The organism is Microbacterium aerolatum (assembly GCF_007988825.1).
In the GTDB taxonomy this organism is placed as follows: domain Bacteria; phylum Actinomycetota; class Actinomycetes; order Actinomycetales; family Microbacteriaceae; genus Microbacterium; species Microbacterium aerolatum.
The window spans coordinates 57672-115111 of the sequence record NZ_BJUW01000005.1 but is presented as its reverse complement, the minus strand read 5'-3'; the positions used below and the strand labels follow the sequence as shown (position 1 = coordinate 115111).

At 68.3% G+C, this 57440-nt stretch carries 49 protein-coding genes and 2 tRNA genes (2 of these 51 cut by a window edge); 34 read left to right on the top strand and 17 right to left on the bottom strand.

Going from position 1 to position 57440, the window contains the following annotated elements; genetic code table 11:
• The 10 genes from MAE01_RS07390 to MAE01_RS07345 all read left to right on the top strand — a co-directional run.
• On the top strand, positions 1 to 362 hold the end of the coding sequence (locus MAE01_RS07390; protein ID WP_147038912.1) for a bile acid:sodium symporter family protein. It extends 523 nt beyond the left edge of the window; only the last 362 of its 885 coding nucleotides appear in the window; its start codon lies off the left edge, out of view; its stop codon occupies positions 360 to 362.
• 9 nt (positions 363 to 371) lie between these two features.
• Positions 372 to 866, top strand: coding sequence for an FBP domain-containing protein (locus MAE01_RS07385; RefSeq protein WP_147038911.1), 495 nt, complete (start codon positions 372 to 374; stop codon positions 864 to 866).
• 50 nt (positions 867 to 916) lie between these two features.
• Entirely contained in the window at positions 917 to 1714 is a 798-nt protein-coding gene (locus MAE01_RS07380; protein ID WP_147038910.1) for an enoyl-CoA hydratase/isomerase family protein, read from the top strand.
• Between the two features lie 83 nt (positions 1715 to 1797).
• Positions 1798 to 2949: a hypothetical protein gene (locus tag MAE01_RS07375; RefSeq protein WP_186806162.1), complete on the top strand. Its 1152-nt coding sequence runs from the start codon at positions 1798 to 1800 to the stop codon at positions 2947 to 2949.
• Positions 2946 to 3755, top strand: coding sequence for an inositol monophosphatase family protein (locus MAE01_RS07370; protein ID WP_147038909.1), 810 nt, complete (start codon positions 2946 to 2948; stop codon positions 3753 to 3755). The genes MAE01_RS07375 and MAE01_RS07370 overlap by 4 nt, the downstream gene beginning before the upstream one ends.
• Before the next feature lie 133 nt (positions 3756 to 3888).
• Positions 3889 to 5121, top strand: coding sequence for a M23 family metallopeptidase (locus MAE01_RS07365; protein ID WP_229718074.1), 1233 nt, complete (start codon positions 3889 to 3891; stop codon positions 5119 to 5121).
• Positions 5122 to 5171: 50 nt separating this feature from the next.
• Positions 5172 to 5243 (top strand) — tRNA-Thr (locus MAE01_RS07360).
• Positions 5244 to 5277: 34 nt separating this feature from the next.
• A tRNA-Met gene (locus MAE01_RS07355) sits at positions 5278 to 5351 on the top strand.
• A gap of 217 nt (positions 5352 to 5568) precedes the next feature.
• Positions 5569 to 6951 carry an FAD-binding oxidoreductase gene (locus MAE01_RS07350; protein ID WP_147038907.1) on the top strand — a complete coding sequence of 461 codons (1383 nt, stop codon included), beginning with the start codon at positions 5569 to 5571 and terminating at the stop codon, positions 6949 to 6951.
• Positions 6948 to 7760, top strand: a complete 813-nt coding sequence (locus tag MAE01_RS07345; protein ID WP_222591663.1) for a class I SAM-dependent methyltransferase — start codon at positions 6948 to 6950, stop codon at positions 7758 to 7760. Before MAE01_RS07350 ends, MAE01_RS07345 begins: the two co-directional genes overlap by 4 nt.
• On the opposite strand, the gene MAE01_RS07340 is transcribed toward MAE01_RS07345, so the two are convergent.
• Entirely contained in the window at positions 7757 to 9952 is a 2196-nt protein-coding gene (locus tag MAE01_RS07340; RefSeq protein WP_147038906.1) for a heavy metal translocating P-type ATPase, read from the bottom strand. The two genes, MAE01_RS07345 and MAE01_RS07340, sit on opposite strands and share 4 nt — an antisense overlap.
• An 8-nt stretch (positions 9953 to 9960) precedes the next feature.
• Entirely contained in the window at positions 9961 to 10170 is a 210-nt protein-coding gene (locus MAE01_RS07335; protein ID WP_147038905.1) for a heavy-metal-associated domain-containing protein, read from the bottom strand.
• Positions 10171 to 10445: 275 nt separating this feature from the next.
• Here MAE01_RS07335 and rraA point away from each other — a divergent pair, with 275 nt between their 5' ends.
• From rraA to MAE01_RS07315, 4 genes are all read left to right on the top strand, one after another.
• Entirely contained in the window at positions 10446 to 10913 is a 468-nt protein-coding gene (rraA, locus tag MAE01_RS07330) for a ribonuclease E activity regulator RraA (protein WP_147038904.1), read from the top strand.
• A gap of 100 nt (positions 10914 to 11013) precedes the next feature.
• Positions 11014 to 11925, top strand: a complete 912-nt coding sequence (locus MAE01_RS07325) for a MetQ/NlpA family ABC transporter substrate-binding protein (protein WP_229718073.1) — start codon at positions 11014 to 11016, stop codon at positions 11923 to 11925.
• A gap of 18 nt (positions 11926 to 11943) precedes the next feature.
• Positions 11944 to 12963 carry a methionine ABC transporter ATP-binding protein gene (locus MAE01_RS07320; protein ID WP_147038903.1) on the top strand — a complete coding sequence of 340 codons (1020 nt, stop codon included), beginning with the start codon at positions 11944 to 11946 and terminating at the stop codon, positions 12961 to 12963.
• A complete protein-coding gene (locus tag MAE01_RS07315; protein WP_147038902.1) occupies positions 12960 to 13637 on the top strand; it encodes a methionine ABC transporter permease in 678 nt (225 codons plus the stop codon). Before MAE01_RS07320 ends, MAE01_RS07315 begins: the two co-directional genes overlap by 4 nt.
• A 36-nt stretch (positions 13638 to 13673) precedes the next feature.
• Here MAE01_RS07315 and MAE01_RS07310 read toward each other — a convergent pair whose 3' ends face one another.
• Together MAE01_RS07310 and truA are read right to left on the bottom strand one after the other, a co-directional pair.
• Positions 13674 to 14342, bottom strand: a complete 669-nt coding sequence (locus MAE01_RS07310) for an endonuclease/exonuclease/phosphatase family protein (RefSeq protein ID WP_147038901.1) — start codon at positions 14340 to 14342, stop codon at positions 13674 to 13676.
• A 52-nt stretch (positions 14343 to 14394) separates the two neighbouring features.
• On the bottom strand, positions 14395 to 15237 hold the full coding sequence (gene truA, locus MAE01_RS07305; RefSeq protein WP_147038900.1) for a tRNA pseudouridine(38-40) synthase TruA: 843 nt from the start codon (positions 15235 to 15237) through the stop codon (positions 14395 to 14397).
• A gap of 87 nt (positions 15238 to 15324) precedes the next feature.
• Between truA and MAE01_RS07300 the strand changes: the two genes are divergently transcribed.
• Entirely contained in the window at positions 15325 to 17211 is a 1887-nt protein-coding gene (locus tag MAE01_RS07300) for an acyltransferase family protein (protein WP_147038899.1), read from the top strand.
• Positions 17212 to 17419: 208 nt separating this feature from the next.
• Here the strand turns inward: MAE01_RS07300 and MAE01_RS07295 are convergent, their stop codons facing one another.
• Positions 17420 to 17719 carry a DUF559 domain-containing protein gene (locus tag MAE01_RS07295; protein WP_147038898.1) on the bottom strand — a complete coding sequence of 100 codons (300 nt, stop codon included), beginning with the start codon at positions 17717 to 17719 and terminating at the stop codon, positions 17420 to 17422.
• Between the two features lie 1148 nt (positions 17720 to 18867).
• On the opposite strand from MAE01_RS07295, the gene rplM reads away from it, so the two are divergent.
• The 3 genes from rplM to glmM are packed head-to-tail and all read left to right on the top strand — an operon-like array spanning position 18868 to position 21199.
• Positions 18868 to 19314: a 50S ribosomal protein L13 gene (gene rplM, locus MAE01_RS07290; protein ID WP_147038897.1), complete on the top strand. Its 447-nt coding sequence runs from the start codon at positions 18868 to 18870 to the stop codon at positions 19312 to 19314.
• Positions 19315 to 19340: 26 nt separating this feature from the next.
• Complete coding sequence (gene rpsI, locus MAE01_RS07285; protein WP_147038896.1) at positions 19341 to 19826, top strand: 30S ribosomal protein S9; 486 nt, start codon at positions 19341 to 19343, stop codon at positions 19824 to 19826.
• A 14-nt stretch (positions 19827 to 19840) separates the two neighbouring features.
• Complete coding sequence (glmM, locus tag MAE01_RS07280) at positions 19841 to 21199, top strand: phosphoglucosamine mutase (protein WP_147038895.1); 1359 nt, start codon at positions 19841 to 19843, stop codon at positions 21197 to 21199.
• A 535-nt stretch (positions 21200 to 21734) separates the two neighbouring features.
• Here glmM and MAE01_RS07275 read toward each other — a convergent pair.
• From MAE01_RS07275 to rfbA, 3 genes are read right to left on the bottom strand one after another with little or no spacing between them, the layout of a single operon-like run.
• Positions 21735 to 23144, bottom strand: coding sequence for a sugar nucleotide-binding protein (locus tag MAE01_RS07275; protein ID WP_147038894.1), 1410 nt, complete (start codon positions 23142 to 23144; stop codon positions 21735 to 21737).
• The gene (gene rfbB, locus MAE01_RS07270) at positions 23144 to 24139 is read right to left on the bottom strand and encodes a dTDP-glucose 4,6-dehydratase (protein WP_147038893.1); all 996 of its coding nucleotides are present in this window, start codon (positions 24137 to 24139) and stop codon (positions 23144 to 23146) included. Before rfbB ends, MAE01_RS07275 begins: the two co-directional genes overlap by 1 nt.
• Positions 24136 to 25008 (bottom strand): glucose-1-phosphate thymidylyltransferase RfbA, encoded by an 873-nt coding sequence (gene rfbA, locus MAE01_RS07265; RefSeq protein ID WP_147038892.1) that lies wholly within the window; start codon positions 25006 to 25008, stop codon positions 24136 to 24138. The genes rfbB and rfbA overlap by 4 nt, the downstream gene beginning before the upstream one ends.
• Before the next feature lie 337 nt (positions 25009 to 25345).
• Between rfbA and MAE01_RS07260 the strand changes: the two genes are divergently transcribed.
• The 13 genes from MAE01_RS07260 to MAE01_RS07200 are packed head-to-tail and all read left to right on the top strand — an operon-like array spanning position 25346 to position 46091.
• On the top strand, positions 25346 to 31018 hold the full coding sequence (locus MAE01_RS07260) for a DUF4082 domain-containing protein (RefSeq protein WP_147038891.1): 5673 nt from the start codon (positions 25346 to 25348) through the stop codon (positions 31016 to 31018).
• A gap of 54 nt (positions 31019 to 31072) precedes the next feature.
• Positions 31073 to 32140 (top strand): Gfo/Idh/MocA family protein, encoded by a 1068-nt coding sequence (locus tag MAE01_RS07255; RefSeq protein ID WP_147038890.1) that lies wholly within the window; start codon positions 31073 to 31075, stop codon positions 32138 to 32140.
• Positions 32137 to 33132 carry an NAD-dependent epimerase/dehydratase family protein gene (locus MAE01_RS07250; RefSeq protein WP_147038889.1) on the top strand — a complete coding sequence of 332 codons (996 nt, stop codon included), beginning with the start codon at positions 32137 to 32139 and terminating at the stop codon, positions 33130 to 33132. The genes MAE01_RS07255 and MAE01_RS07250 overlap by 4 nt, the downstream gene beginning before the upstream one ends.
• Positions 33129 to 34316 (top strand): DegT/DnrJ/EryC1/StrS family aminotransferase, encoded by a 1188-nt coding sequence (locus tag MAE01_RS07245; RefSeq protein ID WP_229718072.1) that lies wholly within the window; start codon positions 33129 to 33131, stop codon positions 34314 to 34316. Before MAE01_RS07250 ends, MAE01_RS07245 begins: the two co-directional genes overlap by 4 nt.
• Positions 34313 to 34939 carry an acetyltransferase gene (locus MAE01_RS07240; RefSeq protein WP_147038888.1) on the top strand — a complete coding sequence of 209 codons (627 nt, stop codon included), beginning with the start codon at positions 34313 to 34315 and terminating at the stop codon, positions 34937 to 34939. The genes MAE01_RS07245 and MAE01_RS07240 overlap by 4 nt, the downstream gene beginning before the upstream one ends.
• The gene (locus tag MAE01_RS07235) at positions 34936 to 36093 is read left to right on the top strand and encodes a DegT/DnrJ/EryC1/StrS family aminotransferase (RefSeq protein ID WP_147038887.1); all 1158 of its coding nucleotides are present in this window, start codon (positions 34936 to 34938) and stop codon (positions 36091 to 36093) included. Before MAE01_RS07240 ends, MAE01_RS07235 begins: the two co-directional genes overlap by 4 nt.
• Entirely contained in the window at positions 36090 to 37547 is a 1458-nt protein-coding gene (locus tag MAE01_RS07230; RefSeq protein ID WP_147038886.1) for an oligosaccharide flippase family protein, read from the top strand. The genes MAE01_RS07235 and MAE01_RS07230 overlap by 4 nt, the downstream gene beginning before the upstream one ends.
• Positions 37544 to 40069, top strand: coding sequence for a glycosyltransferase (locus MAE01_RS16170; RefSeq protein ID WP_147038885.1), 2526 nt, complete (start codon positions 37544 to 37546; stop codon positions 40067 to 40069). The genes MAE01_RS07230 and MAE01_RS16170 overlap by 4 nt, the downstream gene beginning before the upstream one ends.
• Positions 39954 to 41258 (top strand): glycosyltransferase family 4 protein, encoded by a 1305-nt coding sequence (locus MAE01_RS07220; RefSeq protein WP_229718134.1) that lies wholly within the window; start codon positions 39954 to 39956, stop codon positions 41256 to 41258. Before MAE01_RS16170 ends, MAE01_RS07220 begins: the two co-directional genes overlap by 116 nt.
• Positions 41255 to 42826 carry an acyl-CoA ligase (AMP-forming), exosortase A system-associated gene (locus MAE01_RS07215; protein ID WP_147038883.1) on the top strand — a complete coding sequence of 524 codons (1572 nt, stop codon included), beginning with the start codon at positions 41255 to 41257 and terminating at the stop codon, positions 42824 to 42826. The genes MAE01_RS07220 and MAE01_RS07215 overlap by 4 nt, the downstream gene beginning before the upstream one ends.
• Positions 42823 to 44049 (top strand): pyridoxal-dependent decarboxylase, exosortase A system-associated, encoded by a 1227-nt coding sequence (locus tag MAE01_RS07210; RefSeq protein ID WP_147038882.1) that lies wholly within the window; start codon positions 42823 to 42825, stop codon positions 44047 to 44049. The genes MAE01_RS07215 and MAE01_RS07210 overlap by 4 nt, the downstream gene beginning before the upstream one ends.
• 20 nt (positions 44050 to 44069) lie before the next feature.
• A complete protein-coding gene (locus MAE01_RS07205) occupies positions 44070 to 44333 on the top strand; it encodes an acyl carrier protein (protein ID WP_147038881.1) in 264 nt (87 codons plus the stop codon).
• Between the two features lie 12 nt (positions 44334 to 44345).
• Positions 44346 to 46091, top strand: a complete 1746-nt coding sequence (locus MAE01_RS07200) for an asparagine synthetase B family protein (protein WP_147038880.1) — start codon at positions 44346 to 44348, stop codon at positions 46089 to 46091.
• Here the strand turns inward: MAE01_RS07200 and MAE01_RS07195 are convergent.
• The 4 genes from MAE01_RS07195 to MAE01_RS07180 are packed head-to-tail and all read right to left on the bottom strand — an operon-like array spanning position 46078 to position 50394.
• Positions 46078 to 47280, bottom strand: a complete 1203-nt coding sequence (locus MAE01_RS07195) for a glycosyltransferase family 4 protein (protein ID WP_147038879.1) — start codon at positions 47278 to 47280, stop codon at positions 46078 to 46080. The genes MAE01_RS07200 and MAE01_RS07195 overlap by 14 nt on opposite strands.
• 11 nt (positions 47281 to 47291) lie before the next feature.
• Positions 47292 to 48191: a glycosyltransferase gene (locus tag MAE01_RS07190; RefSeq protein ID WP_186806161.1), complete on the bottom strand. Its 900-nt coding sequence runs from the start codon at positions 48189 to 48191 to the stop codon at positions 47292 to 47294.
• Positions 48192 to 48193: 2 nt separating this feature from the next.
• Entirely contained in the window at positions 48194 to 49507 is a 1314-nt protein-coding gene (locus tag MAE01_RS07185) for an O-antigen ligase family protein (RefSeq protein ID WP_147038877.1), read from the bottom strand.
• The gene (locus MAE01_RS07180) at positions 49504 to 50394 is read right to left on the bottom strand and encodes a YveK family protein (RefSeq protein WP_186806160.1); all 891 of its coding nucleotides are present in this window, start codon (positions 50392 to 50394) and stop codon (positions 49504 to 49506) included. The genes MAE01_RS07185 and MAE01_RS07180 overlap by 4 nt, the downstream gene beginning before the upstream one ends.
• Here MAE01_RS07180 and MAE01_RS07175 point away from each other — a divergent pair.
• Together MAE01_RS07175 and MAE01_RS07170 are read left to right on the top strand one after the other, a co-directional pair.
• A complete protein-coding gene (locus MAE01_RS07175; protein ID WP_186806159.1) occupies positions 50387 to 51034 on the top strand; it encodes a hypothetical protein in 648 nt (215 codons plus the stop codon). The genes MAE01_RS07180 and MAE01_RS07175 overlap by 8 nt on opposite strands.
• 140 nt (positions 51035 to 51174) lie before the next feature.
• The gene (locus tag MAE01_RS07170; RefSeq protein ID WP_147038875.1) at positions 51175 to 51912 is read left to right on the top strand and encodes a hypothetical protein; all 738 of its coding nucleotides are present in this window, start codon (positions 51175 to 51177) and stop codon (positions 51910 to 51912) included.
• Positions 51913 to 51949: 37 nt separating this feature from the next.
• On the opposite strand, the gene MAE01_RS07165 is transcribed toward MAE01_RS07170, so the two are convergent.
• Complete coding sequence (locus MAE01_RS07165; protein ID WP_147038874.1) at positions 51950 to 53578, bottom strand: DUF4082 domain-containing protein; 1629 nt, start codon at positions 53576 to 53578, stop codon at positions 51950 to 51952.
• A gap of 90 nt (positions 53579 to 53668) precedes the next feature.
• On the opposite strand from MAE01_RS07165, the gene MAE01_RS07160 reads away from it, so the two are divergent.
• Positions 53669 to 54136 carry a VanZ family protein gene (locus MAE01_RS07160; protein WP_186806158.1) on the top strand — a complete coding sequence of 156 codons (468 nt, stop codon included), beginning with the start codon at positions 53669 to 53671 and terminating at the stop codon, positions 54134 to 54136.
• Here the strand turns inward: MAE01_RS07160 and MAE01_RS07155 are convergent.
• The 4 genes in view from MAE01_RS07155 to MAE01_RS07140 are tightly spaced (at most 7 nt apart) and all read right to left on the bottom strand, a layout consistent with a single transcriptional unit that may run on beyond the window.
• Positions 54053 to 54706 (bottom strand): polysaccharide deacetylase family protein, encoded by a 654-nt coding sequence (locus MAE01_RS07155; protein WP_222591662.1) that lies wholly within the window; start codon positions 54704 to 54706, stop codon positions 54053 to 54055. The genes MAE01_RS07160 and MAE01_RS07155 overlap by 84 nt on opposite strands.
• Positions 54703 to 55560: a glycosyltransferase family 2 protein gene (locus MAE01_RS07150; protein WP_147038872.1), complete on the bottom strand. Its 858-nt coding sequence runs from the start codon at positions 55558 to 55560 to the stop codon at positions 54703 to 54705. The genes MAE01_RS07155 and MAE01_RS07150 overlap by 4 nt, the downstream gene beginning before the upstream one ends.
• Before the next feature lie 7 nt (positions 55561 to 55567).
• Positions 55568 to 56599, bottom strand: coding sequence for a TolB-like translocation protein (locus tag MAE01_RS07145; protein ID WP_147038871.1), 1032 nt, complete (start codon positions 56597 to 56599; stop codon positions 55568 to 55570).
• Positions 56596 to 57440, bottom strand: partial view of an MFS transporter gene (locus MAE01_RS07140; RefSeq protein WP_147038870.1) — the 3' portion only. The gene runs 538 nt beyond the window's last position; the window shows 845 of its 1383 coding nt (coding positions 539-1383); its start codon lies off the right edge, out of view — the gene reads right to left on this strand; it ends in the stop codon at positions 56596 to 56598. The genes MAE01_RS07145 and MAE01_RS07140 overlap by 4 nt, the downstream gene beginning before the upstream one ends.

The following is a 57440-nucleotide window of genomic DNA, read 5'->3' as shown; positions in this document are numbered from 1 at the left end:
TCGTCATCCTCATCGTCGTGATCGCCGGAGCGGTGGCATCCAACTGGGCGCTCCTGGTCGAGAACTTCGCGAGTCTCGCGCTGATCACGATCGTGTTCTGCCTGATCAGCCTCGCGGTCGGTTACACCGTGCCGCGCATGCTGAAGATCGAGCGACGCCAGGCCATCGCGTCGTCGTTCGAGATCGGCATCCACAACGCCACCCTCGCCATCGTGATCGCTCAGACGGTGCTGGGGTCGGTCGAGCTCAGCCTTCCGGCCGCCGTGTACGGAGTGCTGATGTTCTTCGTCGCGTTCGGATTCGGGTTCCTCATCCGCGACAGGAGCAGTGCCCCGGAGTCCGCCGGTGCTCTGACTTCATAGACTGGGGCGATGCGAGCGCTCACCGAGTCCGACGTCCGCGCGTCGTTCGTCAACGCCACCGAGGACGAGCTGCGGATGATCGAGATGCCGCACGACTTCCTCCTCGTCGACTGGGACTTCCGCGACTTCCTGGCCTGGAGGGACCCCGCCTCCAGCAAGCGCGGATGCATCCTCGTCGAGGCGGAGGAAGGCGTGATCGGGATCGTCCTGCGCGCCAGCGACCCCGGCCACTCGCGGTCGGGAATGTGCAACATCTGCCACACGATGCAGCCGGGCAACCAGGTCGCGCTCTTCGCAGCGCGCAAGACAGGCTCCGCGGGGCATCGCGGCGACAGCGTCGGCACCTACATGTGCGCCGACCTCTCCTGCCACGACAACGTGCGGCTCGCGCATCCGCTCGCCCCGAACGAGGTGCGCGCGGCCGGACAGGTGGACATGCGACTGGACGGAACCCGCCGCCGCATGGAGCGCTTTGTCGCACGGGTACAAGAGGACACGGACTGACAGCGCCCGCTCGCTAGGCTGGCGAAGTCCGCGCTTCGAAGGAGATGCCCATGAGCGATGCCGTCCTGTTCTCGGTCGATGAAGGTCTCGCGCGCCTCACGCTGAACCGCCCGACCCGCCTCAATGCCTTCAGCGCGGATCTTGCGCATGCATGGCGGGATGCCACGACCGAGGCGACCTCGCGAGACGACGTGCGGGCCATCATGCTGGATGCAGCCGGCGCCTCGTTCTGTGCGGGTGGGGACGTGCTCGATATGGCGAACACCATGCCCGACGGAAGGCCACTCACGGAACTCGCCGGCGTGATCAACGAGGGCATCCGCGCGCTCACGGAATCCGCGATCCCCGTCGTCGCCGCAGCGCACGGCACGACCGCCGGCGGAGGCCTGGGCATCCTGCTCAGCACCGACTACGCCGTCGTCGGCGGCCGTTCCAAGCTCGGCAGCCTCTACGCGAACATCGGGCTCACCCCCGACCTGTCGGTCTCGGCGCACCTCGCGGACGCCGTCGGCAGCCGCCGCGCGCTGCAGCTCGTCCTGCAGGACCGTCTGCTCACCGCCGAGGAGGCTCTCGAGTGGGGGCTGGTCGCCGAGATCGTCAGCGGTGAGGGAGCCGTCGACGAAGCCGACCGCGTGCGCGCACGCGCCGAGGAGATCGCGCGCTTCTGGCTCGCGGGCGCCGCCGGCGCATACGGCCAGGCTAAGCGGCTCATCCGCTCGCAGCCCTCGCGCACGTTCGCGGAGCAGCTCGACGAGGAGGCCCGGTCGATCGGCGCCGCCTTCGACACCCCGGATGCCAGGGCGCGCGTCGCCGCGTTCGCCGCGGCATCCGCGAAGAAAGCTCGCTGACTTCCCACAATTCCCGTGCACCCCGGTGCGAAGCCACCACTGCGTGCGAGGATGAGAGCATCAACGGCCGAAGAGGGGACACCATGTCAGAGGTCAATGAAGCAGGGGCGAAGACGAACGCATCGCTGCTGATCCGCGGATCGATCTGGATCGCGATCGGCGCGCTGATCGCGGCCGCCCTGGTCTGCGTGGTCTGGGTTCTCGTCGGCGATCAGAACGGCATCATCGGCCGCGCCTTCCTCACGATCCTGCTGCTCGCGGGGTTCGCGGGCATCGCGATCCTCGAGGCCGGGCTCGCGCCGCGTCGACCGGACTGGCTGGCGCTGGCGAGCATGATCACATGGATCGTCGCGCTGATCGCGGGCGCCATCAAGATCTGGCTGCCGAACGAGCTGTACGAGTACACCGGAGGCGTCGGGCGGTTCTTCCTGCTGCTGGTCATCATCGGTGTGCTGCAGCTCGCACTGCTCCACGTGCGCCTGTTCATCCCGGCAACCCGCCGCTACGTGACGACGTTCACACAGGTCATCTTCTACGTCACGATCTCGATGCTCGTGCTGCTGGTCGGCATGCTCGTGTTCTACCTGACGTTCCCCGACACGTTCACCTACGGCGACCTGTACTGGCGCATCGTCGTCGCGCTCGCGATCCTGACGGCAGTCGGCACGACCCTGATCCCGCTGCTGAACGCCCTGTTCGCCCCGAAGAAGCGCGCACACGCACCGCAGGGCTACGCGGTCGCACCCGCCGCGCAGCAGTGGCCTACCTACGCCGACGGCGTGACGCCGCTGCCGGTCATGCCGGACGGGTCGCCGGACTGGAACGCCTACTACACCGGCGTCCCCACGTCGCAGGCGTCCGGCTACGGCCAGTCCTCGTCGTTCCCGGCGCTTCCGCAGCAGGGGCAAGCCGTGCAGGAGACTCCAGCCGCTGCTGCCGCGCGGCATCCCGAGACGGGGCTCATCTCGTCGCCGGACGCGCCCCTCGGTCCGGACGGATACCCGGTGCCGCCCGCCGGCGCTCCAGCCGCCGCCGACGGCGTCGCAGGCGACACTACCGAGGATGCCGAGCAGGCAGCACCCGCTGCGCCGGCCGCCCCCGAGACGCCGGCAGCGCATGTACCGCCGGTGCCCACCGGGCCCGATTCGCCGTCCGACGAGCCGGCCTCCCCGCAGACGCCGCCGCGCCCGGCGCCCGGCGCCTTCCCGCCCCCGCCGCCGGCGCCGCGACAGTGACCTCGGCATCAGCGGCCGACGCCGAGCAGCTGAAGGAACTCGCCGCCGACATCGCCCTCGAGGCGGGAGAGCTTGCGCGCCGTCGCCGCGCCGAAGGCGTGTCGTTCGCTGCGACGAAGAGCACCCTCGCCGATATCGTCACCGAGGCGGACCAAGATGTCGAAGACCTGATCCGGACGCGCCTGGCCGCAGAACGTCCAGGCGACGGCTTCCTCGGCGAGGAGTCCGGCACGGCGGGCAGCTCCACCGGGGTCACCTGGGTCGTCGATCCGATCGACGGAACCGTGAACTATGCCTACGGGATCCCGGCATACAGCGTCAGCATCGCGGCCGTGCAGGGCAGCGCGGATCCGGACACCTGGGTGGGGCTCGCCGGCGCGGTCTACGCCCCGGTGCTGAGCGAGATGTTCACCGCATCGCGCGGTGGGGGAGCATGGCTGGGTGCGCAGCGCCTCGCCGTCGCCGCGATGACGCCTGCCGGTGCACTCCTCGGAACCGGGTTCGGATACGACCCGTCCACGCACGACGGCGACCTCGCGACGGTACGGAAGGTGATGCCGCTGGCCCGCGACCTGCGACGGATGGGGTCGGCAGCGATCGACCTCGCCTACGTCGCCGCAGGACGACTCGACGGGTACTTCGAGCGGGGACTGAAGCCGTGGGATTTCGCCGCCGGTGCGCTGCTCGTGGCCGAAGCGGGTGGAGTCGTGACACGGCTCGACACGGCATCCGCACGCCCGATGCTGATCGCTGCGGAAGCCGACCTGCACGCCCGGCTTTCGGCCGTTCTCGACGATCGGATTTAGACGGCCGTGTACATGGCATTCTCAGCGCCCGCAGGGTAGGGTTTATCTGTTCGTTACCTTCGTCACCCGAAGACGAAGCTGCCCCCGCTTGACGAGTCACCCGAGAGATACTGTTTTGCCCTTCGATTCCCCTATGGCTGAGCCCGCGCGCACGCGCCGTTCCAGCCGTCGCCGGACCGAGGATTTCGCGACCCCGCTGAACATCGAAGTGGACTCGCCTGCAGCTCCCGCAGATGTGCCCGCGGCCCCGCTCTCTCGCCGGGCCATGCGCGACCGCCAGCGTGCCGCCGAGCCCGTCACGGCGCCGAGCGCCGACGAGGCCTTCGAGCCGGAGATCGCGGCAGATTCCGTGGTCGCCGACATGGCGAAGACGGTCGTCGCAGCCACTGAGATCGTCGTGGAGACGGTCGCCGAGAGCGCCGCCGAGGCAGCCGCCGGCAAGAAGCCCGAGCCGACCGCGACCGAGTCCGACGCGGATGCTTTCACCGCAGCATCCCGTGCGTTCCGCGCCGTCGCCGGCGCGCCGTCCGTCCCGCAGGCGGAGAACCCGATCTTCGAGCAGAAGCTCCCGACGGCGGTCACCGCCGTGCACACCGCGCCGCGCAGGAGCCGGATGCGCCGCAAGCTGGTGGCGACCGGTGCCACGGTGGGAATCATGGGCATCGCGGGTCTGCTGGCCGTGTCTATGACGCTCCCCGCCGAAGCCGTCGCCGCAGCGCAGGGCGTGCCGCCGCAGACGTCGATGTCGCTCGTCGCCGGCGCGAAGGCGTCGGATTCCGCTGTGTCCGACGAAGAGATCCAGGCCTACGTCGCGTCAGGCGACGTCCAGAACGACTCGATGCACCGCTCGGAGAGCTTCTCGACGGCATCCCTCATCGATCTCGCCAACGAGCAGGGCATCAAGTACTCGAACGACCTGTACTCGAACGACCCCGACGCCGCGATCCAGTGGCCGTTCCTGGTCGGCGTCGCGATGAGCTCCGGCTACGGCGTGCGCGACACCGGCATGCACGAAGGCATCGACCTCGTCCCGGGAGCCGGTGCTCCTGTGCAGGCGATCGCCGACGGCACGGTGCGCATCGCGACCGAGTCCGGCGGCAACTACGGCGTCACCGTCTACGTCGATCACATCATCGACGGCAAGACGATCACGAGCCACTACTCGCACATGCAGTACGGTTCGCTGCAGGTCACGCAGGGTCAGACCGTCGAGGTCGGCGACATCGTCGGCAAGGTCGGGAACACCGGTCGTTCGTACGGCGCGCACCTGCACTTCGAGCTGATCGTGAACGGCTCGACCATCGACCCGCTTCCCTGGTTGCAGTCCAACGCCGGGAGGTACGACGGGGTCTCCCCGGTTTCGTGAGAAGGCCAAAGTGATGGTATTCTCGTGTGGTTGCCTTCACGGGTGACAACGCCCCGATAGCTCAGTGGCAGAGCACTTCCATGGTAAGGAAGGGGTCGTCAGTTCAATCCTGACTCGGGGCTCGCAGCATCTGCTTTTGTGAGCGGATCGCCTTGCGGCAGGGTAGCTCAGTTGGTGAGAGCGCACGACTCATAATCGTGAGGTCGCGGGTTCAAGCCCCGCTCCTGCTACAGACCAGGACCCCCGGATTTCCGGGGGTTTTGTCGTATGCGCCGGATCCGCCCGCCGGGCCGCTGACGCGTCGATGTCCGCGAGCGTGCGCAAGCTCGCGGCCCGAGAACCTCTTGACACGAGCCGTGGTGGGTGTAGTACTGACTGCAGAGTCGGTGAGCGCCGGGCGTCTGGGGCGAGCGGGAGGCCGCCGACCACGCGATTGGGGTGACGGCGATGACGATTCTGCCTGTAGAGGTACCTGACGGCCTTTTCCAGGGAGCCGTCGTCACGAACGATCAACCCGGGTACGACCAAGCGCGAGCCGTATGGAACGGATTGATCGACCGCCACCCGCGAGCGATCATCCGCTGCGCGGGGCCGGACGACGTGCGCGCCGGAGTCCAGTTCGCGCACGCGCACGACCTGCCGATCGCCGTCCGCGGCGGAGGACACAGCGTCGCCGGCCACGGCACCGTAGACGACGGGATCGTCCTCGATCTCCGAGACCTGGATGCCGTCGACTCCGAGTCCGGTGGGCACACAGTCCGCGCCGGCGGCGGCGCGACCTGGGGCGCTGTGGATGCGATCACCCAGCGGGACGAGCGGGCGGTGCCAGGCGGGGTGTTCTCACGCACGGGCATCGCCGGGCTCGCCCTCGGCGGAGGTTACGGATGGATTCGCAACAGCTTCGGGCTGAGCGCACGATCCCTGCGTGACGCCGAGCTCGTCACTGCGGACGGACGCATCCTGGCTTCCGTCGCCGACGAGGATCCTGACCTGCTCTGGGCGCTGCGCGGCGGCGGCGGCAACTTCGGAGTGGTCACCGCGTTCACCTTCGACACGCATCCGGTGCCCGCTCGCGGCTACTTCCTCTTCGTCGTGCACGACGCCGAATCGGGCCGCGCCGCGGCGGGCCTGCGCCTGTTCCGGGACTTCTGCGCGGTGGCGCCGCCCTCCGTGAGCATGCTCGCGTTCCTCGGCCGCGTGCCCGCAGGCGCCGAGGGGTATGAGCCGGATGCCGTGGGGCGCCAGTTCATCGGCTTCGGCGGGCTGTTCCTCGGCGACGCGGATGAGGGGCGCGAGCTGCTGCGTCCGCTCCACGAGTTCGGCACGCCTCTGCTCGATGTCACCGGTGAGATGGCCTACACCGACGTGCAGAAGGTGTTCGACGAGGACTACCCCGACGGCGCCCGCTACTACTGGAAGTCCACCAACGTGCGCGCCCTCACCGACGAGGCCATCGACACCCTCGCCGCGGCGGCCATCGCGGCGCCGTCCGAGCTGAGCACGATCGACATCTGGCACACGATGGGCGCTGCCGCCGAACCGTTCGACGGGGCCTTCCTGCCGTCGCCGGCGCCGTACCTGGTGAACCCCGAGGCGAACTGGATCGCGCCCGAAGACGACGCCGCGAACATCGGGTGGGCGCGCGGACTCGTGGCCGCCCTCGCGCCGCTGTCGGACGGGTCTCGCTACCTCAATTTCGCGGGCTTCAATGAGGACGGGGATGCCGAGATGTCGGCATCCTTCCGTCGCAACCTCACCCGGCTAGAGGAGGTGAAACGCCGGTGGGATCCCGAGAACCTGTTTCGCCTGAACCAGAACGTCAAGCCGTGACGCGCGACGCTGGGGCGCCCGGCAGCGTGACGTTCCGCGTGCCCGCCGCCGACTACGACCGGTTCATGGGCCGATACTCGCAGACACTCGCGCAATCGTTCGGCGACTTCTGTCTTCCCGATCACGGAAGGTTCCTGGACGTCGGCTGCGGACCCGGTGCACTCACCGCGGTTGCGGTGCAGCGGCTCGGCGAGGCCGCGGCGAGCGCGATCGACCCTGCGCCGCAGTTCGTCGAGGCGTGCCGGGCGCGGCATCCCGGAGCCGATGTCCGCCGGGCATCGGCGGAGGCGCTGCCGTTCGAGCCGGACTCCTTCGCGGGCGCCGCGGCGCAGCTCGTGTTCCACTTCATCGCCGAACCGTCCATCGCGCTCGCGCAGATGTGCACAATCGTCGAGCCCGGCGGCACGGTGGCTGCGGCCGTGTGGGACGCGATCGACGGCATGCAGATGCTCGACGCGTTCTGGGATGCCGCCGCCGAACTCGGCCACGGCGATCCGCGACCGGACTCGCGCGGTCTGCGGCTCGGTCGCCCCGATGAGCTGGCAGCCGTCTGGCGGTCCGGCGGGCTGGATGCCGTGACCGAGACGACCATCACCGTCACCGCGGACTACTCCGGATTCGACGAGCTGTGGGACAGCATCCTCACCGGGACCGGGCCTGCCGGTGCCTTCGCCGTGTCGCTCGACGGAGCGACCCGGGATCGTCTGCGGGAGCTGCTGCTGCGGCGCCTGGGGCGCCCCGAGGGTGCGTTCGACCTGTCCGCCGTGGCGCGAGCAGTGCGCGGCGTCGTCGCCGAGAAGACGTCCTAGCGGAACGCGCGCAACCGCAGGCTGTTTCCGACGACGAACACGCTCGAGAGCGCCATGGCTGCACCGGCGAGCATCGGGTTCAGCATCCCGAGCGCGGCGATCGGGATCGCGGCGACGTTGTACGCGAATGCCCAGAACAGGTTCGACTTGATCGTGCCGAGCGTGCGCCGCGACAGCCGGATGGCGTCGACTGCGCTGCGGAGGTCGCCGCGGACCAGTGCGATGTCGGATGCCTCGATCGCGACGTCCGTACCGGTGCCCATCGCGAGTCCCAGGTCTGCCTGAGCCAGCGCGGGTGCGTCGTTCACCCCGTCGCCGACCATCGCGACGACCTTCCCCTCGGCCTGCAGCCGCTTGACGACGTCGACCTTGCCCTGTGGCAGGACCTCTGCGATCACCTCGTCGATGCCCACCTCGCCGGCGATGTGCCGTGCTGCGGCCTCGTTGTCGCCGGTGAGGAGGATCGGCGTCAGGCCCAGTGCGCGCAGGCCGCGGACGGCATCGGCGCTGGTCGGCTTGACGGTGTCGGCGACGACGAGGATGCCGCGTGCGGCACCGTCCCAGCCGGCCGCGACCACGGTCTTGCCCTCTGCTTCGGCGCGGGTCTTCGCGTCGGCGAGCCGTGGAGAGAGCGTCAGCCCCCAGTCGGCGAGGAACGACTCGCGCCCGACCACGATGCTGCGGCCCTCGGCGATGCCCTGCACGCCCTTGCCCTCGACGTTTGCGAACCCCTCGACGGGCGGCATCGTGGCCGGCACGCGCGAGGCGATCGCCTGCGCGATGGGATGCTCCGATGCGTGCTCGACCGCTCCGGCCAGACGCAGCAGCTCATCGGCATCCACCCCGTCCTCGGGGATCACGTCGGTCAGCGTCATCTTGCCGGCGGTGACGGTGCCGGTCTTGTCGAGCACGACCGTGTCGACCTTGCGGGTGGACTCGAGGACCTCCGGACCCTTGATGAGAATGCCCATCTGCGCGCCGCGTCCGGTGCCGACCAGCAGCGCCGTCGGCGTCGCAAGACCGAGCGCGCACGGGCAGGCGATGACGAGCACGGCGACGGCGGCAGTGAACGCGGCCGACACCGGGAATCCGGCCACGAGCCAGCCCACCAGCGCGGCCACGGCGATCACGAGGACGATCGGCACGAAGACGCCCGAGATCCGGTCGGCCAGGCGCTGGACCTCGGCTTTTCCGGTCTGAGCCTCCTCGACCAGCTTCGCCATCTGGGCGAGCTGCGTGTCGGATCCGATCCGGGTCGCGCGCACCACGAGCCGGCCGCTGGCGTTCACGGTCGCGCCGGTGACGGCATCCCCCTCGCCGACCTCGACCGGCACGGACTCGCCGGTGAGCATCGACGCGTCGACGGCGGAGTGGCCCGACACCACGACGCCGTCGGTGGCGATCTTCTCGCCCGGTCGCACGACGAACTCGTCGCCGACCCGCAGCTGCTCCACCGGGATCTTCGTCTCGACGCCGTCGCGCAGCACCGCGACCTCCTTCGCGCCGAGCTCGAGCAGCGCCCGGAGTGCGGCGCCGGCCTGACGCTTCGCGCGCTTCTCGAAATAGCGACCGGCGAGGATGAACATCGTCACCCCGGCTGCGACCTCGAGATAGATGTTGGCGGCGCCGTCGGAGCGCGAGAGCGTGAACTCGAACGCGTGCGTCATGCCCGGCATCCCGGCCGTGCCGAAGAAGAGCGCGTAGAGCGACCAGCCGAACGCGGCGAGGGTTCCCATCGAGATGAGCGTGTCCATGGTCGCCGCGCCGTGGCGCAGATTCGTCCATGCGGCGCGATGGAACGGCCATGCGCCCCAGACGATCACGGGAGCTGCGAGCGTGAGAGACGCCCACTGCCAGTACGTGAACTGCAGCGCGGGGATCATCGCCATGAGGATCACCGGCACCGTCAACACGATCGAGACGATCAGGCGCTGTCGCAGGCTCGTGAGCTCGGGGTCCTGCGCGGGTTCGTCCTTCTTCTTCGGGGTGGGCAGCTGCGCGGAGTATCCGGCCTTCTCGACCTCGGCGATGAGCAGGTCTGCGTCGAGCCCGGCGGGCGCGGTGACCTTCGCCTTCTCGGTGGCGTAGTTGACGGTCGCTGCGACGCCGTCGAGCTTGTTCAGCTTGCGCTCGATGCGGGTCGCGCACGACGCGCACGTCATGCCGCCGATCTCGAGTTCGACGCTGGTCATGATTCTCCTCAGACGCGTACGGCGGAGTATCCGGCCTCGTCGACGGCAGCCAGGATGTCGGCGTCGGCGACGGGCGAGGATGCCGTCACGACGAGCTTGCCCGACTGAGCGCTGACATCGATGCCCTCGACGCCGGCGATCTGGCCGACCTCTTCGCGCACGGACATCTCGCAGTGGCCGCAGGTCATGCCGGTCACCTGGTACTCGGTGGTGCTCATCTCGCGTTCCCTTCGATCGGATGCCGCCGAGCGGCGTTCACTTCACGATAACAGAGTACCCCCCAGGGGTATTCCTGTGGTGTTGGTGCCGCTAGGGAGGGGTCGCCTCTTGTCGCTCGAGGGTGGCGGCAGCGGCACGAAGCGCCACCTCCCGGCGGAGGACGGTGCGCCTCCCTCGTGGAGGTGTCGCTAGTTGTCGCTCGAAGGTGGCGGCAGCGGCACGAAGCGCCACCTCCCGCTCGAGTCGGTCGAGGCTCGCATGCCAGGATGGCCGCATGACCCAAGCCACCGCAGACCTGTACGACGAATTCGGCGACGACCTCCAGTCGGTGTCGCTGCAGCTCCGGTCGTTCGGAGGGCGCCCGGCGTTCGAAGGACCCATCCGAACGATCCGCTGCTTCGAGGACAACGCGCTCGTCAAGGCCACGCTCGCGAGCCCCGGCGACGGTGCCGTGCTCGTGGTCGACGGCAGCGGCTCGCTGAACACCGCGCTGATGGGCGACATGATCGCCGAATCCGCCGTCGCAGGCGGCTGGGCGGGGGTCGTGATCCACGGCGCGATCCGCGACAGCGTCGCGATCGGCGGGCTCGAGCTCGGCGTCAAGGCGCTCGGCACCAACCCGCGCAAGAGCGCCAAGCTCGGCGCGGGGGAGGTCGATGTCGACCTCGAGTTCGGGGGAGTGGTGTTCCGAGTCGGCAAGCGCCTGTACGCCGACGAAGACGGCATCCTCGTCGAGCGCTGAGACCGCGAAACCTGCGCGGAAAAGGTGACGCGCAGGCAGCACGTTACGTGCCGTTACCGCCCGAATCGGCGTGAGCGCCCGCGCGTGATTCACTCGATCCGTGAAGAACACCTCCCGTGCGAAGAAGAAGCTCCTGTCCGTCCTCGGCATCCTGGCAGCCGGTGCCATGACTCTGTCGATGGCGGCCTGCGCGGGCGGCGACAGCGACGCCGGCAGCGACGACAGCAAGGTCGTCCTCGTCGCGGATGACGGCACCGAGGCGCACTGGACGATCCTGGCAGACAAGCTCGCTGACGAGGGCATCGACCTCGAGGTCCGCACCATCACCGACGGCGTCCAGCTGAACCAGGCCGTGCAGGACGGCGAGGCCGACATCAACCTGTTCCAGCACCTGATCTTCCTCTCTGACTTCAACGTCAACAGCGGCGGCACCCTCGTGCCGGTCGGCGCCACCGCCGTCTACCCGCTCGCGCTGTACTCCGAGGAGTTCGCCGATGCCGACAGCATCCCCGAGGGGACGACCGTCGCGATCCCGAACAACCCGACCAACCTCGCCCGTGCCCTCCTGAATCTGCAGAGCGCAGGCCTTCTCGAGCTGAAGGACGGCGGCAACGCGTTCTCGTCCGAGGCCGACATCACCAGCAGCAAGGTCGAGATCCTCGCCGTCGACACCAACCAGACCGTCGCAGCCCTCAAGGACGGCAGCGCCAAGGCCGCCGTCGTAAACAACACCCAGGCGCAGAAGGGCGGACTCGGCGACGACCTGATCATCTTCAAGGAAGACCTCGACAACCCCGAGCTCGCGCCGTACATCAACGCCTTCGTCGTCAAGGACGAGAACAAGGACGACCCGCGCTGGCAGAAGATCATCGACGCGTACCACTCGCCCGAGGTCGAGGAAGCCGTCACCGAGCTGAACCAGGGCAACCTGCAGTTCAAGGGCGACTGGACCGCCGAGGACCTGCAGGCAGAGCTCACTGATCTCGAGGATCAGCTGCGCGCCGGCAAGTAGCACGCGACGACGGGCCCCATGAACAGCATCATCACGTTCGATCATGTCTCCAAGGCGTTCCCCGGAACGCGCAGGGGGCCCGTCGTCGACGCCCTCGACGACGTCGACCTGGAAGTCCGGCAGGGCTCCATCGTCGGCGTCATCGGCTACTCCGGGGCAGGGAAGTCCACCCTTGTCCGGCTGATCAACGGGCTCGAGAAGCCCACCGGCGGCACCGTGACCGTGCTCGGGACCGACGTCGGAAGAGCCTCCGAATCGCAGCTTCGATCGCTGCGCGGCCGGATCGGCATGATCTTCCAGCAGTTCAACCTGTTCACCTCGCGCACGGTGCGCGGCAACGTCGCGTATCCGCTGAAGGTCGCCGGCTGGAGCAAGGCCGACATCGGCCCGCGCGTCGCCGAGCTGCTCGACTTCGTCGGGATCGGCGACAAGGCCGCCCGCTTCCCGCGCTCGCTTTCCGGAGGTCAGAAGCAGCGCGTCGGCATCGCCCGCGCGATCGCCGCGAACCCGGAACTCCTCCTCGCCGACGAGGCCACCAGCGCCCTCGACCCGCAGACCACCGGCGAGGTGCTCGCGCTCCTCAAGCGCATCAACCGCGAGCTCGGCATCACGATCGTCGTCATCACTCACCAGATCTCCGTCGTCCACGAGCTGTGCGATCAGGTCGTCGTGATGGACGGCGGCCGCGTCGTCGACAGCGGCGACACGTATCGGGTCTTCGCGCACCCGCGCGCCGAGCTCACCGAGCGCTTCGTCGCCGCCGTCACGCAGGGCGTGCCGGCGGGCGAGACGCTGGATGCTCTGCGCACCGGTGGCGGCACGCTCATCAGCGTCGACGTGAACGAGTTCACGAGCGAGGACGTCGACGAGGTCTTCGAGCGTCACGGCGTGCGCCGCGCGGTCGTCTTCGGCGGGGTCACCGACATCCGGGGACGCCAGCTCGGCACGCTCACCTACCGCGTGCAGGCCGAGTCGGATGCCGTCGCCGAGGTCGTCGGCGAGCTCTCCGCCCGCACGAAGACGGAGGTGCTCGCATGATCGGCGTGCGCACGGCCACGGACTGGGGATCGTTGGCCCCGGTGCTGTGGGAGTCCGTCCAGGAGACCGTCTACATGGTGGCGGTCACCCTGCTGATCGGCGGGGTCGCCGGGCTGCTGATCGGCGCCGCGCTGTACGCCACGCGCCCCGGCAACCTGTTCGCCAACCGCGTGGTGTTCAACGTGCTGAACCTGGTGATCAACGTCATCCGGCCCATCCCTTTCATCATCTTCCTCACCGCCGTGGGCCCGGTGACCAAGGCGATCGCCGGCACCACGCTCGGCACGGAGGCGGCGATCGTGCCGATGACGATCATGGCCGCCGTCGTCATCGGGCGCGTGGTCGAGCAGAACCTCGTCGCCGTCGACCCCGGCATCGTCGAGGCCGCGCTCGCCATCGGCGCGAAGCGCCTGTCGATCCTGTTCGGCGTGGTGATCCCCGAGGCCCTGGCGCCGCTGATCCTCGGCTACACGTTCATGTTCATCGCGGTCGTCGACATGTCGGCCATGGCCGGATACATCGGCGGCGGTGGACTCGGAAACTTCGCGATCATCTACGGCTACCAGCAGTTCAACCAGGAGGCCACCTGGGTCACCGTGGCGATCATCATCGTGATCGTGCAGGTCGGCCAGATCTTCGGCAACTGGCTCGCCCAGCGGATCCTGCGGCAGTAGCCGGGGCGGGCGGCGCGGTGGCGCCCGGCGCGGGATCTAGTCGATCGCGGCGGTCACCAGGATGGGGCGGTGATCGCTCGAGCGCTGCGGCAGGGTCTGGATGCGGTCGATCCGGAACCCGTCCGATGTCGCGAAGTCGTAGTGGCCCTTGAACACCCGGTACCGCGTGTACGTGCGCTCGTCGCTGAGCGTGAGCGTGTACCCGTGATCGCGGACGTTCTGGCCGAGGTTCTCCTTGAACACCGGGTAGTTGTAGTCCCCGACCATGAGGATCGGCAGGCCCGCACCCATCGACTCCAGTTCGGTCAGCGCCGCCTTGATCTGGTTGCGGCGCAGTGAGTTGAGTGCGGTCAGCGGCGCGGCGTGGAAGGATGCCACGATCAGCTCCTGGCCGTTGTCGATGTCTTGAAGCCGCACGCCGAGAACGCGCTCGTGCGCCGGCTTCAGCATCCGATCATGGAGGGACTTCTTCAGCCCGATGGTGCGGATGTCCTTCAGGCGGAACGTGTTGGTCCGGTAGTACAGCGCCAGGCCCAGCCGGTTGCCCTGGGTGGCGTCCGCCAGCCGTAGCCCGCCGATCTCGTCAGGGAGCGCCGCCACGTCGCACTCCTGCAGGCACAGCAGATCGGGCTCGTGCTCGTCGACGAGCTCCTCGAGCTCTTTCGCGGCACGATGCTTGCGCAGGTTGTACGAGATGACCTTCATCGTCGCAACGCTACTGTGCGCACCTGAGTCGCAGGTGTCGAAACGGCGAACTCTATTCCGAGTCGCGTCGCGCCCTGGTCTGCTCGGCCCGCTGCGCGAGCAGCTCGTCGGCGGGATAGCCGACCTCGGTGAGCGTCAGGCCGCGCGCAGCGAGCACCTTGAACTCGCTGGTGCGCCGGAGGGCATCGCGCAGCACGACGAGATCGCCGACATCGAGTCGCTGCTCGCCGACCGCAGCGCACGCGCCGACGAGGGCGCGGACCATGCTGTGGCAGAACGCATCGGCCTTCACCTCGGCGACCAGGACGCCGTCGGCATCCCGCCGCCACCGGTAGTCGAGCAGGGTGCGGATCGTGGTGGCCTCTTCGCGCGCCTTGCAGTAGGCGGCGAAGTCGTGCAGGCCGATCAGGGACTGTGCCGCGGCATCCATCGCTCCGACGTCGAGATCCCCGCGGATGCTGGTGGTGTCGAGCCGTCGCGCGGGGTCGAATCCGGCCACGTCGTCGGCGAGCCGGTACCGGTAGCGCCGCCAGATCGCCGAGAAGCGCGCGTCGAATCCTTCCGGCGCGAGCGATGAGCGGTGCACGGTGACGTCGGGGTAGGCGCCGAGAACTCCGCGCATGCGGGCGGCGACCGAGCCGGCCGGGTCGGATGCCGCGCGGCCATGGCGTGCCTGGATCCGCGCCCACTGCGCATGATCGAGGTCGACGTGGGCGACCTGACCGGCGGCGTGGACCCCGGCATCTGTTCTTCCGGCGACGACGAACTGCACGTCGGAGCCGACGATGCGGGCCAGCGCGGCCTCAAGAGTGCCCTGCACGGTGCGCAGACCGGGCTGCTTGGCCCACCCGCGGAAGTTCGTGCCGTCATAGGCGATGTCCAGGCGGATTCTCACTCGACCAGCCTAAGGTGGAGGTTTGACTTCTCCCGGCTTCCGGGCTGTGACTTCTTCCGGCTTCCGGCCGGAGCGCGATACTCCAAGATGCTGACTCAGACGACTCCCACGCGGTTCGCGGGCCTCGACGGTCTGCGAGCGATCGCGGTCACCCTCGTGGTCGTCTACCACCTGTTCCCCGGGTCTCCGCTGCTGGGCGGGTTCGTGGGCGTCGACGTGTTCTTCGTGATCAGCGGGTTCCTGATCACCTCGCTGCTGCTTCGTCCGTCGCGGCTCGGGAGGCTCGGTTCGCCGCGCCGACTGGTCGACTTCTGGCGTCGGCGCGCACGTCGTCTGCTGCCGGCGCTCGCCGTCGTCGTCACTGTGTGCGCGACGGTCGCCTGGCTGCTCGGCGGCGATCTGCTGGTCGGCATGGGGCGGCAGGTGCTGGGGGCGGCGACCTTCAGTTACAACTGGCTCGCGGTCGCCGACGGCACCGACTACTTCGCGGCGACCGCGCCGGAGCTGTTCCGCAACTTCTGGTCGCTCGCGGTCGAGGAGCAGTTCTACGTCGTCTGGCCGCTGTTGCTGCCGCTCGTGCTGCTGATCCCAGGACGCTGGACGCGCGTCGCGCTCATGCTCGTCGCGGCGGGCGGTTCGGCGTGGTGGATGGCGCGGCTCGTCGCTGGGGGAGAGGTGACGCGCGCCTATTTCGGCACGGATGCGCACGCGTTCGGCATCCTGATCGGCATCGCGCTGGCGTTCGCCGTCGTGAATATGCCGGACAGGGCATGGATGCGATCGCGAGCGACGCAGGTCGGGTCTCTGCTTGCCGGCGCGACGGGCGTCGCGGCGATCGTGGTGGCCGCGTGCATCCCGGAGACGCCGGATGCCGCGACCTTCCCCGGAACGCTGCTGCTGGCGACGTTCGGATCGGTGCTCGCCGTCTTCGCCGGCGTGTGGCCGGGGTCGTGGTTCGGGCGCGGCATGGATGACGCCCCTTTGAAGTGGGTCGGGGACCGGTCGTACGGCATCTATCTGTGGCACTGGCCGGTGCTCGTACTGGTTCTCGTCGGCACGCAGGGGTTCGGGCCCGAAGCCGGGGTCCCGGTGTGGGCCGGAGTGCTCGCGCTGGCGATCTCGGTAGGCGCTGCTGCGGTGTCGTATCGCTTCGTCGAGATGCCCTTCCGTCGGTACGGCTTCCGCCACGCGCTGCGCGCGCTCGGCCGGCGCATCGCCGGCGGGCCGGTGAGCAGGTTCGCCGGGATCACGGCGCTGTCGGTCGCTGCAGTCGCGATCGGCGGAACGGCGGCAGCTGTCGTGAACGCTCCGCACACGACGACGGCCGTCGCTGCGATCAACCGGGGCGCCGAAGCGCTCGACGACACGAAGAGGCCGTCGCCGACTCCGAGCCCGGAGCCGACCGCCGATGCCATCACGATTCCTGAGGGCTCCGAGATCACCGCGGTCGGTGACTCCGTGATGCTCGCGTCGGCGCCGTCGCTGCTCAAGGAATTCCCCGGCATCGCCGTGGATGCGGAGGTCTCGCGGTCGATCTGGGCGGGGCCGGAGATCCTCGACGGGCTCAAGGCGAACGGCCAGCTGCGCGAGAACATCGTGGTGGGGCTCGGCACCAACGGGCCCGTCGACTGGGAGACGCTCGAGGAGATGTCTCAGATCGCGGGCGCGGATCGCAATCTGATCCTGGTCAACGCGCACGCCCCGCGCGACTGGATCCCCGGGGTCAACGCCGACCTCGAGTCCTTCGCCGACAGCCACCGTCACGTGTGGGTCGCGGACTGGTCCGGTGCCATCACGCCTCACGAGGACCTGCTCGCCGGTGACGGCATCCATCCCGGCGAGGCCGGGGGAGGTGTGTTCGCGGCATCCGTCGGCAGCGCGCTGGAGAGGATCGAGAAGGACCGCATCCGCGCCGAGAAGGACTTCGCGCGGGCACCCACCGGCCGCGCCCCGCACATCCCGTTCCCCGAGTAGCCGGCGCGCCCCCGGCGGCGCCCTCTCGGGGGGCGCATATGGCTGGCAAACGCGTGGCGTGGCAGCCGTTTGCGCCCCCTCGCAGAGTTCGACGTGAATCACCGCATGCGCAGGGGGCGCATGCGGTCGCCAAAGCCGAATCATGCCAGCCACATGCGTCCCCTCCTGGAACGACGCCGCCCATCGTGCGGTGTCCACGGAGGCCACCTCACCCGTTCCAGCCATGGCGATGAAGCGCCGCGCGCACGATCTCTACGGCGGTGGGATGCCGGCCGCGGATGTGCTTCGACGTGAGCCGCACTACCTCGATCCCGGCTTCGGCGTACGCGTGGTACTTCTCGATGTCGCGATTCCACTGCGTGCGCTCGGTTCTGTGGTGATCCCCCTCCACCTCGACGACGACGCGGTACTCCCGGTATACGAACTCCGAGATTCCCAATCGCCGCCCTTGTCCGTCGAGAACCTCGAGATCGAGCTCGGGGCACGGGCAGGCCCGCCGCTTCGGCATCCAATCGGAAGTCGGTCTCCAGCGGTGATGAGCTGCCCACGCGGATCAGATCGAGGGCAGCATGCAGCTTTGCGGTGGAGCGCGGTCGCGGCCCCGCATCTACCTCGGCGCGGAGATCGGCGACTGTCGCGAGGATCTGCTCGGGATGCCGTCGCCCGCCGTTGTCCCGGGGAACTCGGGCGAAGGTATCGCCGATCGCGACCAGCTCGCGCAGGGTGAGGTCCCGTGCGAGCATCGCCCACGTGGATGCTGGGCTTGTCAACGCGAACCCGAACTGAAGCTGAACAGACGCGAGATGAGGGGCGACTCTGCGACCTTTCACGCCTTTCGCGCGCGGTGCCCTCTGCGGCGAGAACACCGCCACTTCAAGGTCGCCGGGGTGATCGAGCCACACGCCGTATCCGACAGCCGCCGTGCGGCCGCAGAAGAAGCTGCCCCGAGGCATGACGGTCGCGTATGCCCGCATGTCGTTCAGCACTTTCTCTCTCGCCCAGCGGCGTTGTGCGTAGGGATCGCCATCGGCAGCCGCCTCCACCGTTACCCGCACATCCACCTCCTTGCGGCGGCGAACGCCGTGGAACGGCGACACGAGATCCCCGGCGCGGAGTCGAGCGCGCGTCAAGCCCTCCTCGGATGCTCGCGCGGTGGAGAACTCGCCGTCGAGACGAGCGGGCAGAGACGCCGGTGGATGCGACATGGCAACACTCTCGACGAGGGCGTGCTCGAGTGAGCACCGAGATAGCACGTTCCGTGAACAAGTCGGCGCGATCGCTTCCTGTGCAGAGACGTCGCGAGTGCGCTCGGGGGTCGCAAGTGGCGGTCACGCGCGCGTGTTGCCAGCCATTCGCGCCCCCTCCCCAATGGGGCGGAGCGGGAGGGGGCGCAGGTGGCGGCCAAAGCGCGGTGGTGACAGCCATCTGCGACCCCTCGCGGCTTAGCCGCAGGTGGCGACACCTTCCGCGTGCGACCCACCCCCGCACCGCCGATTCGCGCGCGAGCGCGGGATGCCGTAGGCTGTCACTTTGGTACTCGACTGCCGAGTGCCGCGAACGTGAGCCCTCCACTGGCGTGTTCGAGTCACTAGACGAAGAACCACCCCGGAGTGGGATTCACGAACCTCTCCGTTCGATCAAGAAAGCAGCACTATTGTGACGCGCACATACACCCCGAAGACCGGTGAGGTCCAGCGTGACTGGATCGTCATCGACGCCACTGACGTCGTGCTCGGTCGCCTGGCCTCGCACGCCGCAGCGATCCTCCGCGGCAAGCACAAGCCGACCTTCGCGAACCACGTCGACACGGGCGACTTCGTCGTCATCGTCAACGCCGACAAGGTGGCCCTGACCGGGCAGAAGCTCCAGAAGAAGATGGCTTACCGCCACTCCGGCTACCCGGGTGGTCTGACGGCCGTCTCCTATGCCGAGCTCCTCGAGAAGAACCCCATCCGCGCTGTCGAGAAGGCCGTCCGCGGCATGCTCCCCAAGAACAGCCTGGGCCGTCAGCAGCTGTCGAAGCTCAAGGTTTACGTCGGTGCCGAGCACCCGCACGCCGCTCAGCAGCCGCAGCCGTACACCCTCGACCAGGTCGCCCAGTAAGCGCCGCAACGACTAAGGACATACTCGTGGCTGACATCGAAACCACCGAAAACCCGCAGAACTACTCGACCTCCACCCCCGAGGGCGCAGCAGCGACCGAGACGGCTCCCCGTCCGGTGCTGAACGTCTCGGGTGCTGCCGTCGGTCGCCGCAAGCAGGCCATCGCCCGCGTGCGCGTCGTCCCCGGCTCGGGCACCATCACGGTCAACGGCCGTACGCTCGAGGACTACTTCCCGAACAAGCTGCACCAGCAGCTGATCAACGACCCGTTCAAGGTGCTGAACCTCGAGGGTGCGTACGACGTCATCGCGCGCATCTCCGGTGGCGGCGACTCGGGCCAGGCCGGCGCGCTGCGCCTCGGCATCGCCCGTGCCCTCAACGGCATCGACGTCGAGAACAACCGTGCGACGCTCAAGAAGGCCGGCTTCCTCTCGCGTGACGCCCGCGTCATCGAGCGCAAGAAGGCCGGTCTCAAGAAGGCCCGCAAGGCGCCTCAGTACTCGAAGCGCTAAGGGTCACCACCCCGATGCCGCTTTTTGGCACGGACGGCGTGCGAGGACTTGCCAACGGCATCCTCACCGCCGATCTCGCGCTCACCCTGGCCCAGGCGACTGCTGTCGTCCTGGGCCAGGGCCGCACCGCAGAGGCTCGCCGGGCCGAGGGCAAGCGACTGTCCGCAGTCGTCGCCCGCGACCCGCGCGTCTCCGGTGAATTCCTCGTGGCCGCCGTCTCGGCAGGCCTCGCGGCATCCGGCGTCGACGTCCTCGATGCCGGCGTCATCCCCACCCCGGCCCTGGCGTTCCTCGTCGGCGACCACGATGCCGACTTCGGCGTCATGGTGTCGGCTTCGCACAACCCCGCGCCGGACAACGGGATCAAGATCTTCGCCCGCGGCGGCGTCAAGCTCCCCGACGTGGTCGAGCAGCGCATCGAAGCCGCGATGGAGTGGGAGAAGCTTCTCCCCACCGGTGCCGGAGTCGGACGCATCCAGCGCTTCTCCGACGCCGAGGACCGCTACAAGCTGCACCTGCTCGGCTCGCTGCCGCACCAGCTCGACGGCATCCACGTCGTCCTCGACTGCGCGCACGGCGCCGCATCCGGCGTCTCGCCGGAGACCTTCAAGGATGCCGGCGCCACCGTCACCGTGATCGGCGCAGATCCGGATGGCATCAACATCAACGACGGCGTCGGATCGACGCATCTGGACAATCTCGCGGAGGCCGTCGTGCGGCTCGGTGCCGACATCGGCATCGCACACGACGGCGACGCGGACCGCTGCCTCGCCGTCGACGCAGACGGCAACGTCATCGACGGCGACCAGATCATGGCGATCCTCGCTGTGGCCATGAAGGAGCGCGGCCACCTCAAGGAGGACACCCTGGTCGCGACCGTCATGAGCAACCTCGGTCTGCACAAGGCGATGAGCGAGCACGGGATCACGGTCCGTCAGACCGCTGTCGGCGACCGCTACGTGCTCGAGGACATGAACGCGAACGGATTCGCGCTGGGCGGCGAGCAGTCCGGTCATGTGATCATGAGCGAGTTCGCGACCACCGGCGACGGCGTGCTCACCGGCCTCCACCTGGTCGCCGAGATGGCGCACAAGAAGAAGTCGCTCGCCGAGCTCGCGTCGGTCATGACCGTCTACCCGCAGGTGCTGATCAACGTCCGCGATGTGGACAAAGATCGTTGCGCCGACGACGAGGGCGTGCAGGCTGCCATCGCCGCGGTGGAGGCCGAGCTCGGAGCCACCGGACGAGTGCTGCTGCGCAAGTCCGGCACCGAGCAGCTCGTACGAGTCATGGTCGAGGCGGCGGATGCCGAATCCGCCCAGTCCTACGCCGAGAAGCTCGCGGCCGTCGTGAAGGAACGCCTCGCGCTTTAACTGCCACTGAACAGGGCAAAGCGCGAATCGTATCGCATGCGCACCCTGCAACGCCGGTAGCTAATTGTCACGGAAGTGTAACGACTCGTGTTCGCGACCTTGATGGGGTTCGACTCGCGCGAATATGCTGGCCGCACTTGTTCCGGATGTAATCCGAGCATCCGAGACGAGATGGCCGAAGCACCCTGAGGCCTTGGCGAGAAGGTCTCATCGGCGTTCCGGATGGCAGGGACTTGGGGACCCTGGGGGAGAAAAAGACGTGGGTTCGTTGGCTTCGTGCGCGGTGCGCGCGTCGCCGCGGTCGGTCAGCTGGCCGGACGCAGGTGAACAGCGGAGTGTGGTCGATCAGACGCAGCTTCGGTGATTCATCAGCACCAGCGGCCGAGGAGGAAGCATCGTCGAGGTCACGGCACCGGGTGTCGAGACATCGTCACGGCGATCGAGGCCCCTCCGGTCAGCAGCTCACGATCTCTGCGCGGAACGCCCCAGGCCCTTCGACAAGCTCAGGGACCGACTACGGCGCCAACCGGACCGACTACGGCGCCGACTCCGCAAGATATTCGGCGAGCGCACGCGCTGAATCGCGCGGCGCGAATCCGGCGCCGATGATCCTGCCGAGATCGAGTTCGCTGTTGCGCGGACGCGGGGCGATGACCGCTGTGGCATCGGCATAATACTCATCGGTGCTGACCGAGGTGACGCGTGCAGGGTCATGGCCGAGACTCCGGTAGACGTCGCGGGCGATGTCGGCCCAGGACTGCGCGTCGCCGCGGGACGTGAGGTTGTACGTGCCGTGGGTCGCGCCGGTTTCCAGCAGGTGGTGGATGCCGGCCGCGATGTCGTCCGCGAAGGTGAGCCGCCCGTGCTGGTCGTCGATGACCTTGGGATCGATCCCGCGCTCGGCCAGAGACGCCATGGTGCGGACGAAGTTGCTGCCCTCGCCGATGACCCAGGAGGCACGGACGATGTAGTGCCGTGGTGCGGTCGCGGCCGCGAGGTCGCCGGCGGCTTTGCTCTGCCCGTAGACGCCGAGCGGGCTGAACGGTGTGTCCTCCGCGTATGGCTCTGTCGCGGCCCCGTCGAAGACATAGTCGCTGGAGATGTGCACCAGGGCGATGCCGTTCTCGGCCGCGATGCGGGCGAGCTGTGCCGGGGCAGCGGCATTGACAGCCCACGCGGTGGCCCGGCCGTCGGCCGTTTCAGCGGCGTCGACGGCGGTGTACGCGGCGGCGTTGATGATGGTGCCGTAGTCGCGCCAGCGGCGGGCTGCGGCGAGGTTCGTGGAAGCGATGTCGAATTCTGCTCTGGTCGTGTACTCGATGTGCGCTGCCTCGCCGTACAGCTCACGCAGCGCCCGTCCGACCTGTCCGTTCGCACCGGTGATGAGTATCTTGCGTGGCGGGACCGGAGTGACGTCGGCCAGTCGCGGGTGATTCTTGTCCTTGTCGGAGAGTTCCGCCTGAGCCAGCGGAATGGGCCAGTCGATGGCGGTGGTCTCATCGGCCAGGTTCAAGAACGAGTAGGACGCCTCAGGCGACCAGTGGTCGTTGACCAGATACGTGTACGCGGTGGCCGGTTCGAGGGTCTGGTACGCGTTTCCGACGCCGCGGGGTACGAAGATCGCCCTGGACGGGGTGATCTCAGCGGTGAACACGGCACCGAACGTCGGGCCCTGACGCAGGTCGACCCAGGCACCGAAGATGCGCCCTGTGGCGACGGAGACGTACTTGTCCCACGGCTCGGCGTGGATGCCGCGGGTGGTGCCCGCGGTGTCGTTGAACGAGATGTTGTTCTGCACCGGACCGAAATCAGGAAGACCCAGCGCGCGCATCTTCTCGCGCTGCCAGTTCTCCTTGAACCAGCCGCGGGAGTCGCCATGCACGGGGAGGTCGAGCAGGAGTAGACCGGGGATCGGCGTGGTGGTCGCCGACGCCTCCGCAGCCATCACTGTCCCTTCCCGGCGTAGAACGCCTCGACGCCGGCTTTGGACGGCGCCCACCACGATTCGTTGGCGCGGTACCAGGCGATCGTCGCGGCCAGTCCTGCCTCGAAGTCGGAGAAACGCGGCGCCCAGCCGAGCTCGGTACGCAGTTTGGTCGAATCGATCGCGTATCGCAGATCGTGTCCTGCCCGGTCCATCACATGATCGTACGCACCGGCGGGCTCGCCCATGAGAGTGAGGATCCGCTCGACGACATCCCGATTGCTGCGCTCGCCGTCGGCGCCGATCAGGTACGTCTCGCCGATCCGGCCCCGATCAAGAATCGTCAGCACGGCAGAGGAGTGGTCGTCGGCATGTATCCAGTCGCGCACATTGCGTCCCTCACCGTAAAGACGAGGGCGGATGCCGCGGATCACGTTCGTGATCTGACGCGGGATGAACTTCTCCACGTGCTGGTACGGGCCGTAGTTGTTCGAGCAGTTCGAGATCGTCGCCCGCACCCCGAAGGAGCGCGCCCACGCCCGCACCAGCAGATCCGACCCGGCCTTCGTCGACGAGTACGGCGACGAAGGATTGTACGGCGTGGACTCGGTGAAACGCTCGGGGTCGTCGAGCTCCAGGTCTCCGTAGACCTCGTCCGTCGAGATGTGATGGAACCTGACGTCATGCCGGCGCGCGGCCTCCAGCAGCGTGTACGTGCCGACGATGTTCGTGTCCAGGAACGGACGCGGGTCGTGCAGCGAGTTGTCGTTGTGCGACTCCGCGGCGTAGTGCACCACGGCATCCGCTTCGGCGAACAGACCCGACACCAGCGCAGCATCCGTGATGTCGCCGTGCACGAACTCGACCCGCTCAGACGGCAACCCCGCCAACGACGCCCGATTTCCCGCATACGTCAGGGCATCGAGCACCGTGACATGGTCATCCGTGTGCGCGACCACGTGGTGCACGAAGTTCGACCCGATGAACCCGGCCCCGCCGGTAACCAGCAGTCTCATCGCTCGCCCCGCTCGAGCAGCTCGAGAAGGTACCGACCGTAGCCCGACTTCACCAGCCGCTCCGCGCACGAGCGCAGATCGTCGTCGCTGAGGAATCCGCGCCGCCAGGCGACCTCCTCCGGGACTCCGATCTTCATGCCGGTGCGGCGCTCCATCGTGCGGACGTAGTCGGCGGCATCCGTCATCTGATCGAATGTCCCGGTGTCCAGCCAGGCCGTCCCGCGAGGCAGCACCTCCACCTGCAGCTTGCCGCGCTCGAGATACTCGCGATTCACGTCCGTGATCTCGTACTCCCCGCGCGCGCTCGGCCGCAGACCGCGCGCGATCTCCACCACGTCGTTGTCGTAGAAGTACAGGCCGGGCACCGCATAGTTGCTCTTCGGGACGGCGGGCTTCTCCTCCAGCGACACCGCCGTCCCGTCGCCGTCGAACTCGACCACGCCGTACGCCTGCGGCTCGGCGACCCAGTACGCGAAGATCGCCCCGCCGTCGATCGCCGAGAAACGACCCAGCTGATCGCCGAGGCCCGGACCGTACAGCAGGTTGTCGCCCAGCACGAGTGCGACGGGCTCATCGCCGATGAAGTCCGCCCCGATCGTGAACGCCTGCGCCAGCCCATCCGGCGACGCCTGCTGCGCGAACCGGATGCTGACGCCGAACTGCGATCCGTCTCCGAGCAGCCGCTCGAAATGGCTCGCGTCATGCGGCGTCGTGATCACCAGGATGTCGTCGATGCCCGCGAGCATGAGCGTGGACAGCGGGTAATAGATCATCGGCTTGTCGTACACCGGCACCAGCTGTTTCGAAGTGCCCAGCGTGATCGGATGCAGACGCGTGCCAGAACCGCCCGCGAGAATGATCCCCTTCATGAGAGCTCCCCAGTTCTCATCTCCGCACTCCCCAGTGCGTTCTCCCCAGCGGAGCGGCTTCCCCGAGCCTGCCCGCACGCCACAGCGTAGCCGACCGCCGTCTCTCGCAACAGGCCGCCTCCTCGGCAGGCCGATAGGGCGTCGAAAAATAGATAGTGACGCCGGGTGCGCACTGGGGCTATAGTGACGGGCGACGGTATGCCGTGTCTGCTCGTTTGGGGATGAGCAGAGGAATCACGCAGATCGTGAAGAAGCCATGCGCGGGGGCGCAGTGGCAGTACTGGGGAAACTGGGGACAATGGGGAGCTCACTCCTTCGCCGTGGGAAGCGATCGCAGATGGTCGGCCGTGCCATCGCGGCACTGGCGACCGTGCTCGCGCTCGTCGCGAGCGGGCTCACGACCATGCCGTCCACGGCTGAAGCGGCGGGCAGCCCGTGCGGTGCCGACATCAACGCGATCGCCTGCGAGAACTCCCAGCCCGGTACCGATCCGGAAATCTGGGACATCGACGGCGCCGGAGATCCCAGCATCCAGGGATTCGCGACCGAGATCTCCGTCAACCGCGGCGAGCGCGTCGACTTCAAGATCGACACGGATGCCGAGGACTACACGATCGACATCTACCGCACCGGCTGGTACCAGGGCCTGGGCGCGCGTTTCATCCAGTCGGTGCCCGTCACCGCATCGGTTCCGCAGGACGAGGAGTGCATCTCGGACAAGACCACGGAGCTGTACGACTGCGGCAGGTGGGACGTCTCCGCTTCGTGGAACGTGCCGGCGGATGCCGTGTCCGGCGTCTACGTCGCGAAGCTGACCCGTGACGACACCGACGGCTCCAGCCACATCATCTTCATCGTCCGCAATGACGGCGCGACTTCCGACGTGCTGTTCCAGACCTCCGACCCGACCTGGCACGCGTACAACACCTACGGCGGATCCGATTTCTACCAGGGGGCGGCGAACGGCCGAGCGTACAAGATCAGCTACAACCGCCCGTTCGCGAACCGGGGCGGCACCGAGAAGCGTGACTTCTACTTCAGTTCCGAATACGCGACCGTTCGTTTCCTGGAGCGCAACGGCTACGACATGACGTATATCGCCGGCGTCGACACCGATCGACGCGGCGGCGAGCTGCTGAACCACGATGTCTTTCTCTCGGTCGGCCACGACGAGTACTGGTCCGGCGCGCAGCGCGCCAACATGGAGGCCGCGCGGGATGCGGGCGTGAACATGCAGTTCCTCGCCGGTAACGAGGGCTACTGGCGCACGCGCTACGAGCCGTCCGCAGATGAGTCGGCGACGCCGTACCGCACGCTGGTCTCGTACAAGGAGACCTGGGGAAACGGCAAGATCGACGACACCTCGTCCGAGTGGACCGGCACGTGGCGCGATCCCCGGTTCGCGGATGCCGCGCAGGGCGGTCATTCTCCGGAGAATGCGCTCACCGGCACCATGTACATGGTCAACGACGTCGCCTATCCGGTGACGGTGACCTCCGACGAGGGCAAGATGCGCCTGTGGCGCAACACAGGTCTGAACACGATTCCGGCGGGACAGTCCGAGCCGCTGGGCGATCAGACTCTCGGCTATGAGTCCAACGAAGACATCGACAACGGCTTCCGCCCGGAGGGCCTCATCCGCCTCTCGACCACGATCGCCGGCACGCCGCAGTACCTGCTCGACTACGGCAACACCGTCGCTGCCGGCACCACCGAGCACCATGTCACGCTGTACCGTGCTGCCAGTGGAGCGCTGGTGTTCTCGGCGGCGAGCATCCAGTGGGGGTGGGGCCTGGACAGCACCCACGACGTTGCGAGGCCGGCCGCCGACCCGCGCATGCAGCAGGCGCAGGTGAACCTGCTCGCCGACATGGGCGCGCAGCCGACGACCCTCATGAGCGGACTGTCTCCAGCGGTCAAGAGCACCGACACCACCGCGCCGACCGCGACGATCACCTCTCCGGCCGAAGGGGAGCAGATCGCGCACGGCACCCGGGTCACCGCGACCGGAACAGCCGCCGATGTCGGCGGCCGGGTCGCGGGTGTCGAGGTGTCGACGGATGGCGGCAGCTCGTGGCATCCCGCGCAGGGCACGACGAACTGGACGTACTCGTACATCCAACAGGGGGCAGGGCAGGCGACGGTCATCGCCCGGGCCATCGACGACAGCGCGAACTTCTCGTCCACCGGAACCACCCGCGCGCTCGCGGTCAGCGGCCCGTACTCCGCGCAGGGACAGGCGGTTCCGGCGCTCGCATCGGCGTCCGACACGCAGGCCGTCGAGCTGGGCCTGCGCTTCAGCGCCGCGACCGACGGCTTCATCACCGGGGTGCGCTTCTACAAGGGTGCGAACAACCTCGGCACGCACGTCGGCTCGCTGTGGTCGGAGGGCGGCGAAAGGCTGGCGACGGTCACGTTCGTCGGCGAGACTGCGACCGGGTGGCAGTCCGCTCTGTTCGATGCGCCCGTCCCGGTGACGGCCGGCACGGAGTACATCGTCTCGTACACGGCGCCGCAGGGCGGCTACGCCTACGTCGACCGCTTCTGGCCGTACCAGGGACGCACATCCACTCCCGTGGTCATCACTCCGGGCGTCGGGTCGGCCAGTCCCGGCCTCTACGGTCACGCCGGTCAGTTCCCGACATTCACCTGGGGTGACTCCAACTACTATGTCGACGTCGTCTTCGATTCGGTGCTCGAATCGACCGTGCGCGTCGCGGCGCGTCAGCCGGCGGCCGGCAGCTCGAGCGTGCCGACCGACACCGACATCACCGCCGTGTTCACCGCCGACGTCGTCGATGCACAACTGCAGGTGAAGGATGCCGAGGGCGCGACGATCGCCGGGACGAACTCTTACGATCCCGCGACCCGCAAGGTGCGCTTCGCGCCTGCCGCGGCGCTGGATGCCGAGACCACCTACTCGGTCACGATCGATGCGACGCCTCCGAACGGCGTCGAGTTCGACGCGGGCGGCGCCTGGTCATTCACGACGGCGATCCCGGTCCTGCCCGAGGGGCAGTGCCCGTGCTCGATCTACACCGACCTGGATCGCCCCCTGATCTCGGCTGACGCCGACACGGATGCCGTCACGCTCGGCACGCGGTTCACGGTCGACGAGCCGGGGCTCGTGACGGCTGTGCGGTTCTACAAGGGCATCGGCAACGGCGGCACACACGTCGGTGCGCTGTGGAACGCGATCGGGCAGAAGCTCGGCGAGGTCACCTTCACGGGCGAGACCTCTTCGGGATGGCAGACCGCCGAGTTCACCACGCCGGTCGCCCTGCAGCCGGGCACCGAGTACGTCGTGTCGTACCGGGCGCCGCAGGGGCGCTACGCGGTCACGCCGGGCGCGTTCGCGGACGGATACGCTCGTGGGCCGATCACAGTACCGCCGAACGGTGGCGTCTTCACCTACGGCAACGGGATGCCATCGCAGACCACCGGCACCAGTTACTTCGTCGACATCGTCTTCGTGACCGACGTCGAAGGCCCTGCACTGACTTCGACCACGCCTGCGGCAGGGGCTCCCGCAGCCGATCGTGACACGGCCATCGCAGGCACGTTCGACGAGGCACTGTCGGCGACGCCCACGGTCGTCGTCACGGCTGACGGGGATGCCGTCACCGGAGCCGTCGCGCTGTCGGGTGACGGCAAGACGGTGACGTTCACCCCGAACGGGCCGCTGCCATACGGCGCCGCGGTCGCGGTCAAGATCACGGGCGTCACCGGGGCATCCGGCGAGGGCGCGGACCGCACATGGGCGTTCACCGTGGAGCAGGACGCGTCCACTGTCGTGCACACCTTCTTCGGCTCTGAGACCCCGACCGCTTCGAGCGCGAACGACGCGACATCGGTCGAGCTGGGTATGTCGTTCCGCAGCGCCGTCGCCGGTCAGGTCACCGCTCTGCGGTTCTACAAGACGGCCGGTGACACCGGCGTCCACACCGGCACGCTCTGGTCGGGAACCGGTCAGGCGCTGGCGACGGTCCAGTTCCAGAACGAGACGGCGTCCGGATGGCAGCGCGCAGCCCTGTCGAACCCCGTGACGATCACCGCCGGTCAGACCTACACGGTCTCGTACCTTTCGCCGCAGGGACGCTACCCCGCGCAGGGCGACTACTTCGCCGAGGCGAAGACGAGCGGGCCGCTCACGGCGGATGCCGGTGTGAACGGCGTCTATCGGTACGGATCCGGCGGCACGATGCCCACGTCCACCTTCGGAGCATCGAACTACTACGCCGACATCGAGTTCGTCGCCGGAACCGGAACGGAGCCGGTGGTCGCGCTCGCCGAGAAGTCTCCGACCGGCACCTCTGTCCCGGTGACGACGACCGTCACCGCCGAGCTCACGCAGGACGCGCCGAGCCCGACGATCGCGCTCAGCGCGGGTGGTGCCACCGTACCCGGAACGAGCTCTTACGACGCGACGTCGAAGACGCTGACGTTCACGCCGACGGCCGAGCTCACCGAAGCCACGACGTACACCGTCACTGTGCGCATCGGTGGCCAGTCGCTCGATCAGTGGCAGTTCACGACGGTGGAGCCGGAGATCCCCGGGTCCACGGACACCATCTTCGGCGATGAGACCCCGCTGAGCGCTGCGGCCGCAGACGCGGATGCCGTCGAGGTGGGCACCGCGTTCACGGTCTCTCGGGCAGGGCAGGTGACTGCGATCCGCTTCTACAAGGGCGCGGGCAACACCGGCACGCACGTGGGCACCCTGTGGGACGGCGACGGCACTGCGCTCGCCACCGTGACCTTCGCCGCCGAGACCGCGTCCGGATGGCAGCGCGCTGCGTTGTCGACACCCGTGGCGGTTTCGCCGGGGACGACATATGTCGTCTCCTACCTCGCACCGAATGGCCACTACGCGATCACCTCGGGGTACTTCGGATCGGCCCGCACCAGCGGCTCGATCACGGCGCCCGCCGGGGCGAACGGCCGATTCCTTTACGGCACCGCAGGCGGATACCCGACGGGTTCGTGGAACTCGTCGGCGTACTTCGTGGATGCCGAGATAGCGTTCGGGTCGGGTTCACCGGAGTCACCCCCTCAGACTCCGGAGCCCGGCCCGAGCCCAACTCCGACGCCGACTCCGGAGCCGACGCCGACACCTGAGCCGAGCCCGACGCCGACACCTGAGCCGACGCCGACGCCTGAGCCGAGCCCGGAACCGACGCCGACGCCTGAGCCGAGCCCGGAACCGACGCCGACGCCTGAACCGACGCCGACACCCGAGCCTGAGCCTGCGCAAACGGTCACGATCACAGCGCGTGAACCGGCTGCCGCCGCAGGCGAGGTCGCACCGACCACCACCGTCACGGCGACGCTCGACTCCGACATCCCGGGGACGACCTTGTCGCTCGCGGCCGGCGCGGCGAACGTCGCCGGCGAGTCCGCCTATGACTCCGAGACGCGCACCGTGACCTTCACGCCCGCCGAGCCTCTCGCCTGGTCGACGACGTACAGCGCCACGGTCGCGGCGGCAGGCGTGACGCTGGCGGATTCGACGTGGACCTTCCTCACCGCGAGCGCCCCGCCCACGGTCGACGTGACCACGATCTTCGGCGACGCCACACCGCAGAATCCATGGTGGAACGACCCCGACGGCGTACAGGTGTCGACCCGATTCAGCGTGGACGTCGCCGGGCAGGTAACCGGCATCCGGTTCTATAAGGGCACCAACACCTCGCAGCACACCGGGTATCTCTGGAAAGCCGACGGGACGAAACTCGCCGAGGTCGAATACACCGCCGAGACCGCTGACGGCTGGCAGACCGCGCAGCTCACCACGCCGGTGACGCTGGAGCCGGGAGTCGAGTATCGCGTCGGGCTGTACAGCCCGTTCGGACGATACGCCGTCGACGTCGGGACGCTGGCGGGGGAGACCAGCATCGGACACTTCACGATCCCTGCCAGCGGCAGCTCCTGGATCTACTCGCGCGAGTTCCCGAGCAACCTGTCCACCAACAACTACTGGGTCGACGTGCTGTTCGACCCCGTCGAATGATCACATGACAACACAACCGTGATGACGCATATCTGGGGAGAAATGAGGGGAATCATGACGGAGAAACTGAACATCGCCGTAGTGGGCGCCGGGTACTGGGGGCCCAATCTGGCACGGAACTTCCGCACCAGCGCCGACTGGAATCTGGCGACGATCTGCGACCTCGACATCGATCGGGCACAGCACGTCGCCGACCAGATCGGCGGAGCACCGGTCACGTCCAGCCTCGACGAGGTGCTGGCCGACCCGGCGGTCGACGCGATCGCGATCGCCACGCCGGCCCGCACGCACCACCCGATCGTGCTGGCGGCGCTCGAGGCCGGCAAGCACGTCATGGTCGAGAAGCCGCTGGCAGATCAGCGACACCGCGGTGAGGACATGGTCGCGCTCGCCGCGGAGCGCGGACTCGTCCTGATGGCCGACCACACGTACTGCTACACGCCGGCCGTGCTGAAGATCCGCGAGCTGGTCGCCGCAGGGGAGCTCGGCGACATCCTCTTCGTCGACAGTGTGCGCATCAACCTGGGCCTCATCCAGCCCGACGTGGACGTCTTCTGGGACCTCGCGCCGCACGACCTGTCCATCATCGACTTCGTGCTTCCCGGCGGTCTCGACACGGCATCCGTCTCCGCCCACGGCGCCGATCCGCTGCGCACCGGCAAGGCCTGCGTCGGGTACCTGGCGATGCCGCTGGTCGGCGGGGCTATGGCCCACATCCACGTCAACTGGCTCAGCCCGACGAAGATCCGGCAGATGGTGATCGGCGGCACCAAGCGCACGCTGGTCTGGGACGACCTGAACCCGCAGCAGCGGATCAGCGTCTACGACCGCGGCGTCGACATCGCCTCCGTCACCAAGTCGGCCTCCGCCGTCGCCCGCGACGCCAACATCTCGTACCGGCTAGGCGACACCTGGTCACCGGCGCTGCCCGAGCGCGAAGCGCTGGGGAACGTCGCCGCCGAGTTCGCCGCCGCGATCCGCGAGGACCGTCCTGCTCGCACCGACGGCGCAGCGGGCCTGCGCGTGCTGTCGGTTCTGGATGCCGCGCAGCGCAGCCTCGCAGCGGGAGGCGCACCCGCACCTCTCACCCTCGACATCCAGCCCGCCAGGAGCGCAGCATGACCGCCATCGAAGGATCCCGCATCCTCGTCACCGGGGGAGCGGGCACGATCGGGTCCACCCTGGTCGACCAGCTGCTCGACGCCGGCGCAGAACACGTCGATGTGCTCGACAACCTCGTGCGCGGCCGCCGCGCCAATCTCGATGACGCCCTCGCCACCGGGCGTGCGACGCTCATCGACGGTGACATCCGTGACGCGCGGGTGGTCGAGGAACTCGTCGCAGGCAAGGACATCGTGTTCCACCAGGCAGCGATCCGCATCACGCAGTGCGCCGAGGAGCCCCGGCTCGCACTCGAGGTGCTGGTCGACGGCACGTTCAACGTCGTCGAGGCCGCCGCCAAGCACCGCGTGGGCAAGCTCATCGCGGCATCCAGCGCCTCCGTCTACGGCATGGCCGAGGAGTTCCCGACCACCGAACGCCACCACCACGAGAACAACGACACCATCTACGGTGCAGCCAAGACCTTCAACGAGGGTCTGGTGCGCAGCTTCCGCGCGATGCAGGGGCTCGACTACGTGCTGCTGCGCTACTTCAACGTGTACGGCCCCCGCATGGACGTGCACGGCCTGTACACCGAGGTGCTCGTGCGATGGATGGAGCGCATCGTCGACGGCAAGCCGCCGCTGATCTTCGGCGACGGCAACCAGACCATGGACTTCGTCTGCGTGCCCGACATCGCCCGCGCGAACGTGCTCGCAGCCCAGAGCGACGTCGTCGAGGGCACCTACAACATCGCCAGCTCCACCGAGACGAGCCTGCTCGAACTCGCCCAGGCGCTGCTGCGTGTGATGGGCTCCGGCCTCGATGTCGAGCACGGGCCAGAACGCGCCGTCAACGGCGTCGTCCGCCGCCTCGCCGACATCACGGCCGCGAAGCGCGATCTCGGCTGGGAGCCGACCGTCGGCCTGGACGAGGGCCTCCGCCGGCTGGTCGAGTGGTGGGCGCCGCTGCGCGACGAGATCGCAGCCGGACGGGCGGTGGATGCAGCATGAGCGAACGCATCAACGTCATGGTCCCCTGGCTCGGCCAGGAGGAGGCGGATGCCGTCGCCGAGGCCATCGCGAGCGGATGGGTGGCCCAGGGGCCGCGCGTCTCGCGCTTCGAGGAGGAGTTCGCCCGCGCGATGGACGCGCCGTTCGGCGTCGCGACCACCAGCTGCACGACCGCGCTGCATCTCGCGCTGATCGTCGCCGGCCTCGGGCAGGGAGATGAGGTCGTCATCCCGTCGTTCTCGTTCATCGCCACGACCAACGCCGTGCGCTACGTGGGCGCGACACCGGTCTTCGCCGATGTGGATGCCGTCACCGGCAACGTCACGGGCGACACGGTCTCCGCGGCACTGACGCCCAGGACCCGCGCGGTCATCATCGTAGACCAGGGCGGAGTGCCCGTCGACCTCGACGACGTCCGCCGGATCACCGACCCGCAGGGGATCGTCGTCGTGGAGGATGCCGCGTGCGGCGCGGGCTCGACGTACAAGGGGCGCCCGGTGGGCGTCGGCGCGGACATCGCCACCTGGTCGTTCCACCCGCGCAAGCTCCTCACCACCGGGGAGGGCGGCATGATCACCACCGCCCGCGAGGACTGGGCGCTGCGCGCGAAGCACCTGCGCGAGCACGCGATGAGCGTCTCGGCCGCAGACCGTCACGCGTCGGTGCTGCCGCCGGCCGAGGAGTACTCCGAGGTGGGCTACAACTTCCGGATGACGGACCTGCAGGCCGCCGTCGGGCTCGTGCAGCTCACGCGTCTGCCCGCCATCGTTGAGCGCCGCCGTGAGATCGCCGCCCGATACCGGGACGCGATCGACGGCATCCCCGGGCTGCGCGCCGTCGCCGACCCGGCGTACGGCACGAGCAATTTCCAGTCCTTCTGGGTGGAGGTCGAGGCGGACTATCCGACCGATCGCGACGGGCTGCTCACCGCGCTCGCCGAGGCCGACATCTCTGCCCGCCGCGGCATCATGGCCGCCCACCGGCAGCCGCCGTACCGCGAGATCACGCCGGCAGCCGGACTTCCCGCTACCGAGCGCCTGACCGACGACACGCTGATCCTGCCGGTGTTCCACGCGCTCAGCGAGGCCGACCAGGATCGTGTCATCACGGTGTTGAAGAACCCCGTGCTGCAGCACCCTGCCCGCGAGCTCGTCGACGCCGGCAGGGAAGGCGCACGAGCATGAGCGAGGGCGTACTGCTCGTGGGGGCGAGCGGACTGGCGCGCGAGGTGATCGCGGCGGGGATGGCCGGGGTCACCGGCATCCTCGACGACGACGCCGACCGTCAGGGCGCCGAGATCGCCGGTGTCCCGGTGGTCGGCAGGGTCGAGGACGCACTCGCCCGCGAGGAGCAGCTCCTGGTGTGCATCGGCCCGAGCGCCACACGCCGACAGGTGGTGCAGCGGCTTCTCGACGCGGGCGTCAGCCCCGATCGGTTCGCGATCTTCGCGGCCCGCTCGGCGCGGATCGGCGCCTCCAGCGACATCGGCGCGGGCAGCATCCTGCTCGACGGTGCCGTCATCACCGCCGATGCGCGGATCGGCTCCCACGTCGTGATCATGCCGAACTGCACCATCACTCACGACGACGTCGTCGACGACTTCGCGACCCTGGCCGCCGGGGTCGCCCTCGGTGGCTCGGTGCGGATCGGCACCGGCGCATACGTGGGCATGAACGCTTCCGTCCGCCAGGGCCTCGCCGTCGGCGAGGACAGCACGGTCGGCATGGGCGCCGTCGTGCTCGCAGACGTACCCGAACGACAGACCTGGGCCGGAGTGCCCGCACAGCAACTGGGAGAACACGAATGAACGTCCCCTTCCTCGACCTCGCCGCGCAGCAGGCGGAGGTCGCAGACGAGGTCATCGCCAGGTGGAAGCAGCAGCTGGGAGCCGCTGCCTTCGTCGGCGGCCCAGAGGTGAACGCGTTCGAGCAGGAGTACGCCGCCTACATCGGCGTGCGCCACGTCGTCGGCGTCTCCAACGGCACGGATGCTCTCGAGCTCGCCTATCGCGCGGTCGGCACGATGCCCGGCGACGAGATCATCATGCCGGCGAACACGTTCATCGCCACGGCCGAGGCCGCGTCGCGGATCGGCGCCGTGCCGGTGTTCGTTGACGTCGACGACGACCACCTGCTGATCGATCCGGCCGCGATCGAGGCTGCGATCACGCCGCGGACGCGGGCGATCGCACCGGTGCACCTGTTCGGGCAGACCGCGCCGATGGAGCAGATCGTCCCGATCGCCGAGCGCCACGGACTCGTGATCGTCGAGGACGCCGCGCAGTCGCAGGGCGCGTCGGGGATCGCCGGTCGTGCCGGATCCATCGGCCGCGTGGCCGCGACGAGCTTCTACCCCGGCAAGAACCTGGGGGCGGCCGGAGATGCCGGCGCGGTCATGACGAACGACCCCGAGATCGCGCACATCGTGCGGAATCTCGGCGGGCACGGCAGCAGCGTCAAGTACGTGCACGACCGGGTCGGCATGAACGCCCGGCTGGATGCCGTGCAGGCCACGGTGCTGCGCGCGAAGCTGCGCCGACTGGACGGCTGGAACGCGGCGCGGGATGCGGCAGCCGGCCGATACGCCGAGCTGCTCGCCGGCATCGACGGGCTCCGGCTCCCGGCCGCGCGAGAGGGCAACGACGACGTCTGGCACCTGTACGTCGTCCGCGTCGACGAGCGCGACCGGGTCATGGCCGAGCTCGACGCGGCCGGTATCGGCGTCGGCGTCCACTACCCGACGCCGGTGCACCTGACCGAGGCGTACCGCTCGCTCGGATACCGGCGCGGGCAGTTCCCGGTCGCGGAGGCGGCGGCGGACAGCATCCTGTCGCTGCCGATGTTCCCGCACCTCACCGAGGCGCAGCAGGAGCGCGTGGCGAGCGTGCTGCAGCGGGCGATCCGGGGCGCGGCCGTTCAGGGAACCGTGGGCGAGGCGAGAGCGGCGCTGGTGACATCATGACGGCGGAGCCGACCGAAGCGTCCGTGACGCAGCGCGCGTCGCGGGCGTTCGGGTGGAGCTTCGGGAACACGCTGTTCCTGAGGCTCGGCACGCTGGCCATCGGCATCGCGCTCGCGCGGATGTTGGGGCCGGAGGAGTTCGGAATCTTCGCCATCGCGACAGTGACGCTGATGGCAGTGCTCAGCTTCAACGAGCTCGGCGTGAGCCTGGCGGTCATCCGCTGGCGCGATGCTCCGGCGGTCATCGCGCCGACCATCAACACGATCGCCGTCGCGAACAGCGCCATTCTCACCGCCGCGGTGTTCTTCGGTGCGCCGTGGATCTCCGCCATGCTCGGCGACGTGCGCGCGGCACCCGTGGTGCAGGTGATTGCCATCTCGATCCTGCTCAACGGCATCGTCGCCACCTCCGCCGCCGTGATGCAGCGCGAATTCATGCAGAAGCAGCGCACGATCGCCGATCAGGCCAACACCTGGCTGGGGGCCGGGCTGTCACTGCTGTTCGTCCTCTTCGGATGGGGTGCGATGAGCCTCGCGATCGGCCGGCTGATCGCGAGCATCGTCTTCGCCGTCATGATCCTGCGCTGGGCGCCTGTGCCGTACCGCTTCGGGTGGGATCCGGCGATCGCACGGCGGCTCTTCAAGTTCGGGCTGCCGCTCGCCGCAGCCAGCATCATCGTCTTCGCCTCCGGGTACGCGGACCAGATGGTGGTCGGATCGGTCCTCGGAGCTCAGGCGCTGGGGTTCTATGTACTCGCGTTCAACCTCGCCACCTGGCCGGTGTCGATCTTCTCGCTGCCGCTGCGTGCGGTCGCTCCCGCGGCGTTCTCGGCGATGAAGACCGAGCCTGAGCGGATGCCGAAGAACTTCGCTCGCATCCTCGCGCTGCTCTCGTGCGTCGCGATTCCGGCATGCCTCGCGCTCAGTGGTGCCGCAGACCCCATCGTGGCGTTCGTGTACGGGGCGGCCTGGCTGTCGGCCGCCGAGCCGCTGCTGTGGCTCGCCGCCCTGGCGGCGCTCAAGATCTGGTTCGAGCTGTCGTACGACTACCTCGTGGTCGCCGGACGGTCGAGCACAGTGCTGATCATCCAGGCAGCCACGTTCGTGGCAGCCCTCCCGCTCATGCTGCTCGTCGCAGAACCGTACGGGGTCGGCGGCGTCGCCGCCGTGCAGTTCGGGGTCGCCGCAGTGATCGCCGCTCCGCTGTATCTCACGAGCCTCGCGCGCATCGGCATCCGAGCGCGCGCCGTCATGGCCGCAGTCGCGCTGCCGCTCTTCGGCAGCCTTCTCACCTGGGGGGTCGGCTGGATGCTGAGCCGCACCCTCGGAGCCCCATTCCTGGCCGCGGCGGCGGCCGGCCTCTTCGCAATGCTCGTGGCCGGTCTGCTGTGCCTGCGGCACCGCGGCGATCTGCGAATTCTGCGCACCGCAGCGCGGGGAGGGGCCACAGCATGAGAATTCTCGTCTACCCCCACGACCTGAACATGGGCGGAAGCCAGACGAACGCGATCGAACTCGCCGCCGCGGTGACGAAGCTCGGCCACGAGTGCATCGTCTACGGGCGCCGGGGGACGCTGTGCGCGCGGGTCGAGGAGCTCGGGCTGGAGTTCATCGAGTCGCCGGACCCTGGGCGTCGGCCGTCGCTGCGCATCGCGCGCGACCTGCAGCGGCTGATCCGCGAGCGTGAGATCGACATCGTGCACGGATACGAGTGGCCTCCGGGGCTGGAGGCGGCGCTCGCCGTCGAGAGCGAGACGGATGTCGCGGCGGTGTGCACCGTGATGTCCATGGCGATCGCGCCGTTCCTGCCGCGATCGATGCCGCTGATCGTCGGGACGCAGCAGATCTCGGCCGTCGAGCAGGTGAAGGGGCGCAGCCGCGTTCACCTGATCGAACCGCCGGTCGATCTAGATCACAACGGGGCTGTCTCGGATGCTGCCGTCTCGGAGTTCCGCGCGACCTGGGGTCCGGGCGAGCTCCCTGTCGTCGTCGTCGTCAGCCGCCTCGTCCCCGAGCTGAAGTCGGAGGGCATCTTCACCGCGATCGAGGCGGCAGCGGAGCTCGACAGCACCACGCCGTTCCAGCTCGTCATCGTCGGCGACGGCAAGGCCCGGCCGGCCATGGAAACCGCCGCGGCACGCGTGAACGATCTGCTGGGGCGACGAGCCGTCGTCTTCACCGGTCAGCTCGACGACCCTCGTGCCGCGTACGCCGCTGCCGACGTCATGCTCGGCATGGGCGGGTCGGCTCTGCGCGCGCTCGCGTTCGCGAAGCCGCTGGTCGTGCAGGGCGAGCTGGGCTACTTCCGCACGCTGAGCGAAGAGACCGCTGATGAATTCCGATGGCAGGGCTGGTACGGCGTGGGTGAGGGCAGGGACTCCGGGCTGCGCAGTCTGACGGCCGAGCTCGCACCGCTGCTGTCCGACCCGCGGTTGCGGGCAGAGCGCGGTGTCTTCGGCCGGCAGGTGGTCGAGGCGTTCTCGCTCGAGCGCGCGGCGCGGCGCCAGCTCGCGATCTATCGCGACGCCCATGCGCGGCGCGGCGAGCAGAAGCGGCAGGTGGCGGAGGCCGTGCGATCGTTCTGCGGGCTCGCGACATATCACGTGCGTCAGCGCATCGATCGGCTGCGAGGCACACAGCGCACGGACGACTTCAACGCCGAACCCGTTGCCGCGGTGCGGTCTGCGGCCCGCCCGACTGCGACCACGACGCCGGACGGCCCGATCCTCTGGTTTCCAGGGGTCGGATGGGACACGCTCGCCGGAACGGACCGTCATCTCGCGATGGAGATCGCCGAGCGGCATCTGATCGTCTGGGTGGACACGCCGCACTCGATCCTGCGCGCCCGCGATCGGGCGGTCCCGGCGGTGACCCAGCCGCACCCGAACATCGTCCGTCTGCGAGCGAGCACATTCGCGGGGGTCCAGCGGCCCTTGCTGCGGGGCCTCGCCAACCGGCGGCGCGCCGCGGCAGCACGCCGTTATCTGGCCGGCGCCGGGTTGGCTCCACGTGCGGTGATCGCCTCGACGACGGCGCCCATGCTCGATCTGGTCGACGGCCTGCCGGGCATGCGGGTGTACTACGCGACCGATGACTACGTAGAAGCCGCCGGAATCTGGGGAGTGAGCCGGCGCTATCTGAGCACCTCGCGCGAGCGCAATCTGCACCGGGCTGATCTGGTGATGTCGGTGACCCGAGAGCTGGGGCGACATCTCCAACGTGGAACCGAGCGGTCGCGCTGGCTCCCCAATGGCGCCGAGCTCGGACGATACGACGGCATCGACGACATCGAGCCGGCGACGGTGGGTCTCGCCCGACCGATCGCCGGTGTGGTCGGGCAGTTCAACGCGCGCACCGACCTGGACTACCTGCGCGCGGTGCGCGACGAAGGGCTGAGCCTGTTGCTGGTCGGGCCGCGCTGGTTCACCTCGCAGGCGGACGACGAGGCATTCGACGACCTGATCGCCGACCCCGGCGTGCGATGGATCGACCAGCTTCCGCCGGATCAGCTCCCGCCCTACCTGCGGGCGATGGACGTCGGGCTCACGCCCTACCGCGACACCGTCTTCAACCGGCGCAGCTTCCCGCTGAAGACGGTGGAGTACCTCGCAGCCGGTGTGCCGGTGGTGACCACGGAGGTCGCCTCGCCGGAGGGGCTGGACGAGCGCTGGGTGCAGACGGCGAGGACGCCGGGGGAGTTCGCGGCGCTCGCCGCGAGGGTCGCCAGGGCGCCGATAGACAGTGCGGAGATCAGACGCGCAGCCGGCGTACACGGCTGGGATGCAAGAGCGATCGAGCTTCAGATGTGGCTCGGGATGAGGGGGAGACATGAAGAGGGAGAACACACGCGCACCGCACGTGATGATCATCGTGCAGAACCTGCCGGTTCCGCTGGATCGCCGGGTGTGGCTGGAGTGCCAGGCGCTCATCGCGAGGGGGTATCGAGTCAGCGTCATCTGTCCCAAAGGGCCGGGTGATCCTGCTCGCCAGACTATCGACGGCGTCGACATCTTCAAGTACGCGCCTGCCGCCGAGGCCGAGGGTTTCCTCGGGTTCGCGTGGGAGTTCGCGTACAGCTGGGTGCGCACCGCGTGGCTGTCGCTGATGGTGTGGCGGCGGCGGCCGTTCGACATTATCCAGGCGTGCAATCCGCCGGACACCTACTGGCTGCTCGCGCTGCTCTGGCGCGTCCGCGGGGTGAAGTTCGTGTTCGATCACCACGACCTCAACCCTGAGCTGTTCATCTCGCGCTTCGGCCAGCCGACCGGGATCGCGCAGAGACTGCAGTTCCGAGCCCTCAGATGGCTCGAGCGGCGCTCGTTCCGCACTGCGGAGCGCGTGATCTCGACGAACGAGTCGTACCGTGCGATCGCGATGCGCCGTGGCGGGCGACGCCCCGGGCATGTGACGGTCGTCCGCAGCGGACCGGACACTCGCAGGATGCGACCGATCCACCCGGCGCACCCGCGCCCGGCTGAAGGCATCGACCTCGCGTATCTTGGCATCATGGGGCCGCAGGACGGTGTCGACCAGGTGCTTCTCGTCATGGACGAGCTCGTCCATCGGCGCGGCCGGACGAACGTCACTGCGACGCTGCTCGGGTTCGGAGACTGCCTCGAAGATCTCAAGACGCAGTCGACCCGACTCGGGCTTGACGACCATGTCACGTTCACCGGACGCGTCGACCGCGTCGCGATCGCGGAGTACCTCAGCCGCGCCGATATCGGGTTGTGTCCCGACCTGAAGACGCCGCTGAACGACCTGTCGACCATGAACAAGACCATGGAGTACATGGCCTACGGCCTGCCGGCAGTGTCGTTCGACCTCGTCGAGACGCGCGTCTCGGGCGGCGATTGTCTGCTGTACGCGCCGTCCGGCGACATCCAGGCGTTCGCGGATGCCGTCGAGAAGCTCATCGACGACCCCGAACTGCGCGTCCGGCTCGGCCGGCAGGGGCGAGAGCGCGTTTCGACAGAGCTCGACTGGCGCCCGCAGGCAGAGGCGTACGTGGCGGTGTACGACGAGGTGTCCGGCTTCTCGCGTCCAGGGCCCGCCGTGCCCGTTGACGGCGAGAACCCGGTCGAGGACGCGCAGGGCAGGCGCTACGTCGACCTCGGCGATGCGGACGAGTTCGATCGCTTCCTGCGGGAGCGGCGGGCGTCATGACCATTCGCATGCACATCCACGACCTGCTCGGTCAGAACGCCGCGCTTCGAGCGGACGCGCCCGCGCTGACGTATGGCGACGCGACGGTCGGATACGGTCAGCTCTGGAACGAGGTCCGCACGGTCGCCGAGCGACTCTCGGCACTGGGGCTGAGCCGCGGCGATCGGGTCGCGATCTACCTCGAGAAGCGCGTTGAATCGGTGACGAGCATGTTTGCGGCATCCCTCGCCGGCGGCGTCTTCGTGCCGATCAACCATGTGCTCAAATCGCTCCAGGTCGACCACATCCTCCGCGACAGCGGAGCGCGGGTTCTCGTGACTTCGGCGGACCGGCTCGACCGCCTCACCGATGCACTCGCTGGCAGCGCCGTGGTGGACGTGATCGTCATCGGTGCTGAGGACTCCGGCATGATCGGCGACGGCATCTTCGTCCACCCGTGGCCCACGATGACGCCGACGACTCAGCTTGATCCGTCGGCCCCGCCGACGATCGACATCGACCCCGCGGCGATCCTTTACACCTCGGGGAGCACAGGACGCCCCAAGGGTGTCGTTCTCAGCCAGCGCAACCTGATCGTCGGCGCGGAGAGCGTCAGCAGCTACCTCGGCAATACGCCCGACGATGTGATCCTCAGCGTCCTGCCGTTGAGCTTCGACGCCGGTCTCAGTCAGGTGACGACGGCGTTCGCCGTCGGTGCGCACTGTGTACTGATGAACTACCTGCTGCCGCAGGACGTGCCGAAGTTGTGCGCTCGGCACGGCGTCACCGGTATCACCGGTGTTCCCCCGTTGTGGATGCAGATCGCCGACGCGACGTGGCCCGTCGAGGTCGCGAACCACCTGCGCTACTGGGCCAACACCGGCGGGCGGATGCCGCGGACGGTACTCGCCCGGCTGCGCGAGGTCTTCACCTCCGCTGAGCCCTTCCTCATGTACGGACTCACCGAGGCGTTCCGCTCGACGTATCTGGACCCGGCCGAGATCGACCGTCGCCCTGATTCGATCGGAAAGGCCATCCCGAACGCCGAAATCCTCGTCCTGCGTCCTGACGGCACGCGCTGCGCTTCAGGGGAGGAGGGCGAGCTCGTACACCGCGGCGCCCTGGTGGCACTCGGGTACTGGAACGATCCGGAGCGGACCGCCGAGCGGTACCGTCCGCTGTCTCATCCCGATCAACCCTGGCGCGCACCGGAGATGGCGGTCTGGTCAGGTGACATGGTCAGGGCCGACGAGGACGGCTTTCTCTACTTCGTCGGCAGGACGGACGACATGATCAAGACCTCCGGGTACCGGGTCAGCCCCACCGAGATCGAGGAGGCCGCCTACGGCACCGGCATGGTGCGCGACGCGGTGGCACTGGGGATCGAGGAGCCCGGTATCGGGCACCGGATCGTGCTCGTCGTATCGGGGAAGGACGGTGGCCTTGACGTCGCCGCCCTGCGGACGGCACTGCGGCGCACGCTGCCGCTTTACATGGTGCCGGCGCAGATCCAGACACGCGACGAGCTACCGAGATCGCCCAACGGAAAGTTCGACCGCAACCTCATGAAGGCACAGGTGAACGCATGACGCCCGACGAGCACGTCGCCATGTTCGGCACCGTCGACGGTGAGCTGCGCGTGGGCGGGATGCCGCTGTCCAGACTGGCTGCGCGAGTCGGCTCCACGCCGTTCTTCGCCTACGACCGTTCGTTGCTCGACGGACGGATCGACAGGCTTCGCGCCGCTCTACCGGAGCGCGTCGAGCTGAGCTACGCCATGAAGGCGAACCCGATGCCGGCGGTGGTCCAGCACCTGTCAAAGCGCGTCGATCGCATCGACGTCGCGTCGGCACTGGAGATGCAGGCGGCGCTCGACACGACGATCCGACCCGAGCAGATCAGTTTCGCCGGTCCTGGCAAGGCTCCGGCCGAGATCCACCAGGCGGTCGCCGCGGGGGTGATCATCGAGGTCGAGTCGACTACGGAGATCGGGCGCGTCATCGCGGCCGGGGACGCCCTCGGCATCACGCCGCGGATCGCCGTACGCGTCAACCCGGACTTCGCCGTCAAGGGATCGGGCATGCGCATGGGGGGCGGTCCGCAGCAGTTCGGAATCGACGCCGAGCAGGTTCCGGCCGTGCTCGAGGAATACCGCGATGCCGGTCTCGACATCCTCGGGTTTCATGTGTTCGCCGGCTCGCAGAATCTCAATGCGGCGATCATCGCCGAGGCGCAGGAGCGCACCGTCGACCTGGTCTCGTCCCTGGCCGAGCACCTGCGTACGCCACCGCGTTACGTGAACCTCGGCGGCGGATTCGGCATCCCTTACACCGAGAAGGACCGGCCGCTCGACCTCGACGCCGTCGCTGACGGACTGCGTGCGCTGATCGATGGCCCGCTGGCGCAGCGTCTGCCGGACGCGACGCCCGTGATCGAGTTGGGCAGGTACCTCGTCGGTGAGAGCGGTGTCTATGTGACGCGAGTACTGGACCGCAAGGTGTCGCGGGGCCGGACGTATCTAGTCGTAGACGGAGGTATGCACCATCAGCTGGCGGCATCCGGCAACTTCGGTCAAGCGATCCGGCGCAACTACCCGCTCGTCGTCGGCAACCGCGCGGATGCCGCCGGCGTCGACGGTGCGACGGTCGTCGGCTGCCTGTGCACGCCGCTCGATCTTCTCGGCGACGATGTCGCCCTGCCCGATGCGGGCATCGACGACCTCATCGTGATATTTCAGCAGGGTGCGTACGGGCTGACCGCCAGCCCGACCGCCTTCCTGGGGCATCCGGCACCTGCGGAGGTGCTGGTGTGAACACTGACGAAAGGATGACCATGACCACCACAGCAACCATGGACGACGTGCGTGCCGTGCTGATCGGTGCACTCGAGCTCACGCTGACGCCCGAGGAGTTGAATCAGGACACGCCGTTGTTCGGCGCTCTGCCCGAGTTGGACTCGTTCGGAGTCGTCGCGCTCGTCGGCGCTCTCGAGGATCGTTTCGACATCACGATCGAAGACGACGAGTTCGGCGCGGAGCTCTTCGAGACTGTCGGCTCGCTGACGGAGTTCGTCGACGCCAAGCGTGCAGCCGGCTGACGAGGCCAGAGCATGGATCCGATGCGGGCACGCGATCTGCCCGGTTTCGTCGCCCGCGCCGAACCGCTGCGCTCCTCAGCGACGGCGTCCGGCGTTGCCTCCGACCGCGCGCGACTGACCACCTGGGGGGATCAGGCGCATCCGGAAGGGGCCACCCAGCTGCTCTCCCCGGTGGTGCGGCGCACCTCAGGGATGGTCGACGAGGCGACAGTGGATGCGGAGATGCGAAGTCATCCGGAATCGCTGAGGGACTTGCTGCCGCCGTTCGCTGCGATGCAGAGCGGCGACGACGGCGTCACGATGGTCGCGGATTCGATGGGTTTCCGGCAGCTCTATCACTCGACGCCGGGCTCGGGCGCGCACGTGGTCATGGCCAGTTCGGCTCTCGCGGCCGCCCGCGAGGCCGGAGGAGGCCTCGACGAAGTGGCTCTGGGCAATCAGTCGCTGCTGGGTTGGCAGCTGGGGCAGCGCACCCTGTTCAAGCGGGTGTGCAAACTGGAACCGGGCGCTGTCGCGCGTCTTCACGACGGACACCTGCAGATCGACGGCCCGCCCCGCTTGCACGATGAGCGAACGCAGAGTGACGACATCTCGCTGCCGGACGCCGTGCGCCAGGCCGCCTCGCTGATGCGGGCATCGTTGACCGCGCTGCTCGATGACCACCCCGATGCGGTCCTGCAGCTCACCGGCGGTCTCGACTCGCGACTGCTGCTGAGCGCGATCCCCGTGTCGAGGCGGCGGGGACTTCGGGCAATGACCCTCGGTGTGCCGCACAGCGGCGACGTCGAGATCGCGAGCGACATCTCCGAACGCTACGGCATCGACCACGAAGTGCGCGGTCTCGCTGACCTCGCCGAGGTGACGCCCGCCGACGCCTGGACGTTGTCGCAAGATGCGGCGCGGCGGGTGGATGCGATGTGCGATCCGATAGCGCTCGCCGCCTTGGGGCTGGCGGAGCAGTCGTTCCCGCAGGGCGTACGGATCTCGGGCCTCGGCGGCGAAGTCGCCAGGGGCTTCTACTACACCGGTCGCGTGGCCGACAGGCCGTATACCCGCGAGGACGCAGCGAGGCTCGCCGGCTGGCGGATGTTCGTGAACGACGCCGTCGAGCCGGGCCTCCTCACCGACGCTTTCTCCGCCTGGGCGCGTGATACCGCCGAGGGCGAGGTGCACCACGCTCTCCTCGCGGGTGGCGCAGAATGGTTCCGCGCGACCGACGACCTGTACCTGCGTCATCGGATGCAGCGGTGGGCGGGGGCGACCGACACCGCAGTGAGCACCCAGCGCACGGTACTCAATCCGATGCTCGACTCTGCTTTCCTCGACCTCGCCACCCGTCTGCGTCCGCAGGACAAGGCGCAGTCGCGGTTCCTTTCGCTGCTGCAGATGGAACTCGACCCCGACCTCGGGCGGATGCCGCTCGAAGGCCGCCCGTCACCGGCGGAATACGCACATCCCTCGGCCTGGTGGCCGTTCGCACAGGGAGCTGCCACAGCGAGCAAGTTCGCCAAGAAGGCCGTCCAGCGTCTGCGCCGCGGCAACCGGCCTCCGGCAGGAGGTGAACTGCTCGCCGCCAAAGTTCTCGAGTACTGGCGTGCGCACCCGGAGGTCGTCGCCGGACTGTCCGGGTTCGCCTTCATCGAACAGGGCTTGCTGGCCCAGGTGCTCGACGGCGACCGTGAACTGCGTCCGAGTTCGGTGGCACTGCTCACCAACCTCATCGTCGCCGTCGATCAGGGGGCGATCAGCGCAGGCTGATCTCGTCGTAGATCCGGTCCATGCGCTCGACGCGCTGTGGCCAGAGGTGCGTGGCGAGCGCCAGCCGTCGCCCCGCGTCGCCCATCGCAAGCCGTCGTGAAGGATCCTCCACGAGCGCACGCACGGCCGCTGCGCAGTCGGCGGCCAGCTGTTGCGGTGATTCGGAGGCAAGCAGGATCGCGCACGTCTGGTCGACGTTCGCGCCTGGGCCGCCACGCCGGCACACGATCACGGGCAACCCCCAGGACATTGCCTCGAGGCTCACATTCCCGCCGGGCTCGCGGTAGCTGGGGAATACGAAGATGTCGGCACGCTGGTAGAACTCATCGACGGTCTCGCGCGGGACGGCCCCATGCAGGGTGATGCGATCACCGAGTCCGAGCTCCGTGATCAGCTCCTCGCAGGCGCTGCGGTCGTTGCCATCGCCGAGTACGTCGAGTGTGACGTCCAGGTCGTTCAGCGCGCTCATTGCACGGATCACATCCCGCAAGCCCTTCGTGCGCACGATGCGACCGACATGCAGCAGGCGAACCGGACGGGTCTGCGTCCGATCGACGGGGTCATGCACTTCGATCACGGCGGTCTCGCTCATGATCTCGAATCTCTTCACACGCACATCGGAGAGGAATTCGCGCACATAGTCCGCCACGCCGACGACGACATCCGCGGACTCGTAGGTGCGGCGCAGCAATCGATCGTGTCGCATCCGCCACGTGTCCAGGCCACGCAGCCGCTGGTACCAGGACGTCGCCCCCTCTTCCTCCACGAAGCCGGCGGGCGAGGTGAGACTCCCGCCGACCGGACCGATCACCAGGGGGATTCCGAGCCCCGCAGCCGGTGAGGGATAGCGCATCGCGACCGGCACGACCTGATGTGCGACGTCGAAGCTCTCACCAGAGTCCAGGGCTCGCCGTATCCAGCGACGCGCGCGCATGTGGAACGGTACGTATCCGGGCTGCAGCAGGCTGTTGAACCGCTCGAACCTTCCGACTCCTGGCGGCTCCGCCCACTCGATCACGCGGGCGTCGGGGAGCTGCTGGGACATCGGGGTGTGGCCGCGCTTGTACGTGGTCAGGATGGTCAGATCGTGGCGCGCGGCCAGCCGCGTCGCCCATTGCGCGGCAACCCAGGCTTCGCCGACGTCCTCCCCGTCGCACGCCGGTGCGATCATCAGCACGCTCTTCGACATGTGCTCGCCTCTCACCGCGGAAGGATGCTGTCGCTCGCGTTGAGCATCGGCGGTCGGAGCGACGGGCGCAGGAGCGCGCGTACGGTCGGCCGTGACCGGTCATGTCCGAAGAGCGCGCGCCGCATCTCGGTGAGGACCGTGAGCCCGTAGTAGATCGCCGCCCGGAGCGTTCCTGTCCGGCGCCGGTACAGGCGGATGCGGTTGATCTGCTTCATCATGTGGGTGGTCGCGCTCTCGCCAGACCCGCCGCCGATGTGCATCGCCCCGGAATCGGGGGTGTACACGGTCGCCCAGCCGATGTCCTTCGCCCGCAGACTGAAGTCGGTCTCCTCGGAGTAGAGGAAGTACGTCTCGTCGAGTCCGTCCACGGCGTCGTAACAGCGGCGGTCGACGAGAAGGATCGCACCGACGGCCCATTCCACCTCGTGTTCGGTCTCGTACGCCGAAGGATCCTCGATCCGTTCTGTGAAGGCGGCGAGCCCCGTGAAGCTCAGTCCGCCCACGCGTGCCATCGTCGGACCGCGGCGCAGAGTGGGAGACAGCGTGCCGTCCTCCTCGCGGACCCGAGGAGCGACGACGCCGACGCCCGGTCGCTCGAGCACGCGCAGCATCGCAGGCACCGAGTCGGCGTCGAGTTCCGCGTCCGGATTGAGGATGAGGATGGTGCGGGCCTCGGGAGAGGCGCGGACTGCACGATTCATGCCGGCCGCGTATCCGTCATTGACGGATTCGACCGCGATGCAGTCGGTGCGCGCTCGCAGCAGCTCCATCGTGCCGTCTGTCGAGCCGTTGTCGACGACGACGACGGAGTAGGTCAGATCGCCCATCGCGGCGGGGATGCTGTCCAGCAGGCCGGCGACGTGCTCCTCGCTGTTGTAGGTGACGACGACGGCGGCGACATCCACGGTCATTCTCATGCTCCTCGGTCGAAGGTGGGAATCGCATCCGTCTGCTGGATGCGTCGCAGTGCGCCGGCGAGCCCGAGCACGAAGAAAAGAGTCCCCATCGACATGGGGAACGCGAAGGCGTCGAACATGAACAGGCAGGTGAAACCAGCGCAGATCGATGCGGCGAGAGCAACCGTGAGGTCCTTGGTCCGATCATCCTCGAGCCGTCGACGCAGTCTCAGCGTCGCGATCACGGCGGTCACGCCCACTGCGAGGAACGCCAATGTGCCGACGACTCCGACGGTCACCAGCAGCAGCAGGTACTGATTGTCGAAGATCCGGTACTTCGGCAGGAAGGTGCCCAGCCCGCGTCCGAAGAACGGATTCTGCGCGATGAACTCGAAGGCGAGCGAGAAGCTGTCGGTGCGCGAGGCGATGCTGGGGTCCTCGTCGGCACCGGCGAAGAGTCCGACGATCGAGTCCACGAACCGGGGGGCGATCAGGAATCCGGCGAGGACCCCGGCCAGGCCGAACATCATGACACGCAGTCTGCGTGCTGCAGTCCAGCCGACCATGCAGATCGCAACCGCGATGAGCGCCCCGAGATAGGCGGAGCGCGAGGACGTGAGGGGGATGATCGCGCATACCGCGGCCGCAGGCAGCCACCGGATGAGGAATCGGCGATGAGTGTGGTGGAAGCCGACATGCAGGACGAGCGGCAGCATCATCGTGAGAACCACGCCGTACTCGATCGGGTGGATCGAGGTGCCCGCAGGTCGGGGGTAGCCGCCACGGGTCGTCAGGCCGTACGGGGGCGCGCTGCTCAGCCCAGGGATCGAGAGCTGATCGACCCACAACTGGCGGGTAGCGAGCTGCAGGAGACCCAGGGCGGCGATGAGGCCACCGCAGACCGCGAACCGCCAGATGAGCGTGTCGAGTCGGCTGCGTTCATGGATGCCGTCGTGGGTGAGCAGCAGCGTCCCGGTCCAGGATGCGAGAGCGATGAGTGCGACGTCGGCGGGGCTCACCTCGTCTGGGCTCATCGGCCGTGACATCGCCAGGACGTAAGAGACGCCCACACAGAACAGCAGGAACCCGAGAGCGATGCGGATCGGCTGAGGGCCCAGATCCACGCGTCGGAGAGCCGTGAGGAACAGGAACCCCCACAGCAGGAGGCTGCACAGCCCGAAGATCATTGATGGCGCACCCGCGCTGCCCAGCGGACCCACGATCAGGCGGGAAGGGATGAAGAGCAAGAGGACGATGTACAGCGTCAGCCAGCCGACGGCATCCACCTGCGTGGTCCTGTGCAGCGGAGTGTGGGGCAGGAGGACGCTCAAGGCTCCCGCCCGGCGGAGGCGGAGACCGGGACCTGTTCGTCGGACGCCTCCGGAGGCAGTACGTCCTCCTCCTTCGGCGTCTTGTTCTTCTTCGACGCCTTGGACGCCGTGCTCTTCATAGCCCGCTCCGGCTGCTTCGGGAGCTCGCCGCTCTGCCGAAGCTGGCGGCGTCGAATCAGCCCGTCCAGCGCGAATGCGGTGATGCACGTCGCGGCGATGCCCACCACGAGGGCGGCGATCATCATCCGGATCGTGCCGCTCATGCTCCGTTCGGCCTTCTGATCGACGGTGAGGGGGATCGACGTGATCACGGCATCGGCGGGGGCGTCGACCTGATCTTGGAGAGCAGCGAGTTCGATCGGGATCCGGTCGGTGATGAAGGCAAGGGTGTCGAGGGCTTTCTCATTGCTCGTGTCGGTCACGTCCACGGCGATCACTGGACCGCGAGTCGAGTCGTCGATGCCCACGACGTACTGCGCGGTCTCCGACTGCTCCTTGACTTCTTCTCGGGCAGGCGCGCTGCTGAAGTAGGCGACGAGGATACCGGCGGGCTGCTCCAGTCCGTCGAGCGTCAGGAAAGGGTTGCCTCCCTCTCCCACTGCCGTTTCAGATGGCAGCAGCAGCACCAGCGCTCGCGCGTTGTACTCCGGTGGCGTCGTGAGATACGCGCCCACCGTGAGGCCCGCCGTCACGATCGCGCCGATCAGGACGACATACCACCGGCGCCCCAGCGCACGGATGACATCGAGTACCAAGAGCTTCCCCTCCCCCTTGGGCCGCATCTCTTCATAGAAACACGGACTATCAAGTAGTGTAATGCCCGGGGCGCACATGACACTCTGGGAACTTGTCCGGGCTTTGGTCCGCAACTGGCCGATCTTGCTCATCGGCGCTGTGCTCACCGCGGGGAGCGGTCTGGCCGCTGTCAGTGCCGACGGTGTTCACTTCACCCGCACGGAGCTGGTGTTCCTTGCGCCGACCAGTGCGCTGTACCCCAACGCGCTGCGCACGCAGTCGGAAGACATCATCATCACCGCCGGCCTGGTCGCCAAACAGGTCACCGGGCCGGAGAAGATCACCAAGTTCGCCTCGCCGGACGTGACGCTCGTCGGTCTCGGCGTTCGTGACGGCTGGTCGCTCCGTCTTCCGGACACCGGTGGACAGTGGGCCACAAACTTCGCGACCCAGCGGCTGTTCCTCGACATCGTCGGCCCCTCGGAGGAGCGGGTGCGGGAACAGCAGAGCGCGCTGATCGAAGAGGTCGATCAGGAGCTCGAAGCCCTGCAGCGCGAGCGCGGGGTCGATCCGGTCAACGACATCACCATGATCACGGCCCCGCAGTCGACGACGATCTACTCGGTCGGGGTGAACAAGGCGCGTGCACTGGGAATGACGGCCGTGCTCGGGATCGGTGCGACCATCGCGGCGGTCATCTTCAGGGAGTACCTGCGACGGCGGAGGAGAAGCGGCAGCTCGTCGGAAGACGCCACAGCAGAGGCGGTCCCCGAACCGGTGACAGCGTCATGACGGGGGATGCCGGTACCGAGGCCGTTGTGAAGCGTACGGTTCAGGTGCAGCCGATCGAGGCCTCCCACGTCGATGAGGTGGCATCGTTCCTCCATCGTCATCTGAACGCGCGAGTGCCGATATCGTCCTGGGTTCGCCTCATGACGCCGCCCTGGGCGTCGTCGTCATCGATTCGCGGCTTCCAGCTCGTGAGCGACGATGAGGTCGTCGGAGCCTACGTCGGCGTCTATTCGGAACGGGAGATCGACGGTTCAGAGGTCTCGGTGTGCAATCTCGCCGCGTTCTGCGTGCGTCCGGAGTTCCGGACGCACTCGCTGCGCCTGATGCGTGCGATGCTCGCGCAGAAGGAACGCATCTTCACCGATCTGTCGCCCAGCGGGGCAGTGCCTGCAATGAACGAACGTCTCGGTTTTCAGCATCTCGATGCGTCGACGCGGATAGTGCTGAACCTTCCCGGCCTCGGACGTGGCGTCACCGTGACGGAGGACACGCAGGATCTCGAGCGGACGCTCGTGGGAGCCGATGCAGCCCTGTACCGAGACCACCGCGATGCGTCCGCTGCACGGCATCTCCTGATCCGGACGCCTGACGGCTACGCGTATCTGGTGTACCGGCGGGACAGGCGTAAGCGGCTGCCGTTGTTCGCGACGCCGTTGTATGCGGGAGGCGACAGCGAGATTCTCCGGCAGGGCTGGGCCGCTGCGGGTTCGCACCTGCTCGGTAAGGGGCTGCCGTTCACCCTCGCCGAGCCGCGGATCCTCGGATTCGCGCCGGGCGGCCCCGGTCGCGCACTGGGCCATCCGCGTCCACGGATGCATAAGGGCGAACCCGCGCCGCGGGACTACCTGTACAGCGAACTGGCTCTGCTCTCCTGGTGAGGGGAGCAGAGCCAGTACGCGTGCCTCGGTTGAACTGTCAGTTCGCCGGCGCGACGGCCTTCCCGTCATCCCAGATGTTGTTCGTCCACACGTTGCCCGGCGCGTTGGAGTCGAAGGCCACGATCGGACCCCAGATCCCGCACTTGCCGCTGGGGCCGCGCATGAAGATGTTGTTGGTGAACTTGATGTTGTTCACACCGGCCGAGTACGGCTTGCCGGTGGTCGATCCGCCGTAGGCGCAGTAGCCCATGGATCCGTCGGGGCCGCCGTCGATCAGGTTGTTGTCGATCGTGTTCTTCTGCACGATCGCGAAGTCGCCGTAACCGGTCAGCGCAGCCGAGCAGCCGGCGTCCGGCGGAACCGGGGCAGCGTCGCAGGTGATCGTGTTGTGGCGGATGGTGCTGTTCGACCCCATCCGGATCGCCGACTCGTGGTCGATGCCGCGCTTGTCGGTGTACTGCCCGTGCAGGTATGAGTCCTGCACCGTGCAGTTGGCCGCGCAGTTCACCGAACGGCTGCCGCCGGTGACCTCGACCCTGGTCAGAACGAAGTTCACATCGCCTGCACCGGTGCCGGCGGATTGCGGCATCCGGATCTCGCTGTCGGTCATCGAGTACGAGCCGTTGTAGAAGTCCGGGTCACTGTAGATGTGGCCGTTGATGACCGAGTTGGTGATCTTCAGGTTCTGCGCCAGGACGCGCATGTCGCAGTTGATGATCTTCTTGTCGATCACGACGTTGTCGGTCTGGATCGTGCACGGTCCGGTGTAGGTGGACAGTGCCGTTCCCTCCGGAACGCCGGTCGTCGCAGCCGAGGGGAAGCTGCGTCCCTGGACGATGATGCCCTTCGGGTCGGACGGTGCCTGCGTCGCCGGCGGCGTGGTCGGCGTCGGAGTCGGCGAAACGGTCGGTGCCGGTGTCGGTTTCGGAGCTGTCGTCGGCGCCGCAGTCGGAGTCGGCTTCGGCGCGGTCGTCGGAGTCGGCTTCGGCGCGGTCGTCGGAGTCGGCTTCGGCGCGGTGGTCGGTGTGGGCTTCGGTACGACGCCGGGCTTGGCGGTCCCCGACGACGGCGTGAACACCACGTCGACCATGTAGTTGGAACCCTGCCACGTGTACTCGGGGACCTTGCCGGTCTTGCCGTAGCGGTACACGCCGGCGTGTGCTGTGGTCGTGAAGCCGTTCGTCACCTTGGTCGACGTGAAGCCGCGCTCAGTGACGGGGTACCCGCCCTTCGGCGCGTGGTACGAGGCGACGTAGCTGGCGCCGGCCGTGAGGGCGACGGGCTTCGCGAGGGGGACGGTGCGCCAGCCGACCTTCGAGGTCGCCGGGAACGTCACGCGGGAGAGCACCTTGCCGTTCGTGCTCCACAGGGTCGCAGACGTGACACCCCCGGTCTTGGCGCCCTGGTAGTACTGCAGGGCGGTGACCTTGCCGGAGGTCTTGGGCGAGAAGCGGATGCCGAGCTCGACCGCAGCACGGTCGGAATCAGCGGCGGTCTTCGGCTTGAGGGTGTCGGACAGCATCCCGACGCCGGTCGGCGCAGGCACCGCGCCCGCTGGGGCCGCAAGGCCGGCCACGGCGATGATGCCGGCGGCAGCCAGTGCCAGAGAGAGTCGCGCACGAGGACGTCGCGCGCCGGAGTTTTTGCGTAGGGGGAAGTTGAACATCACAGTCCTATATCAGTTACGCATGAAGTTCTCCCCGGTCGGCAAGCGTACATGACTACGCTGATCCTGCAAACAGAAATCGGGGACTGCATGCGTTCACGGGGATGGGTCATCGCGGGATTCGCCGTCTACGCGCTCGCGGTGGTGGCCGTTCTCGTGCTGCCGGTGTCGTACTCCGGCATCGTGAACGCGATCGGCGAATGGCTCGCCGGCAGCCTCGGCCTCACCGGCTTCGGCACGGGCTGGATCGAGTTCATCGCCAACATCCTGATGTTCGCGCCGCTCGGCTTCCTGCTGACGCTGCTGTTCGGGCGTCCTTGGGTCGGCGCCTTGCTCGCGCTCGCCCTCTCGGTGCTGGCCGAACTCGGGCAGTTCGTGATCCCCTCGCGAGAACCGAGCCTGCGCGACATCTTCGCCAACGCGCTCGGCGCGGCGATCGGCGCCGCGCTGGCGGCACTCGTGGTGCGGCGCAGGTCACCGCATCCGCTTGACGAGGCTCTTCCCGAGCCGCACGGCGTCATCGATCCGAGGCCCGCCGTCGAGGATCCGCAGCACTGACTCGGCGGTGTCGGTGGCGGTGACGCTGTAGCGCGGGCGCAGCCAGGCGCCGTTGTTGGCGGGGAATCGGTCGCTGGTGAACACGGCCCAGTAGCCGGCCTCCTTCAGTCGCCTGAGCGTCGCACGGTCATACCGGCCGAGGGGGAGTGCGGCGTGCTTGATGCGGCCGCCGGATGCCTCCTCCAGGGCGGTGCGCGCGTCGACGAACTCGCGGCGTGCGCCCTCCTCGTCGAGCCCCCGCCATGGCACGTGATCCCAGCCGTGCGAGCCGATGCGCATGCCCCAAGCGCGCAGCAGGCGGAGGGTGTCACGGTCGAGGCTGAGCGGGTCGTGCAGGCGTCCGGCGAGGGCGAAGAACGTCGCGTCCAGTTCGCGTTCGATCAGGGCGGGCAGGGCGATCTCGGCATCCGAGCGGTTGCCGTCGTCGAAGCTCAGCTCGATGCCGTCTCGTCCCTGCACCAGGTCGAGGATGCGGAGGAACTCGTCCTCGGCCACCCAGTAGCGCGCCTCGCCGGGCTCTCGCTCGGTGCGGATGGTCCCGATGCCGTGGAAGCACAGATGGATCGTCATGGGTGCACGCTCACTCCCGGTTGCGCGAGGACTCTGGTGCTGGCATCCCGTCCCCAGCCTCCATGCGGGGTGCGCCGGGCGCGGACGCCCGCGATCACCGTGATCACGACGTACGCCGCGGCAGCCGGCGCGAGACGCAGGTCGGCGAGCAGCACGTCGCGCAGCCACGACCAGCGATCCGGCGGACGCACGCCGCGGGCACCGTGCTCGGCGGCGGCGCGCCGCATCTGAGCATTCCCGCGCCGCACTCGCACGAGTCGGTTGAGCAGGTCGACCGTCGTCCAAGGGGCTTCGACGACCGCTTCGACGGCCGAGACCTCGAGCTTCTCGTCCGCTGCGAACTGCCCGTCGAGGAACAGGTCGTCGGCGATCATGTCGGGGAACTCGTCGAAGCGGCGCCGACCCGCCTCCGAGAGGACGATCAGTCCGCGCCCGAACAGCCCGCTGCGGAACACCGGCAGCTGCTGATTGATCCGGAAGTACGCGCGCACCGCCCACGGGCGACCGGCGGTGTTCACGCGGCGCCGAGGCATCGTGGCGAGGACGCCCGAGGCGTCGTCGAGCGCGCCGGCGAGGGTTGCGATGCCGCCGCGCGGGACGAGGATGTCGGCATCCAGATACACCCGCGGGAAGCTCGTCGCAACCTTCTCCGCGGCGTTCAGCGCGCCCGCTTTGCCGGCCTCGGCGCGCTCTACGACGACCGCGTTCAGAGATCGGGCGAGCTCGGCGGTGGCATCCGTGCAGCCGTTCGCGCTCACGATGATCTGCACCGGCGTCCCGCCTCGATGCAGGGCGCCGAGGCACCGTTCGATGACGGCCTCCTCGTCGTGTGCTGCGATGATCACGCTGACCATGTGCTCCTCATTCCTCGTGGACGACCGTGGGTGACCAGGCGTGTGCGATCAGGATGCCGGGCGCGCTGCCGCCGTCGGCGGGCAGCGCCCACACATCCGAGTCGCCGGGGGTGTCGTTCGGCATCCCGTACAGCAGCGTGTCGTCGTCGAGCCACGCGATCTGGTCGTCGATGTTGCGCGTCTCGGCATCCAGCACCGTCACGGAGCCGTCTGCGATGTCGTAGATCGCCGGCGTCCAGTGCACGGTCGGGCCGGAACCGGCGGTCACCCTCTTGAAGGCGATCCGCGTGCCGTCCGGCGAGAGCGACGGGCACTCGACGGACTCGAGGACCGAGGTCATCGTGCGCGCCTGGATGTCGCCCTTGACCAGGTAGGTCTGCCCGATCGTCGTCATGCCGACGGTCGCGTAGAACGACGTGTCGTCGATGAAGGTGACGCCCCAGTAGTTGCGGTCGACGGGTGCGCTGGGCTCGCCGTCGATGATCAGCGACCAGTCCTCCAGGCTGCCGAAGCTCGCGCCGTCGTCGGTGCGATGGATGCTGGTCTCGGTGGAGAACCCGATCGACGCGTACGCGTGCCCGGTGACGAACGACGTGGTCGCGACGAGCGTGCCGTCCGGCGAGAAGCGGGTGCGGCTGGGGATGCCCGGGAGTGGCCACTCGATCTGCGCGGTCGTGCCCGCAGCGTCGTACAGGCGCGCGTTGTAGCTCGGAGTGATGCCGCGCTCGGTCTTCAGGCACGAGATGGCGGTGTCCGTCGCGGCGACCCGGTCGCAGGCTAGGTCGAGGACCGCGCGTGCTGCGTCCGGCTGGTCGAGCGGCACGCTGGCGACGTGGCCGTATCCTTCTCCGGATGCCGTGTTGCGGAACAGGATGCGGTCGCCCTCCGGCGCGTCGGCGGGAGCGGCCGTCTCGGCCGAGGACGGCGCGTTCTGCCGCTGCTGATACTGCGCCCATGCCGAGACGCCGATGCCGACCGTGCCGCCGAGGGCGATCGCCGATACGGCGACGATCACCAGCCACTTCGTCCTGGGAGTCACGGAGTCTGCTCCGTCTCCTGGGGGTCCGCGACCGTCGGCGCGGCGAGGTGCGCCCGCAGCAGCCAGGCGATGAGAGGGATGGCGACGAGCAGCATCGCCGCCACGACGATCATCGCGATCTCACGACCCACCAGGAACCACAGGATGCCGAACCCGGATGCCGACGCGAAACGGGAGAGCGCGACGACGGTCTGCGCGGCGGCTATCCCTGTGCCGCGGGTCTCGGGCGTCGTCAGCTGCGCGGCCAGAGCCGCGAGCACTCCGTCGGTCGCGGCGTAGAACGCGCCCAGCAGCACGAGGCACAGGATGGTGGCGGCGACGTCGGCCATCGGCATGACGGCGACCAGGTACGCGCCCAGGAGCCCTGCGTGGCCGACGACGAAGACGCGGGCGCGTCCGACCCGGTCGGCCAGGCGCCCGAGCGGGATGGCGAGGGCGAGGAAGGCGATGTTCGTGCCGACGTACATCAGCGGGAACCACTGCGCGGCGAACCCGCCCCGCGTCTGCAGCACGAGGTAGATGAAGCCGTCGCCGATGGTGAGCAGGCCCAGGATGCCGGCGGCGGCGAGTACGCGGCGCATCGGGCCCGCCGTGATCACCGACCAGTCGAACTTCGGCTGACGCGGCTTCGACGCTTGCGGGTCGTTGAGCGGAGGAGGCGAAGCCTCCGCAGACGAAACGGGTTGAGCGACCGAAGGGAGTCGAAGCCTTTCTTTGCCCGCACACGCCTTCGCCCGCGACCGCACATTCGGCACGAACAGCCCGAGCAGCGTCACCCCGACCACGGCGAAGCCGAGCGAGGCGACGAAGATGGTGCCGTAGCCATCCGGGATGAGCAGCA

What these genes read in the sequence shown, in the direction of transcription:
- MAE01_RS07385 (WP_147038911.1), top strand. Translation starts at nt 372, where the DNA reads ATGCGAGCGCTCACCGAGTCCGACGTCCGCGCGTCGTTCGTCAACGCC.
- MAE01_RS07380 (WP_147038910.1), top strand. Translation starts at nt 917, where the DNA reads ATGAGCGATGCCGTCCTGTTCTCGGTCGATGAAGGTCTCGCGCGCCTC.
- MAE01_RS07375 (WP_186806162.1), top strand. Translation starts at nt 1,798, where the DNA reads ATGTCAGAGGTCAATGAAGCAGGGGCGAAGACGAACGCATCGCTGCTG.
- MAE01_RS07365 (WP_229718074.1), top strand. Translation starts at nt 3,889, where the DNA reads ATGGCTGAGCCCGCGCGCACGCGCCGTTCCAGCCGTCGCCGGACCGAG.
- MAE01_RS07350 (WP_147038907.1), top strand. Translation starts at nt 5,569, where the DNA reads ATGACGATTCTGCCTGTAGAGGTACCTGACGGCCTTTTCCAGGGAGCC.
- MAE01_RS07340 (WP_147038906.1), bottom strand. Translation starts at nt 9,952, where the DNA reads ATGACCAGCGTCGAACTCGAGATCGGCGGCATGACGTGCGCGTCGTGC.
- MAE01_RS07335 (WP_147038905.1), bottom strand. Translation starts at nt 10,170, where the DNA reads ATGAGCACCACCGAGTACCAGGTGACCGGCATGACCTGCGGCCACTGC.
- rraA (WP_147038904.1), top strand. Translation starts at nt 10,446, where the DNA reads ATGACCCAAGCCACCGCAGACCTGTACGACGAATTCGGCGACGACCTC.
- MAE01_RS07320 (WP_147038903.1), top strand. Translation starts at nt 11,944, where the DNA reads ATGAACAGCATCATCACGTTCGATCATGTCTCCAAGGCGTTCCCCGGA.
- MAE01_RS07315 (WP_147038902.1), top strand. Translation starts at nt 12,960, where the DNA reads ATGATCGGCGTGCGCACGGCCACGGACTGGGGATCGTTGGCCCCGGTG.
- MAE01_RS07310 (WP_147038901.1), bottom strand. Translation starts at nt 14,342, where the DNA reads ATGAAGGTCATCTCGTACAACCTGCGCAAGCATCGTGCCGCGAAAGAG.
- MAE01_RS07300 (WP_147038899.1), top strand. Translation starts at nt 15,325, where the DNA reads ATGCTGACTCAGACGACTCCCACGCGGTTCGCGGGCCTCGACGGTCTG.
- MAE01_RS07295 (WP_147038898.1), bottom strand. Translation starts at nt 17,719, where the DNA reads ATGCCGAAGCGGCGGGCCTGCCCGTGCCCCGAGCTCGATCTCGAGGTT.
- glmM (WP_147038895.1), top strand. Translation starts at nt 19,841, where the DNA reads ATGCCGCTTTTTGGCACGGACGGCGTGCGAGGACTTGCCAACGGCATC.
- MAE01_RS07275 (WP_147038894.1), bottom strand. Translation starts at nt 23,144, where the DNA reads ATGGCTGCGGAGGCGTCGGCGACCACCACGCCGATCCCCGGTCTACTC.
- rfbB (WP_147038893.1), bottom strand. Translation starts at nt 24,139, where the DNA reads ATGAGACTGCTGGTTACCGGCGGGGCCGGGTTCATCGGGTCGAACTTC.
- rfbA (WP_147038892.1), bottom strand. Translation starts at nt 25,008, where the DNA reads ATGAAGGGGATCATTCTCGCGGGCGGTTCTGGCACGCGTCTGCATCCG.
- MAE01_RS07260 (WP_147038891.1), top strand. Translation starts at nt 25,346, where the DNA reads ATGGTCGGCCGTGCCATCGCGGCACTGGCGACCGTGCTCGCGCTCGTC.
- MAE01_RS07255 (WP_147038890.1), top strand. Translation starts at nt 31,073, where the DNA reads ATGACGGAGAAACTGAACATCGCCGTAGTGGGCGCCGGGTACTGGGGG.
- MAE01_RS07250 (WP_147038889.1), top strand. Translation starts at nt 32,137, where the DNA reads ATGACCGCCATCGAAGGATCCCGCATCCTCGTCACCGGGGGAGCGGGC.
- MAE01_RS07245 (WP_229718072.1), top strand. Translation starts at nt 33,129, where the DNA reads ATGAGCGAACGCATCAACGTCATGGTCCCCTGGCTCGGCCAGGAGGAG.
- MAE01_RS07240 (WP_147038888.1), top strand. Translation starts at nt 34,313, where the DNA reads ATGAGCGAGGGCGTACTGCTCGTGGGGGCGAGCGGACTGGCGCGCGAG.
- MAE01_RS07235 (WP_147038887.1), top strand. Translation starts at nt 34,936, where the DNA reads ATGAACGTCCCCTTCCTCGACCTCGCCGCGCAGCAGGCGGAGGTCGCA.
- MAE01_RS07230 (WP_147038886.1), top strand. Translation starts at nt 36,090, where the DNA reads ATGACGGCGGAGCCGACCGAAGCGTCCGTGACGCAGCGCGCGTCGCGG.
- MAE01_RS16170 (WP_147038885.1), top strand. Translation starts at nt 37,544, where the DNA reads ATGAGAATTCTCGTCTACCCCCACGACCTGAACATGGGCGGAAGCCAG.
- MAE01_RS07220 (WP_229718134.1), top strand. Translation starts at nt 39,954, where the DNA reads ATGATCATCGTGCAGAACCTGCCGGTTCCGCTGGATCGCCGGGTGTGG.
- MAE01_RS07215 (WP_147038883.1), top strand. Translation starts at nt 41,255, where the DNA reads ATGACCATTCGCATGCACATCCACGACCTGCTCGGTCAGAACGCCGCG.
- MAE01_RS07210 (WP_147038882.1), top strand. Translation starts at nt 42,823, where the DNA reads ATGACGCCCGACGAGCACGTCGCCATGTTCGGCACCGTCGACGGTGAG.
- MAE01_RS07205 (WP_147038881.1), top strand. Translation starts at nt 44,070, where the DNA reads ATGACCACCACAGCAACCATGGACGACGTGCGTGCCGTGCTGATCGGT.
- MAE01_RS07200 (WP_147038880.1), top strand. Translation starts at nt 44,346, where the DNA reads ATGGATCCGATGCGGGCACGCGATCTGCCCGGTTTCGTCGCCCGCGCC.
- MAE01_RS07195 (WP_147038879.1), bottom strand. Translation starts at nt 47,280, where the DNA reads ATGTCGAAGAGCGTGCTGATGATCGCACCGGCGTGCGACGGGGAGGAC.
- MAE01_RS07190 (WP_186806161.1), bottom strand. Translation starts at nt 48,191, where the DNA reads ATGACCGTGGATGTCGCCGCCGTCGTCGTCACCTACAACAGCGAGGAG.
- MAE01_RS07180 (WP_186806160.1), bottom strand. Translation starts at nt 50,394, where the DNA reads ATGAGCAAGATCGGCCAGTTGCGGACCAAAGCCCGGACAAGTTCCCAG.
- MAE01_RS07170 (WP_147038875.1), top strand. Translation starts at nt 51,175, where the DNA reads ATGACGCCGCCCTGGGCGTCGTCGTCATCGATTCGCGGCTTCCAGCTC.
- MAE01_RS07165 (WP_147038874.1), bottom strand. Translation starts at nt 53,578, where the DNA reads ATGTTCAACTTCCCCCTACGCAAAAACTCCGGCGCGCGACGTCCTCGT.
- MAE01_RS07160 (WP_186806158.1), top strand. Translation starts at nt 53,669, where the DNA reads ATGCGTTCACGGGGATGGGTCATCGCGGGATTCGCCGTCTACGCGCTC.
- MAE01_RS07155 (WP_222591662.1), bottom strand. Translation starts at nt 54,706, where the DNA reads ATGACGATCCATCTGTGCTTCCACGGCATCGGGACCATCCGCACCGAG.
- MAE01_RS07150 (WP_147038872.1), bottom strand. Translation starts at nt 55,560, where the DNA reads ATGGTCAGCGTGATCATCGCAGCACACGACGAGGAGGCCGTCATCGAA.